Raw genomic sequence first — 56,364 nt, forward strand, 5'->3', positions numbered from 1 at the left:
GGACAGCGTCGTGATCTTGTCGGTAACCACTCGGCAGACTGTACGTCGCCGACGCGGCCGGGCCGGCCCGGCCGCCTCACGCCAGGTCCGCGAGCGGCACCCCCGGGTCGGCGAGGCGGGCGGCGTCCACGGGGCGCCCGGAGCGGATCAGTGCCTGGACGTCCCCGGTGACGTCCCACACGTTGACGTTCATGCCGGCGACGACCCGCCCGCCCGACAGCCAGAACGCGATGAACTCCCGTCCCGGGACGTCCCCGCGGTACACGACCTCGTCGTACTCCCCCGGCGCCGCGACGCCCGACATCTCCATGCCGAGGTCGTACTGGTCGCTGAAGAAGTAGGGGAGCTGGTCGTGGACGACGTCCCGGCCGAGCATCGCGCGGGCCGCGGCGGGACCTCCGTTCAGCGCGTTCGCCCAGTGCTCCACGCGGATCCGGCGGCCGAGCAGCGGGTGGTAGGCGTTGGCGACGTCCCCGGCCGCGTAGATGTCGGGATCGGACGTGCGCAGCGACTGGTCGACGAGGATCCCGTCGGACACCTCCAGCCCGGCCGCCTCGGCGAGCCCGCTGTTGGGCCGCACCCCGATGCCGACGATCACGACGTCCGCGGGCACCTCCGCGCCGCCGGAGGTCACCACCGCCGAGACCTGCCCGGCGCCCCAGAACCCGGCCACCCCCTCGTCCATCCGCAGGACCACGCCGTGCTCGCGGTGAAGGTCGGCGAACATGCCGCCGAGCTCGGGCCCCATCGCGGCGTGCAGCGGCACCGGCTCCGGCTCGATGACCGTCACCTCGTTGCCGTGCGCGCGGGCGGCGGCCGCCGTCTCCAGCCCGATCCAGCCCGCCCCGGCCACCACGACCCGGCGGCCGCCGGGCGCCAGCGCCTGCTTCAGCGCGGCCGAGTCGGCCATCGTCCGCAGGTAGTGGATGCCCTGGAGCTTGGAGCCCGGCACGTCCAGCCGGCGCGGGGACGCGCCCGTCGCCAGCAGCAGCTTGTCGTAGGCGACCGGCTCGTCGGTGGACAGCCGGACCTGGTGCGCCCCCCGGTCGACGGCCGCGACGGACGTGCCGGCCCGCAGTTCCACATCGTGCTTGTCGTACCAGTCCGCCTCGTGGACGTGGGCCTTGTCCCGGGGCTCCTTGTCCAGCAGGAACCCCTTGGACAGCGGAGGCCGCTCGTACGGCCGCTCGATCTCCTCCCCGACCAGCAGCACCCTTCCCGCGAAGCCCTCCTCACGGAGCGTCTCGGCCGCCTTGGCCCCGGCCAGGCCGGCGCCGGCGATGACGAACGTCTCCTCGGGCATGGTGACCTCCTGTAGTGGACCTGTAGCTATCCCTACAGCGGCGCCTGCCACGAGACAAGGGTCCGTCGGCTGGCGCGTCGAGGCGTGTCCCCCGCCCGCGCCGGGCCGTCCCCCGGGTCAGTACCCGCGTCCGCCCAGCATGCGGTGGCGGGCCATCGCCGACAGGTCGGTCAGGGAGGCGATCTGGTCGATCACGGCGCGCAGCCGGGCGGCGTCGTCGGAGGCGTCCGTGAACGCGTCGCGGAAGCCCGGGTCGAGGGTCTCCGGGGCGCCCGCGAGCATCATCTCCGCGAGTTCGGTGATCAGCGTCCGCTGGCGGGCCCTGACCTCCTCGTGGCTGATCCACACGTAGTGCGCCGTGATGCCCTTGAGCAGGGCGTTCTCCAGCCGCTGCCGCCGCGGCACGATCAGTTCCGCCGCGTAGCGGGTGAGCGGGCGGTCGCCGTAGGCCTCCCGCGTGGCGGTCTCGGCGGCCAGGCAGAACCGCCCGATCAGGGTGCTGGTCAGGTTCTTGAGGGCGGCGTGGCTGCGCGGGGTGCCGTCGTAGCGGTCGGGCCAGCAGGGCTCGGCGAGCAGCGCGGCGAAGCGCTCCTCCAGCTCGGCCTGGCCGGCGTCGGGGCAGTACAGCTTCGCCGCCGTGGCGGCGACGAGGCGGCGCTCGGCGGGGTCGGCGAGGCGTTTGAAGTCGACGTGCCCGGCGACCAGCGCGTCCTCCAGGTCGTGGACGGAGTAGGCGACGTCGTCGCTCCAGTCCATGACCTGGGCCTCGAAGCAGGCGCGGCCCGGCTCTGCGCCGTCGCGCACCCAGCGCGCCACGTCCGCGTCGTCGTCGTAGACGCCGAACTTGCCGTTCACGGCCTCGGCCTGCGACCACGGGTACTTCATCGCGGCGTCCAGCGCGGCGCGGGTCAGGTTGAGGCCGACGCTGCGTCCGTGCAGGGGCGGGCCGTCGGCGGCGAAGGACTTCGGCTCCAGCCTGGTCAGGACGCGCAGGCTCTGCGCGTTGCCCTCGAACCCGCCACAGTCGCGGGCGACGATGTCGAGCGCGTACTCGCCGTTGTGCCCGAACGGCGGATGCCCGATGTCGTGCGACAGGCAGGCCGTCTCCACCAGGTCGGGGTCGCAGCCGAGCGACTTGCCCAGTTCGCGGCCGACCTGCGCGCACTCCAGCGAGTGGGTGAGGCGGGTGCGCAGGCTCTGCACGGTGTCGGCCACCGCGTCGGCGCCGGGCGAGGCGACCTGCGTCTTGGCGGCCAGCCGGCGGAGGGCGGCGCTGTGCAGCACCCGGGCCCGGTCGCGTTCGAACGCCGTGCGGTCGCGCCGCTTGGGGGGCTCGGGCGCCCAGCGTTCCTTGTCACGGCCGTGGTAGCCCGTGGTCACGTTGATCGTCATGTCCCTATCCAGGGTAGAGGGCCGCGAGGGTCCTCAGCGGCCCGGCGATGGCGAGGACGGGGGCGGGGACGACGAGGAGGGCGGGGACGCCGAGGGCGTCGCGGACGGGTCGATGTGGATCCGCTTGATGGTCTCGTCCGGCACCTGGACGCTCTTGCCCAGCAGCACGTACGACAGGTACCCGCCGGTCTCGCGGACGATGTAGTGGAACTGGGTGTCGCGGGTCTGCACGCTGGGGCCGCTGCGGGTCGGCGACGCGGCGGCCTTGATGCCGCTGTCCTCGGCCATCTTCTTGGACCGCAGCCCGTGCCACGGGTCGGTGACGATCACGCCCGAGGACCAGTGGTGCCGGTCGAACTCCCTGCCGACGGCCTTCATGCTCTCCAGCGTGTCGCGCCCGACGGGCACCTCGAAGACCCGGGAGGCGGGCACGCCGCCCTTGGTGATCAGCCAGTTCCGGCCGGCCCCCGCCTCGGTGTAGTTGTCGCCGGGGGCCTTGCCCCCCACCGTCACGATGGCCGGCGCGACCCCGTGGCGGTACAGGTCCAGGGCGTGCTGGAGCCGCCATTTCAGCGTCGGGGACGGCACCCCGTTGTACTGCGCGGCGCCCAGCACGATGATCGCGTCCGAGCGGGGCCGCTCGTCCTGGCGGGCCTGGTGCCAGATCCGCGCGCCGACGGCGAGCGGCGTCAGCACCGCGATCGCCAGCAGCCCGGTAAGGATCCCGGCCGGGATCGCGAACCAGGGCGACCGGCGCCACCGGCCGCGCCCACGGCGCCGCCGCGGCCCGTCCGCCCGCTCGTCGGGACCGTCCGTCTCATCGTCTTCCGGCGTGAACTCCGGCAACTCCGCTTCCAACGTCATCGCATCGGACACGTTAGTGAGATGTTCCGGCATGCGCGCCAGGTTCGCCAGGACGGCGTGTCATCCGTCCCACATCGGTCCCGGCGGCCGGGCGCGGTGGCCCGGCCGCCGGGCGGGACGTCAGCGGCTGTCGCTGCCCCCGGAGGCGTCGGCGGCCTCGATGGCCGCGCGGCCCGCCTCCAGCCGCGCCACGGGGATGCGGAACGGCGAGCAGGACACGTAGTCGAGGCCCACCTCGTGGCAGAAGTGCACCGAGTCGGGGTCGCCGCCGTGCTCGCCGCAGATGCCGAGCTTGAGACCGGGCCGCGCCCGGCGGCCCTCCTCGGCGGCGATGCGCACGAGCCTGCCGACCCCCTCGCGGTCGAGGGTCTCGAACGGCGACACCCCGAAGATCCCGAGCTCCAGGTAGCGCGAGAAGAACGCCGCCTCCACGTCGTCGCGGGAGAAGCCCCAGGTCGTCTGGGTGAGGTCGTTGGTGCCGAAGGAGAAGAACTCGGCGGCCTCGGCGATCTGCCCGGCGGTCAGCGCCGCCCGGGGCAGCTCGATCATCGTGCCGATCAGCGCCGGGACGTCGACCCCGCTCGACTCCCTGACCGCGGCGAGGATGTCGCGCGCCTCGTCGCGCACGGCCTCCAGCTCCTGGACCGCCCCGACCAGCGGGATCATGATCTCCGGGCGCGGGTCGCCGCCGGCCCGCCTGCGCGCCGCCGCGGCCTCGGCGATCGCGCGCACCTGCATCGCGAACAGACCGGGAATCACCAAACCCAGCCGCACGCCGCGCAGGCCCAGCATAGGGTTCTGCTCGTGCAGTCGGTTGACTGCTTCGAGCAGTCTCCGGTCCTTGGCGTCCGCTTCGTCGCCCGCGAGCGCGACCCTGACCGACAGCTCGGTGATGTCGGGGAGGAACTCGTGCAGCGGCGGGTCGATGAGCCGGATGGTGACGGGCAGTCCGTCCATCGCCTCGAAGATGCCCTCGAAGTCGCTCTTCTGGAGCGGCTCCAGGGCGTCCAGCGCGGCCTGCCGCTCGTCGTCGTCCTCGGCGAGGATGAGCTGCTCCACGAGCTGCCGCCGGTCGCCAAGGAACATGTGCTCGGTGCGGCACAGCCCGATGCCGGCGGCGCCGAACCGGCGGGCCCGGGCGGAGTCCTCCGGATTGTCGGAGTTCGCGCGGACCTTCAGCGCGGCCCGCGCGTCGGCGTGCCGCATGACCCGGTCCACGGCCTTGACGAGGTCGTCGCCGTCCTCGACCGCCAGCTGCCCCTCGAAGTAGCGGACGACGGGCGAGTCCTCGACCGCCACCTCCCCGAGGTAGACCTCGCCGGACGACCCGTCGATCGAGATGACGTCGCCCTCCCGGACCGTGACGCCGCCGGGCGCGGTGAAGTGGCCGCCCTTGACGTCGACGTCGAGCTCCTCGGCGCCGCAGACGCACGTCTTGCCCATGCCGCGCGCGACGACCGCGGCGTGCGAGGTCTTGCCGCCGCGGGAGGTCAGGACGCCCTTGGCGGCGACCATGCCGGCGAGGTCGTCGGGGTTGGTCTCGCGGCGGACGAGGATCACGTCCTCGCCCCGCTCGGCCAGCTCCACGGCGCGCTCGGAGGTGAACACGGCCTTGCCGACGGCCGCGCCGGGCGAGGCGTTCATGCCCTTGGTGATCTTCTTGACCCCGTCCACCCGGTCGGTGAAGCGGGGGAACATCAGCTGGGCGAGCTGGTCGCCGGTGACGCGGCGGGCGGCCTCGTCCAGGTCGATGAGGCCCTGGTCGAGCAGCTGGCAGGCGATCCGGAACGCCGCGCCGGCGGTCCGCTTGCCGACCCGGGTCTGCAGCATCCACAGCTTCCCGCGCTCGATCGTGAACTCGATGTCGCACATGTCGCGGTAGTGGTTCTCCAGCGTCTCCATGATCTCGAGCAGCCGGTCGTAGGACGCCTTGTCGATGCGCTCCAGTTCCTTCAGCGGGACGGTGTTACGGATGCCCGCGACGACGTCCTCGCCCTGGGCGTTCTGGAGGTAGTCGCCGTAGATGCCCTGCTGCCCGGACGCGGGGTCCCGGGTGAAGGCGACACCCGTCCCCGAGTCCAGGCCCATGTTGCCGAAGACCATCGAGCAGATGTTGACGGCCGTGCCGAGGTCGACGGGAATGCGCTCCTGCCGCCGGTAGAGGATGGCGCGGGGCGCGTTCCAGGAGTTGAACACCGCCTCGACGGCCAGGTCCATCTGCTCGCGCGGATCGGTCGGGAACTCGCGGCCCGTCTTCTCCCGTACGATGACCTTGAACCGGTCGACGAGCTCCCTGAGGTCCCCGGCGGTCAGGTCGCCGTCGTCGTCGCTGCCCCTGGCCCGCTTGACGTCCTCGACGGCGTCCTCGAACAGGTCGCCGTCGATGTCCATGACGGTCTTGCCGAACATCTGGATCAGCCGGCGGTAGGAGTCCCACGCGAACCGCTCGTCGCCCGCCTGCGAGGCGAGGCCGTGGACGGACTCGTCGTTCAACCCGACGTTGAGGACGGTCTCCATCATGCCCGGCATGCTGAACTTGGCGCCGGACCGCACGCTGACCAGGAGAGGGTCGTCGCTCTGGCCGAGCTTCTTGCCCATCGCGGACTCCAGGTCGGCCAGGTGCCGGTTCACCTCGTCCGCCAGGCCGTCGGGCAGGCTCCCGTGCTCGAGGTAGTGCCGGCAGGCCTCCGCGGTGATCGTGAACCCCGGCGGCACGGGCAGGCCGAGATTGGTCATCTCGGCCAGGTTGGCGCCCTTGCCCCCCAGGAGGTCCTTGAGGTCCTTGTTTCCCTCAGTGAAGTCGTACACGAACTTCCGCACGGGGAGCTCCTTCTCGCTCCGGTTCCACCCAGTGGCAGTTCCGGGCCCGCCGCCGCGGGGCGCGCGGCGTCGCGTCACCCCAGGCGGCGGCGGGTCCGCTGCCCTGTTTGCCGGGACTGTACCCGCGAACCCGAGACTTGCTCGGCGCCCGGTGCGCCGAGGGGAGTTATCCCAGCTCAGACTGCGGATAATGGTCTATTCCAATAGGGAGACCAGGGACACACCGCTCCAACCGCACCGCCCGGGCGCCCCGTCCCGGGGGGCGGCCCGTACCCAAGACACGCCCATCGCGTGGGAGAGGGAATGATGAATCAAGGAGGTGACGTTGTGAGGCCGAAGGTCGCCGGCGGCCGGGCGGGAGATCCGTTCGCCCCCATCGCCGATTTCGGGTTCCTGTCCGACTGCGAGACGACCGCCCTGGTCGCGCCCAGCGGCAACATCGAGTGGATGTGCCTGCCCAGGATGGACTCGCCCAGCGTGTTCGGCTCCATCCTGGACCGGGACGCCGGATACTTCCGGGTCGGCCCCGCGGGCGTGGAGGTGCCCGCCGCGCAGCGCTACATCCCGGGGACCATGGTGATGGAGACCACCTGGTGGGTGCACGGCGGCTGGCTGGTCGTGACGGACGCGCTGCTCATGGGCCCGTGGCACCACGAGACGGAACGGTCCCACACGCACCGCAGGGCGCCGACCGACTACGACGCCGACCACGTCCTGCTGCGGATGGTGCGTTGCGTGAACGGGCAGGTGCAGGTCCGCCTCGACTGCATGCCGGTGTTCGACTACGGGCAGACGCCGGCGCGCTGGGAGCACACCGGCTCCGGCTACCACGAGGCCGCCGCGCGCGGCAACGGCGTCGGCCTGCGGCTCACCACCGACATGAACGTCGGGTTCGAGGGGTCGCTCGCCACGTCCCGGACGCTGCTGAAGCAGGGCGAGTCCCGTTTCGTGGCGCTGTCCTGGAGCGAGCACGCGGCGCCCTCCTCGTGGGAGGAGGCGCAGGAGCGGCTCGTCTGGACCGTCCACCACTGGCAGCACTGGCTTGACCGGGGCCGGTTCCCCGACCACCCGTGGCGCAGCCACCTGCAGCGCAGCGCGCTGACGCTGAAGGGGCTGACGTTCGCCCCGTCCGGCGCGGTCGCGGCCGCGGCGACGACGTCGCTGCCGGAGACGCCGGGCGGCGACCGGAACTGGGACTACCGCTACACCTGGATCCGCGACTCCACGATGGCCCTCTGGGCGTTCTACACGCTCGGCTACGACTGGGAGGCCAACGACTTCTTCTACTTCATCACCGACGTCGCCGAGGCCGCCGAGGGCAAGCTGCAGATCATGTACGGGCTGGACGGGCGCGAGGAGCTGCCCGAGTCCACGCTCGACCACCTCACCGGCTACGACAACGCCCGCCCGGTGCGCATCGGCAACGAGGCGTACATGCAGGCGCAGCACGACGTGTGGGGCGCGATCATCGGCTCCATCTACCTGTTCGTGCGCAAGCGGGACCGGCTCGACGACCGGCTGTGGAAGATCGTCGTCAAGCAGGTCGAGGACGCCCTCGCCAACTGGCGGACGCCCGACTGCGGCATGTGGGAGGTGCGCGGCGAACCGCAGCACTTCACCTCCTCCAAGGTGTTCTGCTGGGTCGCGGCCGACCGCGGGGCGCGGCTCGCCCGCATCCGCGGCGACCAGGAGCGGGCGCTGCGCTGGCAGGCCGCGGCCGACGAGATCCACGCCGACGTGCTCGCCAACGCGCTGGACGAGCGCGGCGTCTTCACCGCCCACTACGGCGCGACGGCCCTGGACGCCTCGGCGCTGCTGATCCCGCTGCTCGGCTTCCTGCCCGCCGACGACAAGCGCGTCCGGGAGACCGTCCTCGCCATCGCCGACGAGCTGTCGGAGGACGACCTCGTCCTGCGCTACCGCGCGTCGGAGACCGACGACGGGTTCGAATCGGACGAGGGCACCTTCACGATCTGCTCCTTCTGGCTGGTCAGCACCCTGGTGATGGTCGGCGAGCTGGAGCGGGCCCGCGCCCTGTGCGAGAAGCTGCTGTCCTACGCGAGCCCCCTGCAGCTGTACGCCGAGGAGATCGACCCGCACACCGGCCGCCACCTCGGCAACTTCCCGCAGGCCTTCACCCACCTGGCGCTGATCAACGCCGTCATGCAGGTGATCAGGGCGGAGAATCCCTCGGACCAGCCGCCCCTCGCCTGACCCCCCGGACCCGTGGCCGGGCCGGTCCCCGGCCACGGGATTCCTTCATCACGACTCGGCGACGACCACCCAGAACACCGGTTTTTACCGAATTGTCCGGCCTACCGTTTCGCCGTGACCACGCCACCATCTCCTGACGACGACCCGGCCGCCCCCGAACCGCCTCCCGCCTGGGCACTCCCCGACACGCGCGCACCCGCCGCCGAAGCCCCGGCCGCCCCACCGGACGAGACCTCGCCCGCGGACGATCCGGAGCCCTCACCCACCGCGGGCGAGCGGCCCGGCCGGGCGCGGACGAACGGCTTAGCCATCGCCGCCCTGGTCACCGGTGCCGTGGGCCTGGTCCTGTTCGCGATCGCCTTCGCCGTCGCCGCCCTGGTGCAGATCCGCCGCCGGGGAGGCGGCGGCAGGGGCCTCGCGCTCGGCGAGCTCGGTGCCTCGGCGGCCTGGCTCGCGGCGGCGGCGATCATCGCGACGCTGTTCGGCGACTCGCTGTTCTCGGCCGGAGAAGCAGAGGCCGATCCGCGTCAGCGGGACGGCTACGTGCTGTCGTCGACCCTGAAGGTGGGTGACTGCTTCACGGCGCAGACCCATGACCCGGCCGATCCGAACGTGTATCCCAGCCCCTGCGCCAGCCCCCATAACGGTGAGGTGGTCGCCAAGGCGACGCTTCCCGCCGGCCCCTTCCCCGGAGTCCAACGGCTCGCCGCCCAGGCGGCGGCGCTGTGCGAGGAACGCACCCCGGACAACGTCAAAAAGATCGTGGACGACGACTTCGACGCGCGGACCGAGCTCCCCAAGCGCAAGGACTGGGAGAGCGGGAAGCGGACTGTGACGTGCACGCTCGTCTACGTCGGCGAGGACAAGTCGCTCACCGCACCGCTCAGCCGCGCCGTGATCACTCCCCGGCACGAGGCGATGTTCGAGCAGGGCGAATGCCTGGAGAAGTGGGACGAGAGCATGACCCCTCCGGTCGTGGACTGCGATCTGCCGCATCAGTTCCAGGTGCTGGCGACGTACAAGCTCCAGGGCAAGGAGTACCCGGGCATAAAGAAACTCGAAAAGATGGCCTCGGAGGGCTGCGCGAGGCGGGCGGCGGACATCTGGAAGGGCGATCCGCCGCCCGACCGCGTCTCCGCCACGTTCGCCACGCCGACCAAGCAGCAGTGGAGACTCGGCTATCGGGACGTGTACTGCCTGATCACGGGCGGCAATAACGGGCCGCTCAAGCGGTCGTTCGTGCCGAAGAAGTGACGTCCCCCTCCGGGCCGCCGCCGGGGAGGGCGGCGGCCCGGAGGGCGTCAGACGACCGCGCCCGAGCTGCCCGGGGTCCGGCGGACCGGCCTGGACTTCTGCTTGCTCTGGGGCGGCGGGGCCTTGGCGTGGCGCTCCAGGACGACGGCCAGCGGCGTCGCCGTGAAGACGCTGGAGTACGTGCCGACGACGATGCCGATCAGGAGCGCGACGGCGAAGTCGGTCAGGGAGTCGCCGCCGAGGACGGCCAGCGCCGCCAGGATGAACAGGGCGCCCACGCCGGTGTTGATCGTCCGCGGGACCGTCTGCAGCGTGCCGCGGTTGGCGATGTCGGCGAACCTCCCCCTGGGGTTCGCCGCCCACATCTCCCGGACCCGGTCGAACACGACGACCGAGTCGTTCACCGAGTAGCCGATGATCGTGAGCAGTGCGGCGAGGAAGACGCCGTCGATCGGCTTGCCCAGCCAGGCGAAGATCCCGGTGACGATCGCGATGTCGTGGAACATGGCGAGCACCGAGCCCGCCGCGAACGTCCAGCGGAACCGGATCGTCAGGTAGGCGAGCTGGGCCAGCAGGGCCACGCCGAGGGCGATGAGGGCCTTGGTCCGCAGCTCCTCCCCCAGGCTGGGGCCGATCAGCTCGTCGCGCTGCTTGGCGGCGCCGCCGCCCTCCTTCGCGAGGGCGTCCCGGATGCGCTTCTCCTCCGCGTTGCCGAGGTCGGCCGTCCGGACCGAGATGTCGTCCTTCCCCGAGGTCTGGACGACGGCGCGCGGGAATCCGGCCTCGGCGACGGCGGCGCGGGCGGCGTCGATGTCGACGTGCCGGGAGGTGGAGTACTCGACCAGGCGGCCGCCGGTGAACTCCACGCCGTAGTTCAGGCCGCGGGCGAAGATCCCCGTGACGGCGAGGACGACGGCGAGCGCGGAGACGCCGAGCCACAGGCGGCTGCGCTTCATCAGGTCGGGGCCGCTGTCCTCCAGCCACCGCCGGATGCGGCCGGCGCCGCCGATGCCGCCCGCCCTGCCCTTGCTGAGCCGGGGCATGCGCGCGGCGGCGGCGTCGGTGAGGACCCGGCTCAGCAGCATCGCCGAGACGAGGGAGCCCAGCACGCCGATGGTCAGCGTGACGCCGAAGCCCCTGACCGGCCCGGAGGCCAGGAAGAACAGCAGGCCCGCGGCCAGCACGGTGGTGGCGGCGGAGTCGGCGATCGCCGACCACGCCTTGGTGAACCCGACGGCCAGCGCCGTCCGCGCGCTGCGCCCCGGCGCGGCGGCGCGCTCCTCTCTCGCGCGCTCGAAGGCCAGCACGTTGGCGTCGATCGCCATGCCGATGGCCAGGACGAACCCGGCGAGCCCCGGCAGCGTCAGGGTGGCGCCGACCGCGACGAGAGCGCCGTAGGAGATGAGCGCGTACCCGGCGAGCGCGACCGTGGCGAGCAGGCCCGCCAGCCGGTAGACGGCCACGATGAACAGGCCGGTGAGGACGATGCCGATGACGGCGGCGCGGGCGCTGGCGTCGATCGCCTCGTCGCCGAGCGTCGGACCGACCACCCGCTGCTCGATGATCTTCACGGGGACGGGCAGCGAGCCGCCCTGGATGAGGGCCGCGAGGTCCTTGGCCTCGGAAGGGCTGAAGTCCCCGGTGATCTGGGTGGAGCCGCCGGTGATGCCGACGCCGCAGGCGACGCTCTCGGTGACCTGCGGAGAGGAGATCACCTTGCCGTCCAGCACGATGGCGACGCGGCGCTCGTCCCCCGCCGCGCAGGCGGCCTTGGCGGTCAGCCGCTCCCAGGTGGCGCCCCCGCCGCCCTTGAACCGGACGTCGACGGCCCAGCCGCCGAGGTTCTGCGGGTCGTAGGAGGCGCTCGCCGACCCGATCCCGGCACCGGTGAGCGCCGCGGGGCCGATCAGGATCTGCTGACCGCTCTCATCGGGGATCAGCTGCTGCCCCGCCGCGGGCGTGCCGGTGGCGGGCAGCACCGGGTGCGCCGTGAGCTGCGCGGTCTTGCCGATGGCGGCGGCGGCGCGGGTCGGGTCCTGGACGTCCGGCAGTTCGACGATCAGGCGCCGGTCGCCGGAGCGGGTGATGGACGACTCGGCGACCCCGAGCGCGTCGACGCGCCGTTGCAGCACCTCGCGGGCGCGGTCGGTGGACTCCCGGTCGGCCTTCACGGCCGGGGAGTCCTGCGTCTCCAGGACGATCTGGGTGCCGCCGCGGAGGTCGAGGCCGAGGCGGGCGGGTTTGGACCAGGCGAAGTAGAACGATGTGGCGAGCACGGCGAACGCCAGTACCGCCCGCACCACGTTGGCGCGAGTCAAGGGGAACCTCCACGCAGGGGTTTCGGTGCCGCACGTCGACGTGCGGCACCGGGGACAGAGAGCTCAGATCCCTGTGGAGGCGGGCGGAGCGCGCCCGCGCGGGGCGCCCCGCGGCGCGATGTCGGGCGTGACGTGCGCGGAGCCGGCCCGGACGAGGCGCCCGGACGGCGGCCGGGTCTCGTCGCCGGAGGCGGGGGGCGTCGCGTGCTCGGGCTGGACGTACGGCGCCGCCGCCGCCGCGCGGAGAGCGGTGGCGGCGATGGCGGTCTGTACGCGCCCGGCCGTGCGCGACTTGGGGGTGACGCGGGTGCGGGCGGGCCCCTGGAGGGCGGCCCCGATCCGGACTCCGGACACCGTGCCGGTGGCGGGCGCCCTGCCCTGCATGCCGCCGGCCGGCAGGCCCGCGCCGACCGGTCCGGCGACGAAGCCGAGGAGGCCGAGCACGACGACGAGCAGCCGCGCGACGGGCCGCCGGAAGGCGGGATGGTGCGCTTCGCCCACTCCACCCTCCTCGCCCGGACCGCCGGCGGGGTGCTCGCCCCGATGTTCACGCCAACCTAGCCCACTTTCCTTCCGGCGGCGCTCGCCCTGACTCCGGGGCGAGAGCCGTGAAAGCGGGTCCGTCAAGGACGGGTTGCGTGACAAAGACGTTGCCCGTGCTCGGCCACACGGCCTTACCAGCAGACACTGGCTGGTGTCCCGATCCGGCCAGCCCGCAGTCCGCCGCCCGCCATTGCCCGCGCGATTTATGCGAATTACTTTCGCGTATGCCCACCCCGAACCGGACAGAGGAGTCTCCGGTGGCACGAATCAGACAGACCGCGATCGTCGGGACCGCCGCCTTGGCCGTCCTCGCCGCGGGGGTCGCCCCCGCCTACGCAGCGGGCACGACCATCCGCAAGGGCTCGGCCACGGCCGCCGCCTACTCCGGCAGAGTGCAGGCCTCGCTGCTCGGCACCGCGACGGTCAGCAGCTCGATCGGCAGCGGCTCCTGCAGCCAGTCGACGATGAACGGCTCCATCAACTCCGACGGCAGCGCGCTGAACGTCGCCTCCGCCACCTTCACCGGCACCGGCGGCGGTCCCTGCAGCGGCAGCACCAGCTCGACGATCACCGCGCAGAACCTGCCCTGGACGGGCGGCAACGTCACCTTCGACCCCGGGCACAGCGGCGGCCGGGACGCCACCGTCACGATCGCGAACTTCAAGGTGAAGGCCGTGGTCGACATCTTCGGCGGCATCACCTGCGTGTACGGCGGCAACCTCACCGCCAACGGCTACAACGGCGACAACGGCTCGCGGCCGGTCACCACCAGCAGCGACGCGCAGGTCGGCGTGAAGAACGCCACGGTCAACAAGCAGTCGGGCAGCAACTTCCTCTGCCCGTCCACGGCCACCGTGACCGCCACGTACGCGCTGCGCGGCGAGTCGGTCGCCGGATCCGGCACCTACAACCAGGCCCTCTACGTCACCAGCTGACCGGAGGCCGGAACGGAGCTCCCGAGGAGAGCCAGTCCCCCGCCGCGCTCCCAGGGAAAGGACGGGCCGCCCCCATGCGGGGGCGGCCCGTCTCGTCGTCACCGGGGCGTCGCCCGGAGCCGGGTCAGCAGCCGACGAGCTGCGCGGCGAGGAACGACTCGACCTGGCTGAGCGCGATGCGCTCCTGGCTCATCGAGTCGCGCTCCCGGACGGTCACCGCGTCGTCCTCCAGGGTGTCGAAGTCGACGGTGACGCAGAACGGGGTGCCGATCTCGTCCTGGCGCCGGTAGCGGCGGCCGATGGCACCCGCGTCGTCGAAGTCGACGTTCCAGTTGCGGCGCAGCTGCGCGGCGAGGTCGCGGGCCTTCGGGGACAGGTCGGCGTTGCGCGACAGCGGCAGCACCGCGACCTTCACCGGGGCGAGCCGCCGGTCGAGCCGCATGACGGCGCGCTTCTCCATCTTGCCCTTGGCGTTGGGCGCCTCGTCCTCGGCGTAGGCGTCCATCATGAAGGTGAGCGTGCAGCGGTCGACGCCCGCCGCGGGCTCGATCACGAACGGGGTGAACCGGTCGCCGGACTCCTGGTCGAAGAACGACAGGTCGGCGCCGGACGCCTTGGAGTGCGTGGTCAGGTCGTAGTCGGTGCGGTTGGCGATGCCCTCCAGCTCGCCCCACTCGCTGCCGACGAAGTCGAACCGGTACTCCACGTCGACGGTGCGCTTGGAGTAGTGGGACAGCTTCTCCTGCGGGTGCTCGAACAGCCGCAGGTTCTCCTTGCGGATGCCGAGGTCGACGTACCACTGCATGCGCTCGTCGATCCAGTACTGGTGCCATTCCTCGTCACTGCCGGGCTTGACGAAGAACTCCATCTCCATCTGCTCGAACTCGCGGGTCCGGAAGATGAAGTTGCCGGGCGTGATCTCGTTGCGGAACGACTTGCCGATCTGGCCGATGCCGAACGGCACCTTGCGGCGCGCGGACTGCTGGACGTTCAGGTAGTTGATGAAGATGCCCTGCGCGGTCTCGGGACGCAGGTAGGCCAGGCCCGACTCGTCCTCGACGGGGCCGAGGTAGGTCTTGAGCAGCCCGTTGAACATCTTCGGCTCGGTGAACGAGCCCTTCACGCCGCAGTTGGGGCAGGAGATGTCGGCGAGGCCGTTCGCGGGCGGCCGGCCGTGCTTCTCCTCGTAGGCCTCCTCCAGGTGGTCGGCCCGGAAGCGCTTGTGGCAGGACTGGCACTCGGTGAGCGGGTCGACGAACGCCTGGACGTGGCCGCTGGCCTCCCAGACCTCGCGCGCCAGGATGACGCACGAGTCGAGGCCCACGACGTCGTCGCGGCCCTGCACCATCGACTTCCACCACTGGCGCTTGACGTTGTTCTTCAGCTCGACGCCGAGGGGGCCGTAGTCCCAGGAGGCGCGGAGCCCGCCGTAGATCTCGCTCGACGGGTAGACCAGGCCCCGCCGCTTGGCGAGGTTGACGATCGTGTCCAGCACATCGGAACGGCGTGCCATGAAAGATTCTCCATCCGGCTGGCGGTCGGCGGGAACAGTGAGTGCGCCCCGGTCCCGCGGCGACGGCGGGCGGCGGCGAGTGTGATCCCCGGTGATGTGCTCCGGCGCGGGCGCCGCCGCCGCCGGAGAGTGCCCCCAGCTTAGGGCACGGGCACCCCTGAGCAGGAACTAGTAAACGCGCCCGTCGGCGACGTCGCTGTCGATGTTCAGGGTGACCCCGCCGTGCGTCTCCCGGTGGCCGCCGCGGTACTGCTTGACGCGGCGGTGCGGCGCCCACCAGGCGTCCGGCAGGAACGGGTCTCCGTACACGTCGGCCCGGCGGTCCCAGTTGGCGAACCAGACGCAGGACGGCCTGCTGATCGAGGACCGGCCCACGTCGCGGATGCCGGACTTGGAGCTGCTGTAGAGGCACGGCTGGTAGCCCTCGGTCTTCAGCCGGTCGACCCAGTTGTCGACGAAGCGGAGGACGGCGGCCCGGCAGGCGCTCTTCTTGTGGTCGTAGGCCTCCATGTCGTAGTAGAGCGGCTTGCCGGCCGGAATGCCGAGCGCCCGGGCCCTGCGGGCGGCGTCCGCGGCCGCCTGGGCGCCCTGCCAGGAGGCGCTCCGGGCGGTGAAGCGCTGCGGGCGGCTGCCGCACGGGGCCTGGAGGCCCACGTAGGTGGCGGTGAGGCGGTAGCCCATGGCGCGCACCTGCCGCACCCACGAGGCGGTGAGGTTCGGCTGGGCGCATCCGCGCGCCGCTCCGCCGATGTAGATGTTGGTGACCTTGAACGAGGGCCGCCAGGCCCTCATGGTCGCCAGGGACGGGGCGGTGCAGGTGTCGAACCCCTTGCCGCGCACCCACGAGCGCTCCAGGGCGGTCCCCTGGCCGGAGGACGGGCTCTCGGCGGGCACCGGACCTCCGGTCGGCACCGGGCTTCCGGTCGGCACCGGGCCTCCGCTGGGCACGGGGCCTCCGCTGGGCGCCGTCCCCTCGGCCGGCGCCGTGGGCACGGCGGTCGCCGTCCGGCGGACGTCCGGCTTGGACGGCGCGGCGGTCCACCGGCCCGACAGCCGGGTGCCCCGCAGGATCCGCTGGAGCGCCTCCGGGCTCCCGCCGTACACGCCGGTGATCGTGACGCCGGCCTCGGGCAGGGTGAGCCGCGTCTCGTGGTCGACGGTCCGCCGCACGGTCAGCGAGGCGAGCTTGTCGGCGTGCACGACGGTCCGCGCGGTCCGCCCGTCCCCCGCGGGCTGGAGGTGGACGGCCTCGGTGCGGCCGACGGCGCGCGCCGGGCAGTCGGGCTGCGGTCCGGGGCGGCCCAGGTAGACCGCGTGCCGGTCGTAGCGGACGCACCGGGACGGATCCCGGTCGAGCCGGTGCACCTCCCAGCCGGCCGGGACGGGGACGCGCAGCCCCCGGTACTCGACCACGCGGCCATGCGGGCCCTCCCCGCTCTCGGCCGCCCCCCTCAGGGCCAGCGAGGCCGCCCGAGGGGGCGCGGGACGCGCGGGGGCCGTCCCGGTGACGGTGAGGACGACGGCGACGGCCGCCGCCCCGGACGGCACACTGAACAGGACGGCATGGCGCATCACATTCTCCCCCCGCGGGCCCGGCATGATCATGTGCGGGATGACCTCGGCGGAGGCGGCGAAACCGGGAGGGGTCGCTTCTTGACCGCCGATTGCCCGCATTCTGACCAGGCCCGCGCGGGACGGACCGGGCGGCCGCTCAGGCGGAGGAGACCACCTCGTAGGCGCCCGGTTCGTCCACGGCGAGGGCGGCGAGCGGCATGAACCGGAGCCGCACCTCGTAGGCGCCGAGCGCGCGGCGGTAGTGTCCGGCGCCCTCCCACTCGGTGACGAGGGCCCACAGCCCGGGGTCGTCGACGGTCCGGGCGAGGCGGCCGGAAAGGAAGCCGGTGCTCGCGGCCAGGGCCTCCAGCACCGCGGTCATGCTCTCGGCGAAGCCGCCGGACTCCTCGTCCGGCACCCGGTACCGGGTTATCGCGATCATCCGTCCATCCTGGCAGTACGTTGGGCCTGTGGAGACGAGAGGTGAGCGGCCGACCGGGCTGCGGGCGGCCGTCGAGCGGCGCAGCGCGGCGCCGGTGGTGTTCCTGCACCGGCTGCCGCGGTGGGTCCTGCTCGCCGCCGTGTTCGTGCTGCTGGTGATCGGCATGGCCGGAACCGGCTGGGTGGCCGCGGCCGGACTGCTGGTGCTCGCCGCCGCGCTCGGCTGGTTCGCCTATCTGAACTGGCCCGCGCTGGACGGCTCGGGAAGGATCCTGCGCCTCGCCGCGCTGGCCGTCCTGGTGGGGTTCGCCCTGGGACGCGGCATCGGTCGGTTTTGACAACCGTTTTCATCTTCGTCCATAATCGCACCGTGCCCCCTCTCCGCGCAGCCCTGCGAACCGCGCCGGCCGCGGCGCTCGCCCTGGCCGGGTTCGCGGCGGGCCTGACGGCCTGCGCCGACGCCGGCGCCGACGTCCCGCCCGGCAGGACCGCGGTGGTCGCGTCCTTCTACCCGATGGCCTGGCTCGCCGGGAAGGTCGGCGGCGGCGACGTGTCCGTCCGGACGCTCACCAGGCCCGGGACCGAGCCGCACGACCTGGAGCTGACGGCGCGGCAGGTCGCGAACGTCCAGGACGCCGACTACGCCGTCTACGTCAAGGGCGTCCAGCCCGCCGTCGACGACGCGGTCCGCAAGCACGCGAAGGGCAGGTCGCTCGACGCCGCGAGCCTCGTGCCGAGGCTCTCCCCGCCCGGCGAGACCGACGACGAGGAGGCCCACGACGGCGTACGGCACCGCGAGGCGTCCTACGACCCGCACATCTGGCTCGACCCGAGCCGGATGGCGACCGTGGCCACCGCGCTGGGCGAGCGGCTGGCCGCCGCCGACCCCGCGCACGCGACCGGCTACCGGGAGCGCGCCCGGGCCACCGCGCAGGCGCTGACCGGCCTGGACCGGGAGTTCCAGGACGGTCTGCGGTCCTGCGCGCGCCGGGAGATCGTCACCGCGCACGCCGCGTTCGGCTACCTCGCGGACCGCTACCGGCTCCGGCAGATCCCGGTCGCGGGCGTGGACCCGTCCGGCGAGCCGTCCCCGAAGCGGCTGGCGGGGCTGGCGCGGCTCGTGTCCTCCACCGGCGCGACGACGGTCTTCACCGAGACCCTGGCCAGTCCGCGGGTGGCCGCGAGCCTGGCGCGGGAGGCGGGCGTGCGGACGGCCGTCCTCGACCCGGCCGAGGGCGCGCCGGAGGGGGCGTCCGGCGACTATATGACGATCATGCGAGAGAACCTGCGGACCCTGCGGCCCGCGCTGGAGTGCACATGAACGAGACCACCGCCGCGCCGTTCGCGATGACCGGCGGCCTCGTCCGGCGGGACGGCCGCGTGGTGCTCGCCGACGTCGACCTGCGGGTGGAGGCCGGCGACGTGCTCGCCGTCCTCGGTCCGAACGGGGCGGGCAAGTCCACGCTCGTCAAGGCGCTGCTCGGGCTCGTCCCGCTGGCCGCCGGCCGGACGGAGATCTTCGGCGAGCCGCCCGCGCGGTTCCGCGACTGGAGGCGCGTCGGGTACGTGCCGCAGCGGCTGCCGATGGGCGGCGGCGTGCCGGCGACGGTCCGCGAGATCGTGGCGTCCGGCCGGGTGGCCCGGCGGTCGCGCTGGCGGCCCGCGCCGCTCGCCGACCGGGCGGCCGACCGGGCCGCCGTCGACCGCGCCCTGGAGACGGTCGGGCTCGCCGGGCGGGCCCGCGACTCGGCGCACCTGCTGTCGGGCGGCCAGCAGCAGCGGGTGCTGATCGCCCGCGCCCTCGCCGGCGAACCCGACGCCTTCGTGATGGACGAGCCGACCGCCGGCGTGGACGCGGGCAGCCAGGCGGCGCTCGCGTCGGCGCTGGACGAACTGGCACGCGCCGGGCGCACGGTCGTCCTCGTCGCGCACGAACTCGGGCCGATGGAGCCGCTCGTCACCCGCACGGTCGAGCTCGGGCACGGCCGCGTCGTCCGCGAGACCGCCCGGCAGACCCTCGAAAGGCCCGCGTGAGCGAGATGCTGCAGTACGACTTCATGCGCGTCGCCCTGGCCATGGCGGTGCTCATCGGGCTGACCGCCCCCGCCGTCGGGACGTTCGTGGTCCAGCGCCGGCTGTCCCTGCTCGGCGACGGCATCGGCCACATCGCGCTCACCGGCATCGGGCTGGGGCTGCTCACCAGCACCTCCCCCGTCCTCGGGGCGCTGGTGGTGTCGGTGCTCGGCGCCGTCGCGATCGAGGTCCTGCGGGCGCGCAGCCGCAGCGGCGCGGACGCCGTGCTCGCCCTGCTGTTCTACGGCGGGCTGGCGGGCGGCGTCATCCTGACGAGCGTCGACGGCGGCGGCTCGGCGGGCCTGCAGTCGTACCTGTTCGGCTCGATCAGCAGCGTGACGGTGACCGACCTCTACGTCGTCGCGGGGCTCGCCGCGGTCGTGCTGGCGATCGTCGCGGTGTTCGGGCGCGAGCTGTTCCTGCTCTGCCAGGACGAGGAGGTCGCGCGGGCGGCCGGGCTGCCCGTCCGGTTCCTCAGCGTGCTCATCGCCGCGACCGCCGCGGTCACGGTGGTGATCTCGATGCGCGCGATCGGGCTGCTGCTCGTCAGCGCGCTGATGGTCGTCCCGGTGGCGGCGGCGCAGCAGCTCACGCGGGGATTCTGGAGCACCATGCTGTCGGCGATGGGGATCGGTGTACTGTCGGCCGTGGCGGGGCTGGCGGGTTCCTTCCAGTACGATCTTCCCCCGGGCCCCTCGATCGTGTTGCTGGCGCTCGCGGTGTTCGTGGCCGCGGTCGCCGGGGGCTCGGTGGTGCGCCGCAGGCGCTCCCGTGCCGCGGCCGACGCCGTCACCGCGGGGGACGCCGGGCCCGGCGCCCCGCCACGCGTGGATGCCGAGGCGGAGGTGTTGAGGGGATGACGACGGCCCGCCGGGACGCGGTACGGCAGGTGCTGGCCGGCTGCGAGGGTTTCCGCAGCGCCCAGGACATCTACGCCGATCTGCGCGCCGACGGTTCCAAGATCGGCCTCACCACCGTCTACCGGGCGCTGCAGGCGCTCAGCGACGCGGGCGAGGTCGACGTGCTGCGCACCGACGAGGGCGAGGCCGTCTACCGCGCCTGCCGCACCGAGCAGCACCACCACCACCTGGTCTGCCGCGACTGCGGCCGGACGGTCGAGGTCGAGGGCCCGGCCGTGGAGCGCTGGGCCGACACGATCGCCGCCGAGCACGGCTTCGTCGACATCACCCACACCGTCGAGGTCTTCGGGACGTGCGCGAACTGCGCCGCGAAGCCGTCCTGAAGTCCCCGCAACCCCCGGGCCCGCAGGTCCGCCGCTGCTTGAAATCGGACAAGGCCGGTAATTCACACGCTCTGTAGGCGTTTCTTGGCAAATTGTTATATCTACTTCCCAGTAGCCCTATGTCATAAATGTCCCGTCGCCACGGCGGGCCCGACGGAGGGTCCTCGGGGGAGCGTGGCGCCCGCACGAGAGGGCGTTCATGACAAGACGGGCGTTCACCAGCCGAAGGATCTCGCTCCTGGCCTCGGCGACGTTGCTCGCGTCGGCCGCCACCGCGCTCCCCGCCTCCGCGCGGCAGCCGGCGTCACCACCGAGTCCGCGCGCCGCCGCCGAGCACGCGCTCCGGGCGCTCACCGGCCGCGCCGCCGAGGTGCGCGGCGGCGACGGGCAGGCGTTCCAGGTGGTCGGGGTCGGCATCGACCGCGACGGCACCTCCCACACCCGCATGACCCGCACCTACGACGGCCTGCCCGTCCTGGGCGGCGACATCATCGTCCACGAGACGGCGGCCGGGACGTGGCGCGGCACCAGCCTCACCCTCACCAAGGCGCCGTCGGACTCCAGCCCGGAGGTCTCCGCCAAGACCGCCCAGAAGCGCGCCGTCACCAAGAACCGCAAGGCCGACGGCTCCCCCGCGCTCGTCGTGGAGTCCCGCACCGCCGACCACGCGCCGCGCCTCGCCTGGCGCGTCCAGACGGTCGGGAAGAAGGCCGACGGGACGCCCAGCCGCATCCTCACCTCCGTCGACGCCGCCACCGGCAAGGTGCTGCTGAACGAAGAGACGATCAAGACCGAGGCGGGCGACGGCAAGTCCCTCTACACCGGGACCGTCCCGCTCCAGACGACGCCGTCCGGCGGCGCCTACCAGCTGAAGGACCCGACGCGCGGCAACACCTACACCGGTGACGCCCAGAACGACACCGACCTCTGCTTCCTCAGCTGGTGCTTCCACCGCGCCCCCGCCACCCTGTTCACCGACGCCGACAACCACTGGGGCAGCGGCACGACGTCCGACCGCGCCACCGTCGCCGTCGACGCCCAGTTCGGCACCAACGAGACCTGGGACTTCTACAAGAACGTCTTCGGCCGCACCGGCATCGCGGGCGACGGCAAGGGGTCCTACAACCGCGTCCACTACGGCAGCGGCTACGCCAACGCCTTCTGGGACGACTCGTGCTTCTGCATGACCTACGGCGACGGCGACGGCAGCCAGCTCGGCCCGCTCACGTCCCTGGACGTGGCCGCGCACGAGATGAGCCACGGCGTCACCAGCTCCACCGCGAACCTCACCTACAGCGGGGAGTCCGGCGGGCTGAACGAGGCGACGTCCGACATCATGGCCGCCGCCGTGGAGTTCTACGCGAACAACTCCAACGACCTCGGCGACTACCTCGTGGGCGAGGAGGTCGTCCTGCCCGGCTTCGGCAAGCCCGCGTTGCGCTTCATGGACAAGCCCAGCAAGGACGGCAGCTCCGCCGACTCCTGGTCGACCAGCACCAAGAACCTCGACGTGCACTACTCCTCGGGCGTCGCCAACCACTTCTACTACCTGCTGTCCGAGGGCAGCGGCGCGAAGACGATCAACGGCGTCTCCTACAACAGCCCCACGTCCAACGGCTCCACGATCACCGGCATCGGCCGGGACGCCGCCACGAAGATCTGGTACCGGGCGCTCACCACGTACATGACGTCCTCGACCAACTACGCGGGAGCGCGCACCGCGACCCTGAACGCGGCCAGGGACCTCTACGGCGCGGGCAGCACCCAGTACAACACCGTCGCCGCGGCCTGGTCCGCGGTGAACGTCAACTAGTCCCGATCCCGGCGGAACGCCCCGCACCGCTCCTCCGGCGCGGGGCGTTCCCGCGGTTCGGGTGATCCACCCGCCGCGCCATGGTGAAGAATCGGGGGCATGGCTACGACACGCACCGCGAACGCGCATTGGGAAGGCTCTCTCCTGGACGGCCAGGGGACCGTCTCGCTGGACTCCTCGAAGCTCGGCACCTACGACGTGACCTGGGCGTCGCGGTCGGAGGAGCCCGGCGGCCGGACGAGCCCCGAGGAGCTCATCGCCGCCGCGCACTCCACCTGCTACTCGATGGCGCTCTCGCACGGCCTCGCCGGCGCCGGCACCCCGCCGGAGAAGGTCGACACCAAGGCCGAGGTCACCTTCCAGCCGGGCGAGGGCATCACCGGCATCCACCTGACCGTCCGGGCCAGCGTCCCCGGCCTGTCCGCGTCCGACTTCGAGAAGGCCGCCCAGACCGCCAAGGAAGGCTGCCCCGTCAGCAAGGCTCTGGCAGGAACCAAGATCACCCTGGACGCCGCCCTGGTCTGACCCCCGGGCCCGGAAGTCCGCCAGACCGCAGGAGCGACCCAGCGGACGCACCAAGCCCAGCGGGGAAGGAACGGGCCCACCAAGCCCAGCCGCTTCCCCAGCCACGCGACAACCTGAACAGTCGCGATCGCGTCCGAAGGCAGATTCGAGCGGAGCGAGAATCTGATCGCGCAGCGAGCCGCAAGGCGAGCCGGAGCGATGCAGCGATCGCACGCAGTGGGTGCGGTTCAGAGGCCCCCGGGCCTCTGAACCGCACCTACTGCATTAGGCACAGCTCCGCCGTAGCGGCGGTCTCGGGAGGCGTAGAGCTCGCAGGCGTGCCAGAGGTGGCGGCGGTCGAAGTCCGGCCAGAGGGTGTCGAGGAACACCATCTCGGCGTAGGCGGACTGCCAGAGCAGGAAGTTGGACGTGCGCTGCTCCCCGGAGGAGCGCAGGAACAGGTCGACATCGGGGATGCCGGGTTCGTCCAGGTAGCGGGCGAAGACCTTCTCGTTGATCTTGCCGGGATCGAGGCGCCCGTCGCGGACGTCCCGGGCGATCGCCGCGGCCGCGTCGGCGATCTCGGCGCGGCCCCCGTAGTTCACGCAGAACTGCAGGGTGAGGACGTCGTTGTCGCGCGTCATCTCCTCGGCCGTCTCCAGCTCCTTGATGACGCTGCGCCACAGCCGGGGCCGGCGGCCCGCCCAGCGCACCCGCACGCCCATCGAGTGGAGCTGGTCGCGGCGGCGGCGGATCACGTCCCGGTTGAAGCCCATGAGGAAGCGCACCTCGTCGGGCGAGCGCTTCCAGTTCTCGGTGGAGAACGCGTACGCCGACAGGTAGGGGACGCCGAGCTCGATCGCGCCCATGATCACGTCGAAGAGCGAGTCCTCGCCGCGCTTGTGCCCCTCGGTGCGCGGCAGGCCGCGCTCCTTGGCCCAGCGGCCGTTGCCGTCCATGACGATGGCGATGTGCCGCGGCACCAGGTCGGCGGGGATCGGGGGCGGGGTGGCGCCGTCCCGGTGCGGTTCCGGCGGCGATACGGCCCTGCTCAAACTCTCTCCCTATCGGTGTCGTCGTCGCGCGTCTCGCGCTCCACATGGCGCAGGGAACGGATCCCGTGCTCCAGATGCCACTGCAGGTAGGCGGCGACCAGGCCACTGGTCTCCATCCGGTGGCGCTGCTCGCTGCCGTCGGCGTACTCCCAGTCGCCGCGCAGCAGCGCCAGCATCAGCGCGAACGTCGGCGGCGCCGGGGTCGCGGCGCCCGGCTGGCGGCAGCCGGCGCACACCGCGCCGCCCGCCGCGATGGCGAACCCGCGCAGCCCGCCGCGGTTGCCGCACCGGCAGCACTCGTCGAGCGCGGGCGCCCAGCCCGCGACCGACAGCGAGCGCAGCAGGTAGGCGTCCAGGACGAGCCGGGGGTCGTGGGCGCGCTCGGCGAGCGTGCGCAGCCCGCCGACCAGCAGCAGGAACTGCCGCAGCGCGGGCTCGCCCTCCTCGCTGGTGAGCTTCTCCGCGGTCTCCAGCATCGCCGTCCCCGCCGTGTAGCGGGGGTAGTCGGTGACCAGCGCCTCCCCGTACGGGCGCAGGGTCTCGGCCTGCGTGATCAGGTCGAGGGAGCGCCGCTCGTACAGCTGCAGGTCCACGTGCGTGAACGGCTCCAGCCGCGCGCCGAACCGGGATCTGGTCTTGCGGACCCCCTTCGCCGCGGCGCGGATCCGGCCGGTCCGCCGGGTCAGCACCGTGACGATGCGATCGGCCTCGCCCAGCTTCTGGGTGCGCAGGACGATGCCTTCGTCGCGGTACAGGGTCACCCGTTCATTCTGACGCACGCCGCCCGATGCCTCGGTGCGCCGGGGGCATCTCCCCAGGATCTTCACAAGTCGCACAGCGACCCCGCTGCGCGGCGAGCCGAACACGCAACGTGACCGGATTCGGCCGTAGCGGTCCCCCGAAAGTCATGGCCGGAAGCACGGGCACCTGGCAGCGTTGTGGCATGAGATGCCACATCGTGCCACCGCACATGCTGGAACGGATCGCCCGCGATGCCGATGACCCGGCCATACGCGGCCGGGCCCGCCGTACGCTGGCGCTCACCTCCGCCCAGTTCACCGAGCGGCGGACGGCCGCGGCCGGGGCCCCCTCCCCGTCCGAGGACTTCGTCCCCGACCGGACGATCAACGACGCCGAGCACCGCGAGGACCTGCCCGGCCGCAAGGTGCGGGCCGAGGGAGCCCCGGCCACCGGCGACCCGACCGCCGACCGGGCCTACGACTGGCTGGGAGCGACCTTCGACTTCTTCGAGGCCGTGTACCGGCGCGACTCGATCGACGGCGCGGGCCTTCCGATGGTCTCGACCGTCCACTACGGCGACGGGTACGACAACGCCTTCTGGAACGGCGAGCAGATGGTGTACGGCGACGGCGACGGCGTCCTGTTCACCGACTTCACCGCGCCCCTCGACGTCACCGGGCACGAGCTCGTCCACGGCGTCACCCAGTACACGGCGAACCTGGAGTACTACGGCCAGTCCGGCGCGCTCAACGAGTCGGTGTCCGACGTGTTCGGCTCGCTCGTCAAGCAGTGGCATCTCGGCCACAGCGCCGACCGGGCCGACTGGCTCATCGGGCAGGGGCTGCTCGCGCCGGGCGTCAGCGGCGTCGCGCTCCGCTCCATGAAGGCGCCCGGCACCGCCTATGACGACCCGCAGCTCGGCAAGGACCCGCAGCCCGGCCACATGGACCACTACGTCGAGACCTACCGCGACAACGGGGGCGTCCACATCAACTCGGGGATCCCCAACCACGCCTTCTACCTCGCCGCCACCGCCATCGGCGGCAACGCCTGGGAGAAGGCCGGACGCATCTGGTACGACACGCTCACGGGCGGCTCCCTCGCCGCCGACGTCGACTTCGCCGGCTTCGCCGCCGCGACGGTCCGGGCCGCCACCGCGCTGTACGGGGCCGGGACCGCCGAGACCGAGGCAGTGAATCGGGCCTGGACGGGGGTAGGCGTCTCCTTGGAGGCGAACGAAACGCAGTGAGAGTGACAGTCGTCCGCAGCGGCGGGTTTGCGGGGATCGAGCGGCGCGCCGAGTCCGACAGCGCCAGCGATCCCATGCTGTCCAGGCTCGTCGGCCGCGTCGATCTGAAGAGCGTGCCGCCACCGGGCCGAATTCCTGACCAGTTCCTGTACGAAATCGACATCGACGGCGACCGGACCACCGTCGGTGAGGCCCAGCTCCACGGGCCCCTTCGCGAACTGGTCCACCACGTCCTCGGTCGCATCTGACCGTTTCGTCTCGGGTTCAGGAGGCCGGAAGCACCTGAACCCGAGACAGCCGGCCGCTCAGCTCCCCTGCGCCCGCGCCACCCGGTTGACGGCCGACAGCATCGCCTTGAGGGACGCGGTGACGATGTTGCCGTCGATGCCGACGCCCCACACCGTCGTGCCCTCGCCGTCGGCGAACCGCACGTCGCACTCGACGTAGGCGGCGGCGCGCGCGTCGCCGCCCGCGCTCATCGCGTGCTCGGCGTAGTCCAGCACCCGGACGTTGATCCCGACCGCGGTGAGCGCGTCCTCGAACGCCGAGACGGGGCCGTTGCCGACGCCCTCGATCTCGCGGATCTCGCCGTCCACGCGGACGTCGCAGCTGAGCGCGTCCTTCTCGTCCACCCGGGACGTCGTGCGGTGCGCCAGCAGCCCGGCGCGCGGGCCGTTGGCGAGGAACTCCGCCTCGAAGATCTCCCACATGCGCTCGGCCGTGACCTCGCCGCCCTCGCTGTCGGTGTGCTCCTGCACGACCCGGGAGAACTCGATCTGGAGCCGGCGCGGCAGCTCCAGCGCGTGCTCGGTCTTCATGATGTAGGCGACGCCGCCCTTGCCGGACTGGCTGTTCACCCGGATCACGGCCTCGTACGTCCGGCCGACGTCGTGCGGGTCGATCGGCAGGTACGGGACCTCCCACCCGTACTGCTCCACCGGCACGCCCGCGGCCTCGGCGTCGCGGCGCAGGTGCTCGAAGCCCTTGTTGATGGCGTCCTGGTGGGAGCCGGAGAACGCGGTGTAGACCAGGTCGCCGCCGTAGGGGTGCCGCTCGTGCACGGGCAGCTGGTTGCAGTACTCGACCGTGCGGCGGATCTCGTCGATGCCGGAGAAGTCGATCTGCGGGTCGACGCCCTGGGTGAACAGGTTCAGGCCGAGGGTGACCAGGCACACGTTGCCGGTGCGCTCGCCGTTGCCGAACAGGCAGCCCTCGATGCGGTCGGCGCCCGCCATGTAGCCGAGCTCGGCGGCGGCGACGGCCGTCCCGCGGTCGTTGTGGGGGTGCAGCGACAGGATGACGGAGTCGCGGTAGGCCAGGTTCCGGCTCATCCACTCGATCTGGTCGGCGTAGACGTTCGGGGTGGCCATCTCCACCGTCGCCGGCAGGTTCACGATGACCTTCCGGTCAGGCGTCGGCCGCCACACGTCGTTGACGGCGTTGCAGACCTCCACGGCGTACTCCAGCTCCGTGCCGGTGAACGACTCGGGCGAGTACTGGAAGTAGATCTCGGTGTCGCCCATGTCCTCGGCGAGCTTGGCGCACAGCTTCGCGCCCTCCACCGCGATCGCGGTGATGCCGTCCCTGTCCTGCCCGAACACCACGCGACGCTGGAGCGTGCTGGTCGAGTTGTAGAGGTGGACGATGGCCCGCCTGGCGCCGCGTACCGCCTCAAAGGTCCGCTCGATCAGTTCGGGGCGGGCCTGCGTCAGCACTTGGACGACGACGTCATCGGGGATCCGGTCCTCCTCGATGATCTGCCGGACGAAGTCGAAGTCGGTCTGGCTGGCCGCCGGGAACCCGACCTCGATCTCCTTGTAGCCCATCCGCACCAGCAGCTCGAACATCTTGAGCTTGCGGTGGGAGTCCATCGGGTCGATCAGCGCCTGGTTGCCGTCGCGCAGGTCGACCGCGCACCACCGGGGAGCCTCGGTGATCACCTGGTCCGGCCAGGTCCGGTCGGGCAGCCTGACGGGCGCGAACGGCTTGTAGCGCTGGAAGGGCATGCCGGAAGTCTGCTGTTGCGGATACATCCGTTGAGTTCTCTCTGCTCGAACCTCACGGCCGACGTCCACGGCGAAGCCCCGCAGCGAGGGAGCCGGCCTGGTTACGGGGCCCCGCTGCGGCCGCTAAGGAGGAGCAGCTCACGCAACACGTCCGCCAAGTTAACAGATGCCATCCGCGTTACGGAAACCGACGTCCGGATGCTGAGACGTCCTGCCCGGCCCGCGGTCCCGCCACGGTCCGGGGACGAGCACGGAGAGGCAGGTCACGCAGCCGTCGAGCGCCTCGAACTCGCTGATGTCGACGCTCGTGACGCGCAGCCCGTCGGCCGCCAGCCGGGCGGCCGTGCGCGGGGCGGACGCCGCCATGAGGACGTGGTCGGGCCCGAGCACCACCACGTGGGCGCCCTCCGGCTCAGGCGCGACCCGCAGGCACGGCAGCACCGCGGTGTCCACCATCTCCGGGACGCCGATGAGGCCGCCGTCCGGCAGCGCGGTCATCGCCGACTTCAGGTGCAGGCAGCCGCGGACGTCCACCGGGACGACCCTCCGGCCGCCCAGCAGGCGCGCCAGCTGGCAGATGCCCTCCTCGTTCGTCCGGTCGCCGCGTCCCACGTAGACGGTGCCGCCGACGGCCAGGACGTCCCCGCCGTCCAGCGTCGCCGGCTCCTCGATCCGCGCGACGCGCAGGCCGAGCCCGCGCGCGGCCCGTTCCGCGCCGGCGGCCTCGCCGCGGCGGCTCGGCGCCCCGGACCGGCAGACGACGGCCACGTCGCCGCACACGACCAGGGCGTCCTCGACGAACACGGCGTCGGGCAGGTCGTCGGCGGGTGCGACGGCGCGGACGCTCCATCCCGCCGCGCGCAGCGCCGCGACGTACGCCGCGTGCTGGCGCTCGGCGAGCTCCACGTCCACCGGGCGGCGGGCGGCATGGGTGACCAGGCCCTCGGCGAGACGCGGGCCCGGCGGCCGGACCAGCGCCCTGCCCGCGGATGCGGTACCGGCGGCGGCGTCCATGTCAGCGCGCCGCCCCCTCCGTCGTCACGATGACACCGAGCGCGTAGGCGCGGGACATGCCGAGCAGGTCGGCGATGCCGTGCAGGGCGAGCCGCTCCCCCTCGCCGAGCGGCCCGTCCGCCAGCCCGATCCGGACGGCCTGCGCGAGGAACCACTCCTTGGCCTCGACGGCGAGGTGCGCCCCGGCCCGGACGACCTCCTGCTCGAGGAACGTGCGGCGCAGCGCCAGATCGGTGTCCACGGCGTCCGCGCCGTAGTCGGGCTCGCCGTACCCGGTGACCGTCGCGACCGCGCGGGCGCGGGCCGCGGCGTCGGCCGGGTCGCCCGAGCGCAGCACCAGGGCCGCGGCGGCCCGCATCCCGGCGGCCAGGGCCTCGGCCATCTGCTGCGCGGTCGGCGCCCGCAGGGCCGACACGGGGAGGCGGGCGCGGCAGGTGCGGCACTCCACGGCCTGCCCGAGGCGCCACAGCGGCACCATCGGGACGAAGAAGACCGAGAACCAGCGGCGTCCGGCGCGCCTGCGGTAGGCGCGGTCGCCGCCGCACCGCGGGCAGTGGAACGTCCCCTCGCTGACCGTACGGAACACCGCCGTCAGGCCAAAAACGAGCAACACCGGCGCTCTCCTCCCATAACGGACTTCGCCCCAACCTACCGACCCGCGGGCGCCCCGGGTGGACCTCCCGGACAATGCCCGCCGTGCGTTTACGCTGGGTTCATGACCGGTGACCTGGGATCCGACGCGGGACGCGCGCGGTCGCGCCCGTCCTTCCTGCCGCCCGTCGACGGCTACCCGCCGCAGCACGACGGCCAGGCCGAGACCGTCCCCTCCCCGCCCGCCGCGTCCTCCCGGACCGGCGGCGCCGCCTGGGTCCTCGCCCTGATCGCCGCCGCGTCGCTCCTGCTGGTGTCGGCGTTCCTTCCGTGGGCGCGCGCCGAGGTCGTCGTCGACCTGTTCGGCCGCTCGCTGAGCCGCGACCTCGGCAGCGTCGCGGGCATCGACGCCGACGACATCGTCCTCGCCGTCCCGGTCCTCGCCGTGATCGCCATCGCGCTGGCCGCCTGGGACCTGATCGGGCGCGACGCCCGGATCGGCGCGCTCGCCGCGGTCCCCGGCATGCTCGCCCTGCTGGTGTGCGGGATCTTCGTGCTGCGGCTCGGCCACGTCCGCGACGACCTGCCCCGGACCGGCCTGGACCTCGGCTACCAGATCACCGTCCGGTTCGGCTGGTACCTCGCGGTCGTCGCGGCCCTGCTCGTGGTCGGCTTCAGCCTCGCCCGCCCGGTCAGCGACAAGGTCGCCAAGTCGCAGCGGCGCCCGGACGGGGACTACCCGCGGCACCCCTACACGGACCCGCAGTACACCGACCCGCAGTACACCGGCCAGCAGTACCCGGAGCAGGCCCCGACCGGCGAGTACGCCGCCTGGCCGTCGGAGGACCAGGCGTGGGGCCGCCAGGACCCCCCGCACGAGGACGCCCCGCCCCCGGAGGACGCCCCGAAGAAGGAGCCCGGTGGAAAGCCCCGGACCTCCGAGCAGGACCCGGAGGACGCCGGTCAGTCGTAGAAGCCGAGCCTGCGGAGCTGCTTGGGGTCGCGCTGCCAGTCCTTGAGGACGCTGACGCGCAGGTCGAGGAACACCTTCGTGCCGAGCAGCGCCTCGATCTGCCGGCGCGCCGCCGCGCCGACCTCCCGCAGCCGCGAGCCCTTGTGCCCGATGATGATCCCCTTCTGGCTGGACCGCTCGACGAACAGGTGCGCGTAGACGTCGACGAGGTCCTCGCGTCCCTCGCGGGGCGCCATCTCGTCCACGACGACGGCGATCGAGTGGGGCAGCTCGTCCCGGACGCCCTCCAGCGCCGCCTCGCGGATCAGCTCGCCGACGAGGACCTGCTCGGGCTCGTCGGTGAGATCGCCCTCGGGGTAGAGCGGCATCCCCTCCGGCAGATGGGAGATCAGCAGGTCGCCGACGAGGTCGACCTGGAAGCCGCTCTCGGCGGAACACGGCACGATGTCGGCGAACTCCCCGAGCCGCCCGACCGCGAGGAGCTGCTCGGCCACCTGCTCGGGCGCGGCGAGGTCGGTCTTGGTGACGATCGCGACCACGGGCGTCTTCTTCACCCCCGCCAGCTCCCTGGCGATGTACTTGTCGCCGGGCCCGACCGGCTGGTCGGCGGGCACGCAGAACCCGATCACGTCCACCTCGGTCAGCGTGGACCGCACGAGGCTGTCGAGCCGCTCCCCGAGAAGCGTCCGGGGCTTGTGCAGACCGGGGGTGTCGACCACCACGAGCTGCGCGTCGGGACGGTGCACGATCCCCCGGATGGCCCGCCGCGTCGTCTGCGGACGGCTGCTGGTGATCGCCACCTTCGTCCCCACCAGCGCGTTCATCAACGTCGACTTGCCCACATTGGGCCGCCCGATGAAGCAAGCGAAACCGCTGTTCATGGCCTTTCTCTCCTCCTTCGGGCCTTGCGGCCCTCCATCGTCGAGAAAAGCGAGCGATCGCCGGCATCGCTCCGTCTCGCTGTGCTCATTGCAGCGCCCTCCTCCTTCGGGCCTTGCGGCCCTCCATCGTCGAGCACCGCTGGCGATCGCTGGCATCGCTCCGACTCGCCTTGGCGGCTCGCTGCGCGATCAGATTCTCGCACCGCTCGAACCTGCCTTCGGACGCGATCGCAGCCATAAAGGTCGTTGGGGGTGGCGACAGTGGCCGGGGTCGGTGCATCCATCAGAACGGGTGCGCTTATGGCCTTTTCTCCTTGTTCGGGCCTTGCGACCCTCCATCGCCGGCATCGGCGACCTTGCCTTCCGCGGCCGTAGATGCGCCCGCCAGTTTAGTCGGGTTGGAGGGGGCGCGGTCATGCCGCGGTGCCCAGGGCGGTGAGGGAGGCGGTGGCCTTCTCTGCCCAGAAGGGGGCTTCGAGGCGGTTCGCGACCTCGACCGCCGTGCGGTAGTGGGCGGCGGCGGTCTCGGCGGGGCGGTCCAGGAAACGGGCGAGGTCGCCGAGGACCTGCGCGACCGGGCCGACCGTCGCGACGGCGGTGGCGCCGCCGGAGAAGTGGCCCTCGTAGGGCAGCAGCGCCGTGTAGGCCTCCTCGGCCAGGGGCCGGTCGTCCAGGGCGACGGCGCGCAGGCCGCGGACCGCCATGGTCAGGTCGAAGAAGTAGTCGAGCCGCACGGGCCCGGCGCCCGCCACCACCCGGCGGGCCTCGGCGGTGCGGCCCGCGGAGGCCAGGGTGAGCGCGTAGATGTCGGCGGTCGCGGCGACGTGCCTCCACTGCTCGTGCAGCCAGGCGGCCTCCTCCATCGCCTCCTCGGCCCGCCCCTGGACGAGCCGCAGGCAGAACGGGCCGAGGAGCGCCATGCCGCGCTCGCTGAACCAGATCCGGGTCCGGCCGATGGAGCCGCCGACCTCGGCGAACGCGCGTTCCGCCTCGTCCGGGCGGGCGGCGAAGGCGCGCACCAGGGCCGTGTACCAGTCCGCGATGCGGGCCAGCAGCGGCAGCCCGTACTGCTCGGCGAGCCGGCGCCCCTCCGCGCGGTGCCGGTGCGCGGCGGGCAGGTCGAGCGCGGCGACGCTCGTCTGCTGGAGTTGCAGGTGCGCGAGGACGCGGTAGGTGCCGAGGTCGTGCTCGACGGCGAGGTCGAGCAGTTCGGACGCGAACCGGCGCCGCTCGGTGAGCCCCTCCGCGCTCCGGTAGGCGTTGATGTAGGCGCCGTTGAGGGCGAGGGCGATCAGCTCGGGCGAGCCCAGCGCGCGGGCCAGGCGCAGCGCCGCGGCGGCGGCCGCGGCGCCCCGGTCGTGCTGCTCGCCCTCCGACTCGATCGCCAGCGTGGTCAGCAGCCTGACCCGCGACTCCGGCTCGGTCTCGGGGAGGCTCGCCAGCGCCTCGTCGGTGGCCTCCACGACGGTGAGGTCGAGGGTCCCGTACTCGCGGCTCGTCCACAGCGTGGGGACGTCGAAGGCGACGATGATCCGGGCGAGCAGGCGGACGTCGCCGAACGCGCGGGCGTCGGCGATGGCGGCGATGCGGCGCGCCCGGGCGTCGACGATCTGCCCGGCGAGGGCGCTCGCCCGGATCGCGGCGGCCTCCGCCTCCAGCCGGTCGCGGGTCGCCTCGGGGCCCTGCGCGCGGAGCGTCTCGACGGCGCGCCCCCACAGGTCGGCCGCGGCGCCGTGCGCGAACCGCGCCTCGGCGGCCGCGGCGGCGCGCCGCGCGTACCGGACGGCCTTGTCCGGGTCGGCGCCGGATTCGAGGTAGTGGTGCGCGAGCGCGGCGGCCTCTCCCGGGAGGTGGCGCTCCAGCGCGGCGGCGACGCGGCCGTGCACGCGGGTGAGGCGGGCCCTGGACACGCCCGCGTAGAGGGTGTCGCGGACGAGGGCGTGCGCGAACCGGATCCGGCCGGGCGCGGGCTCGGTGACCAGGCCCGCGGCCAGCCCGGCCTCCACGGCCTCGATCACCGTCTCCTCGTCCCCCGCCAGGTCGGTCAGGACGCGCAGGTCGGCGTCCCGGCCGATGACGGCGGCGTCGCGCAGCACGGTCTGGACCGGTCCCGGCAGCCGCGCGACACGGCGGCGCAGCACGTCGCCGACGCCGGCGGGGACCCGGCGGGTGGCGGCGGGCAGCCCCTCGGCGTCCAGGAGCCGGGCCGTCTCCCGGGTGAAGAACGGGTTGCCGCCCGTGCGCTCGGCGATCGCGGACAGCTCCGCGTCGTCCAGGCCGGTGGCGCAGGTGTCGCGGACGAGGGCCGCGACCTCCGCCGGCGACAGCCCGGCCAGCTCGATCCGCGCGGGCTCGTGCCGGGCGAGCGCGGCCAGCGCAGCGGCGAGGCCGTCCGGCACCTCGGTCTGGCGGAACGTGGCCAGCAGCAGGACGCGGCGGTCCCGCAGCCCCCCGGCGAGCCGGATCAGCAGGGCGAGGGTCTCCTCGTCGGCCCAGTGCAGGTCGTCCAGGACGAGCAGGAGCGGCGCCGTGTCCGCGAGCTCGGCGAGGTAGTCGCCGACGGCCAGGTGGAGCCGGAACCGCCCCGTGACGACGTCGGCGTCGCCGCGCCCGATGACGGAGTCGTCCAGGAGGGCCCCGAGCCGTCCGGCGAGGCCCTCGGCGGGCGGGGCGGCGGACGCCAGGTCGCGCAGCAGTTCGGCCCAGGGCCAGGCGGCGGGCGCACCGGCGGTCTCCGGCGCCGTCCCCCACGCGCACGTCCAGCCCCGGCCGGCCAGGTCGCGCGCGAGCCTCTCGGCGAGCGCGGTCTTGCCCATCCCAGCGTCGCCGCAGACGATGACGACGCCGCCGCGGCCCGCGGCGGCGTTCCCGGCGGCCTCCTCCAGCCGCGCCAGTTCCTGGACGCGGCCGACGAAGGCCGGGCCCTCGCCGGGACGGGGCGCGGGCGCGAGCCGCAGGGCGGGACGCGCCGGCGCCGGCCGCTCCGGCTCGCCCAGCGCGGGCTCCTGCGCCAGGATGTCGCTCTCCAGGCGGCGCAGCGCCGGGCCGGGATCGACGCCGAGCTGCTCGGTGAGGGCCGCGCGGGCGCGGCGCAGCGCGGCGAGGGCGTCGCCCTGGCGCCCGGCGCGGTAGAGGGCGAGGGACAGCAGCCGCCACGCCTCCTCGCGCAGCGGGTTGGCGGCGGCGTGGGTCTCCAGGTCGGGGACGGCCTCGGCGGCCGATCCGAGCCTCAGCATGGCCGCGGCGCGGTGCTCGACCGCCAGCCGGCGCCGCTCGTCCAGGCGGGCGGTCTCGGCCGCGGCCCACGGAAGGCCGCCGAACTCGGCGTAGGCGGGCCCGCGCCACTCGGCGAGCGCCGCCTCCGCGCGGCGGCGCGCCTCCCGCGGGTCGGCCGCCGCCAGCTCGGCGGCCTCGTCGATCAGCGCGTCGAACCGCCACGCGTCGACGGCGCCGTCCGGCAGCCGGAGCGCGTACCCCGGCGGCTCGGTGACCAGGATCCGCGCGGGCGTGCGGGGCGGGCGGTCCGGTTCGAGCGCGCGGCGCAGGTGGGACACGAAGGACTGGAGGCCGGCGGCGGCGCGCGGCGGGGGCGTGCCCGCCCACAGCTCGTCGACGAGCCGGTCGGCGGGCACCATGCGGCCCCGCGCGGCGACGAGGCGGGCGAGCACGGAGCGCTGCCGGTGACCGCCGAGGTCGGCGGCGGTTCCGGCCACCTCGGCCCCGAAGGCCCCGAGAACGCGTACGACTGGCGACATGTCCCGATCAGCCTAACCGGGACATGCCGCCCTTCTGTGGTGACTCCCCCGGCTACGCGCGGCTGGGCTCGGGGCGCCGCTCGGCGGGCCGCGCGGGCGCCGCGCCGCCGTGCAGGTCGATCGCCGGCAGCACGCGGGCGAGCGGCTTCGGCAGCCACCAGTTCGCCCGTCCGAGCAGCGACATCGTGGCCGGCACCAGCACGAGGCGCACGACCGTCGCGTCCAGCGCCACCGCGACCGCGAGCCCGACCCCCATCTGCTTGATCACCAGGCCGGGGTCGGCGGCGAAGCCGAGGAACACCGCCACCATGATCAGTGCCGCGCTGCTGATCACCCGGCCGGTCGCGGCGAGCCCGGTGGACACCGAGCCGCGCGCGTCGCCGTGCAGCAGCCATTCCTCCCGGACCCGCGAGAGCAGGAAGACCTCGTAGTCCATGGAGACGCCGAACAGGACGGCGAACATCAGCAGCAGGATGAACGACGACACCGGGACGCTGTGCGGCAGGCCGAGCAGTTCCGCGCCCCACCCCCACTGGAACACGGCCGTGAGCACCCCGTACGCGGCGCCGATCGACAGCAGGTTCATCGCCGCGGCCTTCAGCGGCGCCAGCAGCGACCGGAACACGATCATCAGCATCACGAACGACGTCGCGACCACCACGCCGATCACCGGCCACAGCCGGTCCGACAGCACCCGGGACAGGTCCACGTAGATGGCGGTCAGCCCGGTGACCTCGGTGTCGGGCGGCAGCACGTCGGCCCGGATCCGGTCGACGAGACCGGTCACCCGCGCGTCCTGCGGCCCGTAGTCCGGCGTCACCATGATCACCGCGGCGTCGCCGCGCGGGGAGGCCTGCGGCGGCGCCACGGACGCGACGCCCTCGGTGGCCTCCAGCCGGTCCCGCAGCCCCGGCAGGGACGCCTCGTCGGTCCGGGTGAGGTCGACGGCGACGACGAGCGGCCCGTTGGCGCCCGCGCCGAAGCCCTCGGCGACCAGGTCGTAGGCCTGGCGGACGGTGTTGGACGTGGGCTCGCTGCTGGCGTCGCTCGGCCACGTCCGCATGCCGAGCGCCGGGGCGGCGAGCGTGAGCATCAGCACGCCGGCGGCGAGCAGCCACGGCCAGGGGTGCCGGCCGACGTGCACGGCCCACCGCCGCACCCGCGGCGACTCCACGGCGATCGCCGCGCCGGCGGCGCGGTCGCGGCGGCGCAGCACCCGGCGGCCGGCGAGGCCCAGTACGGCCGGCAGCAGCGTGACCGCGCTCAGCACGGTCGCCGCGACGACGATCCCGGTGGTGAACCCCATCGTCATGAACACCGGGATCCGCGACAGCACCAGCCCGCACAGCGCCAGGAGCACCGTGAACCCCGCGAAGATCACCGACAGGCCCGCGGTCGCGATGGCGCGTCCCACCGCCTCCGGGACGTCGAGGCCCTCCGCGAGCCCCTCCCGGTGGCGGGTCAGGACGAACAGCGCGTAGTCGATGCCGACCCCGAGACCGACCATGGTGGCGAGCGTCGGCGCGGTGGTCGCGACGTCGGTGAACGCGGCGACCAGCGTGATTCCGGACACGCCGACGCCGAGACCGGCCAGCGCGACGGCGAGCGGCAGCCCGGCCGCCACCACGGACCCGAACGCCAGCAGCAGGATGACCAGGGCCGCCACGATCCCGATCGCCTCGGCGACGCCGCCGGGCGCGGTCACGTTCTCGGGGACCTGGCCGCCGAACTCCACCTGGTAGCCGGCGGCGTCCAGGCTCCGCGTCGCCGACCGCAGCAGGTCGAGGGTCTCCTTGGGCCCGAGGTCGGTGACCGGCACCGAGTACCGGACCGTCATCAGCGCGGTCGCGCCTCCCTTGCCGATCTGCGCCGGGTCGACGCCGCTGACGTGCGGCAGCCCGCGCAGCTCCGTCGCCGCCGCCGCCAGCTTCGCCTGGTCGACCCGGCCCGTCTCCGCGTGCACCACGACCCGCGCGTCGGCCCCCGCCAGCGCGGGGAACCGCTCCTTCAGCAGGTCGGTGGCCTGCTGCGAGCCCGTCCCGGTCAGCGTGTAGTTGTCGTGCAGGGCGCCCCCGGCGACACCGGACAGTCCGGCCATCGCGGCGACGAGCACCAGCCAGACGACGATGAACCGCCAGGGCCGCAGAGCGGCGGCCCTTCCCAGGCGGTAGAGCAGACGGGACATCACTTCTCCCCCAGAACGGCGTTGTTCGACGCTCCCCAGGCTCGCGTGCGCCCCTTGCCGTCCACTTGGCGCCGACTTGCGGTCCGCCGATCCGGCCGGGCGGACCGCCGAGCCGCCCGTCCCGCCCGCCCGCGTTGCCCGTACGCTGGGGGGCGTGAGCGAGCTGAACGCCGAGGACGCGAAGATCATCACCCTGGCCCGGTCGGCGCGGGCCCGCACGGGCGCCGCCGAGGGCGCCGCCGTGCGCGACGAGACGGGCCGCACCTACTCCGCCACGAGCGTGGACCTGCCGTCCCTGAAGCTCTCGGCGCTCAAGGTCGCCGTCGCGATGGCCGTATCCAGCGGCGCCGAGGACCTGGAGGCCGCCGCCGTCGTCACCGCCGCCGAGGCCGCCGACCCCGCCGACGTCGCCGCCGTCAGGGACCTCGGCCCCAAGGCCCCGGTCCTGCTCGCCGCCCCCGACGGCAGCGTCCGCGACATCGTCCGCGGCTGAACCGGCCCGCGGCCGGGACCGTCAGCGGGAGTGGTCCGAGGCCTCCCGGCTCCTGGCGTCCGCCGGCGGGGCGCCGAGCCGCCGCACCAGGACGGTCCCGACCCGGTTGCGGCGCCCGGCGATCGTCTCGGCCTTGAGGGACAGCACGGGGCCGGGCTCGCCGGTGGAGGCCTCGTTCGTGGCGACCTCGGCGGTGGACCCCTCGATCGGGACGCGGCCGAGCGCGTGCGCGAGCAGGCCGCCGACCGTCTCGACGTCCTCGGCGTCGATCTCCACGTCGAACAGCTCGGCGAGGTCCTCCACGGGCAGGCGGGCGGTGACGCGGGCCGCGTCGTCGGAGAGCCAGGTCACCGGCGGGGTCTCCACGTCGTACTCGTCGGTGATCTCACCGACGATCTCCTCCAGGATGTCCTCGATGGTGACCAGGCCCGCGGTGCCGCCGTACTCGTCGATGACGATCGCCACGTGGATCTGCCGGGCCTGCATCTCGCGCAGCAGCTCGTCGATCGGCTTGCTGTCGGGGACGTAGGTGGCGGGCCGCATGACCGAGTCGACCGTCTCGACCGACTCGCCCTCCCGGTGCTCCTGGCTGCGCCGGACAATGTCCTTGAGGTAGGCGATGCCGACGACGTCGTCCTCGTTCTCGCCGACTACGGGGATGCGGGAGAAGCCGCTGCGCAGCGCCAGCGACAACGCCTGCCGCAGGGTCTTCGTGCGCTCGACGAACACGATGTCGGTGCGCGGCACCATCACCTCGCGGACGAGGGTGTCGCCCAGCTCGAACACCGAGTGGATCATCTCCCGCTCGACCGGCTCGATCAGGCTGCGCTGCTCGGCGAGGTCGACCAGGTCGCGCAGCTCCGCCTCGGAGGCGAACGGGCCCTCCCGGAACCCCTTGCCGGGCGTGAGGGCGTTGCCGAGCAGGATCAGCAGCCGGGGCAGCGGCCCGAACACCCGGGTCACCGGGTGGATCACGGCGGCGCCCGCCAGCGCGATCCGGTCGGCGTGCTGGATGCCGAGGGTGCGCGGCCCCACCCCGATCACCACGTAGCTGACGACGATCATCACGGCGGCGGCGGTGACGTAGGCGCGCCACGTCTCGTCCAGCCAGGAGATGCACAGATTCGCGACGATCACGGTGGCGACCAGCTCGCAGCCGATCCGCAGCAGCAGGACCATGTTGACGTAGCGGGCCGGGTCGGCGACGACCTCCGCCAGCCGCCTGGCGCCGCGCCGCCCCTCCCGGAGCGCCTCCTCGACCGTGACGCGCGAGACCCGGGCGAGCGCCGTCTCGGTGCCGGCCAGCAGGCCCGCCAAGAACACCAGGCCCACCGCCAGGGCGGACAGCCACGCCTGCGCGGTGCTCATCAACCGCCGCGTTTCTCCCGCCAGGAGGTGAGGAGCTCGGCCTGAAGGCCGAACATCTCCCGGTGCTCCTCCGGCTCGGCGTGGTCGTAGCCCAGAAGGTGCAGGATGCCGTGCGTGCACAGCAGCTCCAGCTCCTCCGCGGTGCTGTGCCCGGCCTCCCTCGCCTGCTTCTCGGCGACGGCGGGGCACAGCACGACGTCGCCGAGCAGCCCCGGGTCGGCCTCGCCGTCCTCGTCGGCGCCGCCGGACATGTGCCCGGGTCGCAGCTCGTCCATGGGGAACGACAGGACGTCGGTCGGGCCCGGCTCGTCCATCCACTTCACGTGCAGCTCGGTCATCGCGTCCTCGTCGACCAGCAGCACCGACAGCTCGGCCAGCGGGTGGACGCGCATCCCGTCCAGGACGTGCCGGCACAGGTCGGCGATGGCCTTCTCGTCGACCTCGGCGTCCGACTCGTTCAGCACCTCGATGCTCACTGCCGCCCCCGCTTGCGGGGGCCGCCGCGCGCCGCGCCCTGCTTGATCTGCGGGACCTGCTTCTCGTCAAACCGGTTGTAGGCGTCGACGATCTCGGTGACGAGCTTGTGGCGCACGACGTCGCGGCTGTCCAGCCGGGAGAAGTGGATGTCCTGGACGCCGTCCAGGATCTCCTGGACGACGCGCAGCCCGCTCAGCTGCCCGTTCGGCAGGTCGACCTGGGTGACGTCGCCGGTCACCACGACCTTCGACCCGAACCCGAGCCGGGTGAGGAACATCTTCATCTGCTCGGGCGAGGTGTTCTGCGCCTCGTCCAGGATGATGAACGAGTCGTTGAGGGTGCGGCCGCGCATGTACGCCAGGGGGGCGACCTCGATGGTGCCCGCGGCCATCAGGCGCGGGATCGAGTCGGGGTCGACCATGTCGTGGAGCGCGTCGTACAGGGGGCGCAGGTACGGGTCGATCTTCTCGTAGAGCGTTCCCGGCAGGAAGCCGAGCCGCTCGCCCGCCTCGACGGCGGGCCGCGTCAGGATGATCCGGTTGACCTGCTTGTCCTGCAGGGCGCGGACGGCCTTGGCCATGGCGAGGTACGTCTTGCCGGTGCCGGCCGGGCCGATGCCGAAGACGATCGTGTGCTTGTCGATCGCGTCGACGTACCGCCGCTGGTTCAGCGTCTTCGGGCGGATGGTCCGGCCCCGGCTGGACAGCACGTCCAGGGTGAGGACCTCCGCGGGACGCGCGCCGCTCTCGCCGCGCAGCATCGCCAGGCTGCGCTCGACGGCGTCCGGGGTGAGCTGGGTGCCGCCCTTCAGCAGTTCGAGCATCTCGGTGAACAGCCGCGAGACGAGGTCGGTCTCGTCCTCCGGGCCGGTCACGGTGATCTCGTTGCCGCGGACGTGGATGTCGATGCCGGCGCCGAACGCGTGCTCGATCGCGTGGAGCAACTCATCCCGGGAGCCCAGCAGGCTCACCATCGAGTGGTCGTCCGGCACCACGATCTTGATCTGCGAGCGCGAGCCTGTCCGGTCGTCGCGCCCCGTGCGGGTTGCCCTCGCGTGAGTTGATTCGACCATCAGCCGGGCCTTGCGGCCTATCGGACCTGCCTTCTGTCTGCTCCGGGTGTCCTGGTGTACCGGTTCCATCGTACTGGCGACCCCCGACACACCGCCGCAGCATTTTTCCGCGCGCGGCGGGCGGCTCAGCCGGGCGGCCAGTTCAGGCCACGTCCGCCCAGCACGTGGGCGTGCACGTGGAACACCGTCTGGCCCGCCTGGGAGCCGGTGTTGAACACGATCCGGTAGCCGGTCTCGGCGACGCCCTCGTCGGCGGCGACCTCGTGGGCCTCGCGCACCATCTCGGCGAGCAGCTCGGCGTCCGAGGCGGCCAGCTCACCGACCGTCGGGTGGTGGTCCCGCGGGATGACCAGCACGTGCGTCGGCGCCTGGGGGTTGATGTCGCGGAACGCCACCGTCCCCGCCGACTCGCGGACGATCGTGGCGGGCACGTCCCCAGAAACGATCTTGCAGAACAGGCAGTCGGTCATCTGTCTCCCCTCGCGGCGGTCCGCGACCGCCCGGAAATCCTATCGGGACCGGCGCGGGCACGGATCGCGGCCGTCCCGGCCGGACAGGATTCCCGTCGATCGAATCGCCGTAGCGGTCGGCATTTCGACCGGCCACTGGCTAAGGTTGTCAGCTCAGGCGTAACCCCCCGGTTCGCAAGGCGTTGCGGCACATCTCGCCCCCGGCGGGAACGCCCGGATCACGTCGGTTCGGACGCGCCCGTCCGAATGGACGGCGGGGGGCCGGCAAAGGCGGCGGATAGGTGACCGAGGCAAACCAGGACATGCCCTTTCGTAAACCGAGCGACGAGGGTGCGCGTCCCACTGACGTGACCGAGACCCTCGTGGCCAGGGGCACGGCGGGCGCGGTGGCCGTCGCCTGGGACGCCGATCAGGCGGTGACCGCCCTCTACAGCGCCAACTACCGTTCGCTGGTGCGCCTGGCGGCCATGCTCGTCCGGGACGCAGGGACGGCCGAGGAGGTCGTGCAGGACGCGTTCGTCGCGATGCACGGCGGCTGGCGCCGGCTGCGCGACCCGGACAAGGCCCTGTCGTACCTGCGCCAGTCGGTGGTCAACCGGTCGCGATCGGTGCTCCGGCACCGCGCCGTCGTCGAGAAGTACGCCCCCAAGGGCCTGCCCGACGCGCCGAGCGCGGAAGCCGGCGCCATCGGAGAGCTGGAGCGCTCGGCGGTGATCGACGCGCTCTCCCGGCTCCCCGCCCGCCAGCGGGAGGCGCTCGTCCTTCGCTACTACGCCGATCTGTCCGAAGCGGAGATCGCCAACGCGATGGGCATCTCCCGCGGCGCCGTGAAGAGTCATACGGCGCGCGGCATGACCGCGCTACGCAACGTCCTGGAGCAGTTCTCATGACCACCGACCCCCACGACGAGCACGGCGAGATCCTCCGCCGCGCCCTGCACGCGGAGGCGGACTCGGTCAATCCCGCGGGCGACGGCCTGGAGCGCATCCAGGCCCGTATCGCCGACGGCCGGCGCCGCCGGACCGGCCTCGGACGGTTCGGCCCGGCGCGCTTCGGGTTCGACCGGTTCACCGTGAACTGGGCGCGCCCCCTCCTCGCCGTGGCCGCGGCCGTGCTGATCGCCGCGCTGGGCGTGACGGCGCCGCAGACGATCGACATGATCCAGCAGTCGGTCGGCAGCAACAGCCCGTCCGGCGACGGGGGCGACGACACCGCCGGGGACCGCACCGGCCCGGGGATCGACCCCGAGTTCCCCGTCCCGTCCTCGCCGGGCGCCAGCACGTCGGGAGAGCCGAGCACCCCGCAGACGCCGAGCACCAGTTCCTCGCCGGGGCTGTCGTCGTGCCGCATCCCCTCGCCGGGCGCCTCGGCCGGCTCGACCGCCACGCCGACGCAGGCGACCACGCCGTGCCCGAGCGAGACCCCGACGCAGGCGCCCCCCACGACGCCGGCCCCGCCCACGTCCACGACGCCCCCGCCGCCGAGCAAGCCCACCGAGCAGCCGACGCCGTCCGAGACGAGCGAGCCCGCGGTGACGACCGAGCAGAACCCCGCCACCACCCCGTGACGGCGCCCGCCGGCGCTACCAGCGGCCGGTGGCGGCCAGCAGCACGCTGGCCGCCGCGACTCCCGCGGTCGAGGTGCGCAGGACGGTCGGGCCGAGCCGAGCCGGACGCCCGCCCGCCGCGGCGAAGCGCTCCAGCTCGTCCTCGCTGATCCCGCCCTCGGGGCCGACCACGAGGACGATGTCGCCCCGCTCGGGCGGCTCCACGGCGCTCAGCGGCGCCGCGGCCTCCTCGTGCAGGACCAGGGCGAGGGACGCGCCGGCGATCCGCTCGGCGACGTCCTCGGTGGACTCCAGCTCCGCCACCTCGGGCAGGCGGCCGCGCCGCGCCTGCTTGCCGGCCTCGCGGGCGGTCGCGCGCCAGCGTCCGAGGGCCTTGTCGCGCCGCTCCGGGCGCCAGCGGGTGACGCACCGGGACGCCGACCACGGGACGATCTCGTCGACGCCGACCTCGGTCATGGTCTCGACCGCGAGCTCGCCCCGGTCGCCCTTCGGGAGGGCCTGGACGACCACGAGGCGGGGCGCGGGCGGGGGCTCCCGGTGCCGGGCCAGCACGTCCAGCGTGAGGGACGCCCGGTCGGCCGCGGTGACGACGCATTCGGCCAGCAGGCCCTCGCCGTCGGTCAGGTCGACCCGCTCCCCCGGCCGCAGCCGCCGCACGGCCGCCGCGTGCCGGCCCTCGGGCCCGTCGAGCAGGACGCGGTCGCGTTCCAGCTCGGCGGTTCCGGCGAGAAAGACCGGCGGGCTCATCCGAGCCGTCCGGGAGAACCGGGGCTCCGGCGGGCGTCGCTCATCGCTGCCACCCTGCTCCTCAATCGCCGCGGCGGCCTTCCTCGTAGGCCGCCGCCACCGCGCTTCAGTGCTGGTTGAAGACGTCCTTGAGACGGGAGAACACGCCGCGCTGCCCGGGGGCGAACCTGCCGGGCGGGCGCTCCTCGCCGCGCAGCACCGCGAGCCGCCGCAGCAGCTCCTCCTGCTCCTCGTCGAGCCTGTTCGGCGTCTCCACGTTGACGTGGATCATCAGATCGCCGCGGCCGCTCTCGTTGAGGTGCCGGACGCCACGGTTGTAGAGCGTGATGACCTGGCCCGACTGCGTTCCGGGCTTGATGTCGACGCTCTCGGCGGCGTCCAGCGTCTCGATCGTGACGCTGGTCCCGAGCGCCGCCGCCGTCATCGGGATCTCGACCGTGCAGTGCAGGTCGTCGCCCTCCCGCTCGTAGATCGGGTGCGGCTTCTCCACGATCTCCAGGAACAGGTCGCCGGGCGGGCCGCCGCCCGGGCCGATCTCGCCCTCGCCGGCGAGCTGGATGTGGATGCCGTTCTCCACGCCGGCCGGGATCTTGACCTTGACGGTGCGCCGGGTGCGGACCCGGCCGTCGCCGGAGCACTCGGTGCACGGGTTGCGGATCACCGAGCCGAAGCCGCCGCACGCCGGGCACGGCCGGGCCGTCATGACCTGGCCGAGGAACGAGCGCTGGACCTGCTGCACCTCGCCGCGGCCGTGGCACGTCTCGCACGTCTCCGGGTGGGTGCCGGGCGCGCAGCCCGACCCCTCGCAGGTCGTGCAGGCGACCGCCGTGTCGATGGACAGCTCGCGGGTGGTGCCGAACGCGGTCTCGGCGAGGTCGAGCTCGACCCGCAGCGTCGCGTTGCGGCCGCGCCGCGCGCGCGACCGCGGGCCCCGCGAGGTCGCGGTGCCGAAGAAGGCGTCCATGATGTCGCTGAACGGGAACCCGGCGCCGCCGAACCCGCCGGCCCCGGCCCCGCCCGCGGACGCGAACGGGTCCGCGCCGAGGTCGTACATCTCGCGCTTCTTGGGGTCGGAGAGCACCTCGTAGGCCTGGGTGATCTCCTTGAACCGCTCCTGGGTCTCCGGATCCGGGTTGACGTCCGGGTGGAGTTCCCGCGCGAGCCGGCGGTAGGCCTTCTTGACCTCGTCGGCGCTGGCGTCCCGCCGGACGCCCAGGGTCGCGTAGTAGTCGTTCGCCACTTACGACCCCGCCAGGATCTGTCCCACGTAGCGTGCCACTGCCCGTACCGCTCCCATCGTGCTGGGGTAATCCATGCGTGTCGGCCCGAGCACTCCCAGCCGGGCCAGAGTGAGGTCGCCCACCCCGTAGTCGGCGGCGACGACCGAGGTCGACTTGAGCCCCAGGTCGGGGTTCTCGGTGCCGATCCGCACCGTAACTGTAGAGGAGTCGCCGGTCTCGCCGAGCAGCCGCATGAGGACCACCTGCTCCTCCAGCGCCACCAGCACCTCCCGCAGGCTCTGCGAGAAGTCCACGGCGGCGAGGTTGGCCGCCCCGGCGAAAACGATCTTCTCCTCGTGCTTCTCGACGAGCGTCTCCAGCAGGACCGACAGGACCGCCGCCGCCACCGGCCGCTCGTCCGGGCCCACCTTGTCGGGCAGGTCCGCCACGGCCGCCGGGACCTCGCCGAAGCCGAGCCCGTCCAGGCACGTGTTGAGCAACGCCCGCAGGTGGCCGATCGATTCCTCGGAGATCTGCCCGGTCTCGATGACCCGCTGCTCGACCCGGCCGGTGTTGGTGATCAGGACGAGCAGCAGCCGCCCCTCCGCCACCGGGACCAGCTCCACGTGCCGGACCGCCGAGCGGGTCAGCGACGGGTACTGCACCACCGCGACCTGCCGGGTCAGCTGCGCGAGCAGCCGCACCGTCCGGCCGACGACGTCGTCGAGGTCGTAGGCCCCCGACAGGAACGTCTCGATCGCGCGGCGCTCGGCGACCGACAGCGGCTTGATCGTGGACAGCCGGTCGACGAACAGCCGGTAGCCCTTGTCGGTGGGGACGCGCCCGGCGCTGGTGTGGGGCTGGGCGATGTAGCCCTGCTCCTCCAGCACCGCCATGTCGTTGCGGATGGTCGCGGGCGACACCCCGAGGTTGTGCCGGTCGGCCAGCGCCTTGGATCCCACCGGCTCGTTGGTGGAGACGTAGTCCTCGACGATGGCGCGCAGGACCGCTAGTTTCCGGTCGTCCAGCACGATGTCACCTCCTTCGTCCGGCCGGTCCGTGCCACTGGCACTCCTTGCTTTCGAGTGCCAAGTCTACGGCCCGGACGGCTCGACTGGAGCGCCCCCGCACTCTCCGCATGGCTGCGTGATCCTATCCGGCCCGGAAACCGCCGCCACGCCGAAGAACGCGGGGCGGCGCCGCACGGGCGTCCCGCCCGGTTAATGTGCGGATCTGTGCGGAGTAAGAACTACGGAAACGACGTGCTGGGCGGCGACTGGCGGCGGCCCCGCAAAGGCCAGATCCCGGAGGTCCCCGCCGAGCCCGGCCTGGTCGCCGAGGATCCCGACAGCGGATTCTGCGGCGCCGTGGTCGGCTGCGACAAGTTCGGCGTCACCCTGGAGGACCGGTTCGGCAAGCGCCGGGTCTTCCCGCTGACCAGGTCCGGGTTCCTCATCGACGGGAAACCGGTCACCCTCGTCCGGCCCTCCGCCGCGCCCGCGGGCCCGGCGCGGTCGGCCTCCGGGTCGATCGCCGTCCGGGGCCTGCGGGCGCAGGTCGCCAAGGAGAGCCGCATCTACGTGGAGGGCCTCCACGACGCCGAGCTGGTCGAGAAGATCTGGGGCCACGACCTGCGCGTCGAGGGCGTCGTCGTCGAGTACCTCGAAGGCGTGGACGACCTGCCCGCCATCGTCGAGGAGTTCGCCCCCGAGGAGGGACGGCGCCTCGGCGTCCTGGTCGACCACCTCGTGGACGGGTCCAAGGAGTCGCGGATCGCCGCCCGGGTCACCTCGCCGCACGTCCTCGTGACCGGCCACCCCTTCATCGACATCTGGGAGGCCGTCAAGCCCGCGTCCGTCGGCATCCGCGCCTGGCCCCGCATCCCCCGCGGCGTCCCCTGGAAGGAGGGCGTGATCGCCGAACTCGGCTGGGGCGACGACACGGGCGCCGCCTGGAAACGCATCCTCGGCTCCGTGAACGCCTACACCGACCTGGAGCCCGCCCTCCTCGGCCGCGTGGAGGAACTCATCGACTTCGTGACCGCCTAGCCCAGGGCCCCTGGAGGAGGTCAGGTGAGGGCCCGGACCACGGCGTCGGCCAGAAGGCGGCCCTTGAGGGTGAGGACGGCTCGGCCCTGCTCGTAGGGGGCGGGCTCGACCAGGCCGTCGGCTATCGCTCTGCGGGCGGCGCCGTCGTCCAGGAGGTGGGCGGGGCAGCCCTGGGCGAGGCGCAGTTCGAGCATGACGCGTTCGATGTGCCGGTCCTCGTCGGTGAGGATCTCCCTGGCGTGGGCGGGCGTGGTGCCCTCGGCGAGGCGGGCGGCGTAGGCGGCGGGGTGCTTGACGTTCCACCAGCGGGTGCCGCCGACGTGGCTGTGGGCGCCCGGGCCGACGCCCCACCAGTCGGCGCCCGTCCAGTAGAGCATGTTGTGCCGGCATGCGGCGCGCGGGTCGGCGGCCCAGTTGGAGATCTCGTACCAGTGCAGGCCGTTGCCGCTGAGCAGCTCGTCGGCGATCAGGTAGCGGTCGGCCATGGCGTCGTCGTCGGGGGCGGTCAGTTCGCCGCGCCGCACCTGCGCCGCCAGGCGGGTGCCCTCCTCGACGATGAGCGCGTAGGCGGACACGTGGTCGGGCTCCGCCGCCAGGGCCGCCTCCAGGGAGCCCCTCCAGTCGTCGTCGGTCTCCCCTGGCGTCCCGTAGATGAGGTCGAGGTTGATGTGCTCGAAACCCGCCTTGCGCGTCCACTCGACGACCTGCGGGACGCGTCCGGGCGTGTGCGCGCGTTCCAGGACGGCCAGGACGTGCTCGCGCGCGCTCTGCATGCCGTAGGAGACGCGCGTGAAGCCGGCTTCGCGGAGTCCGGCGACGTACGCCTCGTCCACCGACTCCGGATTGGCCTCGGTGGTGACCTCCGCGCCCGGGGCGAGCCCGAACTCGGCGTCGATGGCGGAAAGGACGCGGCCCAGGTCGTCCGGCGGGAGAAGGGTCGGCGTGCCGCCGCCCACGAAGACGGTCTCCACGGGAAGGTCCACGTCGCCGAGCACTCGCCGGGCCATGCGGACCTCGCGGATCGCGGTGTCGGCGTAGGAGTCGCGGCTCGCCCCTGGGCCGAGCTCCGTCGCCGTGTAGGTGTTGAAGTCGCAGTACCCGCACCGGGTCACGCAGAAGGGCACGTGCACGTAGAAGGCGAACGGGCGCTTTCCGAGGCCGTCCAGGGCAGCGCCGGGCAGCGCACCGTCGGCCGGCACGGGATCTCCGTCAGGGAGCGTCGAGGGCACCTGTCCAGTCTGCCCCGCTCCGCCGCCTGCTTCGACCGGGCGGTCAGGCGTCCCCGAGCTTGTCGCGGAGCCAGTCGGGGACGTGCTCGGCCGCGCGGGGGAAGCGGTCGAGGTCCTGGACGTACGCGGACGGGGCCAGCGGCGGGGTGAAGTCGGGCTCGCCGTCGTAGTCGAACTCGGCGCTGAAGTGGCCGGAGCGCTCGACCTGGAGGCGCGCGGTGAACCAGGCGCCCTTGTCGGCCCGGTACATGACGCGGCGCAGCTCGTCCATCTTCCCGACGGCCTGGCCCGGGGGCAGGGCCGTGCGGCGCCCGCCGCCCGGGCCCTCGACCTCGAAGGAGGCGCTGTCGATGCCGACCGTCGCGCGGAACTCGAAGTCGAGCCGCTGCCAGCCCGCGGGGGCGGCCGAACGCAGCGCGCGCACGGCGCCGTTCACCGTCTCCCGCTCCTTCTCGGAACGCAGAACCTGGTCGGGGTGGGTCACGCTGCCTCCGCGAGGTCGGCCGGGTTCGGTTGATCAAGGCGCCGTACCCGTCCGACCGTACCGCCATCGGCGCCCATGCCAAGCAGCCGCCGCCGTGTCGCGGCCGACCGGCGCGACTTGCGTCGCCGACCGCCTGAGGAGCCGCAACGAATACGGATAAGGTCGTCGGGATGCGAAATGAGGGTGCGACCGGCCGGGGACGCGTTCCCGCCCGGGTGCTGCTGCGCGGCGAGCCGGACGGCTGGCACTGGGTGCTGGTGGACGACGCGGGCGCCGAGCGGCGCTCGGACTTCGCCGGCGCGGGGACGCGCTGGTCCCCGCGCGGCCGCTCCGACCCGGAACCGGCGTGGTGGCGCCGCCGGCTCGCCGAGACGGCCGACGGCCTGCGGGAGGCGGTCGCCGAGCGGCTGACCGACGCGACGTTCCGCGAGTTCGGCGCCGAGGCCGCGGTGACCTGGTTCGCGGTGGCCGAGCCCGTCGAGTGGGAGGGCATCGTCACCCTCCGGGAGGCCGATCCGGCGCGGTTCCCCGGCCGCGTGCCGCCGTTCGTGGTCACGCTGGAGCCGGGGCGCGGGGCGCTGCTGCCGGACGCGAGCCTGCTGTTCTCCACCCGCGCCGCGGACGCCTGGACGACCCTCGCCGCGATCGCCGAGCGGTGCGGCACCCTCCCGCCGAAGTCGTCGTTCCTGTGCGGGTGGGCCGGGCACCGCAGCGTCCGGGTGGGGCGCGGGACGCTGGCGCTGTCCACCGGGCGGGGCGACGACGGCGTCGAGCGGCTCGCGCAGATCTGCGGGACGCGGACGTCCGGCTGGAGCGGCAACCCCGAGATGCGGTTCCGGCTCGACGGCGTCGACCTGCTCGACGAGCCCGCCGGCGACGTCGTCGCGCTGCTGCGGGAGCTCGGCCACGAGATCGCCCGGCGCGGCCGCTCGGTCCACCTGGCGGCCTGCGGGCTCACCCTCCACGCGCCCGACGGGGCGGACGAGGCGGAGCGGTTCACCGGCGTGTCCCTGGGGGTGCCCGCGGGGCTGTCGCCGCTGTGGGCCGGTTCCTGACCCGCGCGACTCGCCGGCGCACACGGAGCCGTCACCCACGGGGGACCTCGCCGTCACCCGAACGCAACCGCGGCCGCCTAGGTTCCCCGATCATGAGAAGCCGCGCGCGCCATGCAGTGCTCGCCGTGACCGGCGCAGCCCTCGCCGGCGCTCCCCTCGCCCTCACCGCCCCCGCCCACGCCGCCGGACCGCCCGGCACGATCAACGTCCACCGCGGCGGCCCCGCCCGGTCGCTGCCGTTCACCGCCCGCCGGGACGGGGAGGCGGTGATCTCCTTCACCGCGTCCGCCCCCGGCGTCTCCTGGGCTCACCGGGGCGCCGAGTCGGCCGTCGTGTCGATCGCCGTCGACGGGCGCCATGTGACCGACCTCGTCGTCCCCTCGTCCGACCCGGTCCCCCGCAGCCTCGGGCTCGGGCACGTCGGGAAGGGGCGCCACAAGGTGACACTGCGGTTCGCCAAGGGCAGCGCGCCCGCCGCACGGCGCGTCACCCTCCGGCGGCCCGCGGTCGGCATGCCGGAGGCGGAGGCGCTCGCCCTGCGCCACGCGCCCGTCGTCGTCGGGCGGACCGGCTGGCCGTTCGGCGACCCCTACCAGAACGCGACCACCGACACCCCCCTTCTCGCGTGGCACGAGACCCGTCCCGCCGCCGTCCCCGGCCACAAGATCATCGAGTACTCGGTGGTGTGGAGCAACGAGGACGGCGGCACCGACACGCCCGCGCTGATGGCCCGCTGGGGCCGGACGACCGACATCGAGTGGATCTACCGGGTCGAGGTCGACGCGTCCGGCCGGCGCGTGGACGGCACCGCCGTCTACCAGGCGCCGATGCACCTGACCCTGAAGTTCACGGGCCGCTACGAAGGCGACCATCCCGTCCTGCAGACCTGCACCCAGAACAACAACATGTGCGACGTGATCTCGCCGGACCCGCCGCTGCGCTTCCTGCTCGACGCCGGCGGCACGCGCCCGGACGGCCGGGCCCGCGAGGCCGTCATGGACCGCGAGCCGTGGACCTACCGGATCGCCGCGCAGGAGATGGTCCGCGAGAAGAAGATCGAGAACCCGTCCGATCCGGCGACGCGCGAGGTCGGCGACCAGCGGACGTACCTGTTCGTGGAGTTCGCCAAGACGACGGGCGCCGCGACCGGGTCGGGGTCGGTCCCGGGCGTCGCGCTCGGGGTGCGCCTGAAGGCCGACCCGTCCCGGCTCTACCGCTCCGACCACGACGAGCCGACCTGGTCGATCGACCGTGACGGCGCCGTCGCCACCACCGTCGAGCTGCCGGAGGGGACCGCGGTCTCCGGCCTCGCGAGCATCGAGGCCCTCCGCCGTCCCACCGGAACCGGGGACAACGGCGCGCCGGCCACCGTGACGTCCATCAACCGCGGGTTCTTCCTGGACGGCTCGTTCCTGCCGCAGCCCTCGTCGGTCGCGTGGAAGGGCTCGGTCACGCTCACGCAGGCGGCCCCGTCCGCCGTCCTCTGGCGTCCCTGACACCGCACCGGGCGTCCCCGGACGTCCCCCGGGCGGGCCCGTGGCACGAATCGGCCACGGCCCGCCCGTTCGCGGGAACCTGGGCGAACTTCACGCACGTCCAAGGAGTCATACACTTCGCCAATAGCTCTCATAGCGAACCGGAGAGGACGTCCGCCATGGCCTACGGGCACCCCCCGTCGCCCGGCCAGGGACAGCAGCCCCAGTGGCAGCAGCAGCAGGCCCCCTGGCAGCAGCCCGGAAACGCCTGGCAGCAGCCGCAGCAACCCCAGGGCGGCATGGGCTGGCAGCAGCAGCCGCCTCAGGGCGGGAACGATTTCCAGGGCGGGAGCAACACCGCCCAGATGCCCGGCGACTTCGGACCCGTCACCGACGACGAGAGGACGTGGTCGCTGATGGCGTACGTGGGCCAGTTCCTCGTCGGCGTGATCGCCCCGGCCGTCGTCTACCTCGGCAAGGCCCGCTCGCCGTTCGTGCGCAGGCACGCCGCGCAGGGCCTCAACATGGGCATCGCGGCCATCGCCGTGTGGTTCGTCTTCGGCCTGCTGTCGCTGGTCGCCGACTTCCTCATCTGGGTGCCGCTGCTCTTCACGGCCGTGGAGATGGTCTTCCTGGTGTACGCGGGCAGGGCCGCCAACCGCGGCGAGTTCCGGCGCGTCCCGGCCCCGGTGGCCTGGCCCCTGCTGAAGTAGCGGCTACTTCTTGCCCTTGTCGGCGTCGCCGCCCCCGGTCGAGAGGGCGGCGACGAAGGCCTCCTGCGGGACGTCCACCCGCCCGATGGTCTTCATCCGCTTCTTGCCCTCCTTCTGCTTCTCCAGCAGCTTGCGCTTGCGGGAGATGTCGCCGCCGTAGCACTTGGCGAGGACGTCCTTGCGGATGGCGCGGATGTTCTCGCGGGCGATGATACGTGCCCCGACCGCGGCCTGGATCGGCACCTCGTACTGCTGCCGCGGGATCAGCTCCTTGAGCTTGGCCGTCATCATCAGGCCGTACTCGCGGGACTTGTCCTTGTGCACGATCTGGCTGAAGGCGTCCACCGACTCGCCCTGCAGCAGGATGTCGACCTTCACCAGGTCGGACTCCTGCTCGCCGCTGGGCTCGTAGTCGAGCGAGGCGTACCCGCGCGTCTTCGACTTCAGCTGGTCGAAGAAGTCGAAGATGATCTCGGCGAGCGGGAGCGTGTAGCGGATCTCGACGCGGTCCTCCGACAGGTAGTCCATGCCGAGCAGCACGCCGCGGCGTCCCTGGCACAGCTCCATGATCGCGCCGATGTGGTCGGACGGGGACAGCACCGTCGCCTTCACCACCGGCTCGTACACCGTGCCGATCTTGCCCTCGGGGAACTCGCTGGGGTTGGTGACGACGTGCTCCGTCCCGTCCTCCATCACGACCCGGTACACCACGTTCGGCGCGGTCGAGATCAGCGACAGGTCGAACTCGCGCTCCAGCCGCTCCCGGACGATCTCCATGTGCAGCAGCCCGAGGAAGCCGCAGCGGAACCCGAACCCGAGCGCCGCGGACGTCTCGGGCTCGTAGACCAGCGCGGCGTCGTTCAGCCGCAGCTTGTCGAGCGCGTCGCGCAGCTCGGGGTACTGGTCGCCGTCCACCGGGTACAGGCCGGAGAACACCATCGGCTTCGGGTCGCGGTAGCCGCCGAGCGCCTGGGCGGCCTGCCGGGACGCGCCGGTCACGGTGTCGCCGACGCGCGCCTGCCGGACGTCCTTCACCCCGGTGATCAGGTAGCCGACCTCGCCGACGCCGAGGCCCTGCACGGGCTTGGGCTCCGGGGAGATCACGCCGACCTCCAGGGTCTCGTGCGCGGCCCCGGTCGACATCATCAGGCTCTTCTCGCGCCGCGACAGGTGCCCGTCCATGATCCGGACATAGGTGACGACGCCCCGGTAGGTGTCGTAGACCGAGTCGAAGATCAGCGCCCGGGCGGGGCCGTCGGAGTCCCCGACGGGCGCCGGCACCTCCTCGACGATCTTGTCGAGCAGCTCGCGGACGCCCTCGCCCGTCTTGCCGGACACGCGCAGCACGTCCGCGGGGTCGCAGCCGATGATCCCGGCCAGCTCCTCGGCGTACTTCTCCGGCTGCGCCGCCGGGAGGTCGATCTTGTTGAGGACGGGGATCAGGTGCAGGTCGGCCTCGAGCGCCAGGTACAGGTTGGCGAGCGTCTGCGCCTCGATGCCCTGCGCCGCGTCCACCAGCAGGACCGCGCCCTCGCACGCCGCGAGCGACCGCGACACCTCGTAGGAGAAGTCGACGTGGCCCGGGGTGTCGATCAGGTTGAGGACGTGGTCGACGCCGCCGGCCGTCCAGGGCAGCCGGACCGCCTGGCTCTTGATCGTGATGCCGCGCTCGCGCTCGATGTCCATGCGGTCGAGGTACTGGGCGCGCATCTGGCGCTCCTCGACCACTCCGGTCAGCTGCAGCATCCGGTCCGCGAGGGTCGACTTGCCATGGTCGATGTGCGCGATGATGCAGAAGTTGCGGATGATCGCGGGATCGGTCTTGTCAGGCTGGGGCGCTGGCACCGGGGTCCGTTCGCAATGCTCACAGGTGGACAGGGATCTGTGCCTCCCATAGTCCCATGTCCCGCCCGATGCTCCGTGCACGGTCCGGTTTGGGACCGGCCCCGGTGATTGGTAAGCTGTGCGACTGCGTGTGGCGTAGCGTCGTGCCCCGGGGGCACCGTCCCGCCCCCGTTCAGACATTTTCGTCAGCGCCTGCCGATACGCGCAGGCCCAGGATCGCGACCAAGCTGAGGCTCTACGACGTGGCTAACATCAAGTCCCAGATCAAGCGCAACAAGCAGAACGAGAAGGCTCGCCTGCGCAACAAGGCCGTCAAGTCCGAGCTGAAGACGGCGATCCGCAAGTTCCGCGAGGCCGCCGAGGCCGGCAACGTGGACGACGCCGTCGCCGCGCAGCGGTTCGCCGCGCGCAAGCTGGACAAGGCCGTCAGCAAGGGCGTCATCCACAAGAACCAGGCTGCCAACCGCAAGTCGGCGATCGCCCGGCAGGCCGCCGCCCTGCAGGCCAAGTAAGAGCCGCACGCCCGGGGCCGGCCGCGCGCCGGCCCCGACGCATGTCCATGGACGAGCGCCGCGCGGTCAAGATCTCCAAGTATCTCGCCAAGCACCTGCGGCACCGCCCCGAGCGGATCGGCCTCACGCTCGATCCCGAGGGATGGGCGGACGTCGCCGACCTGCTCTCGGCCGCCGCCGCCCACGGGTTCGCGCTCACCCGCGCGGAACTCGACCACGTGGTGGCGGTCAACGACAAGCAGCGCTACGAGCTCGCCGGCGACCGGATCCGGGCCGTCCAGGGCCACTCGGTCCCCGTCTCGCTGAACCTGCCGGTGACGCCCCCGCCGGAACTGCTGTACCACGGCACCGTGCGTCGTTCCGTCGACCCCATCCTGCGGGAGGGCCTGCTGCCCATGGGGCGGCACGCCGTCCACCTGTCGCCCGACCTCGAAACGGCCCGGCGCGTCGGCGCCCGGCGCGGCGCCCCCGTCGTGCTGACCGTCCAGGCCGGCCGCATGGCGGCCGACGGTCACGAGTTCCGCGTCAGCGCGAACGGGGTGTGGCTGGTCGACGCGGTCCCGCCGGAATATCTGAGCGAATGACCTCGGCGGCGGCCCAGTCGGGGACGTGCCGCACCCAGTCGGGCCCTTCCTTCGGCCCGAACAGGTACCGGTACGGGACGATCTCGCGGATGGCGCGGTGCACGTCCAGCCGGTCGTCGATCATGTGGGTGATCCCGAGTTCCGCGCAGTGCCGCGCCTTGTCCTGCCGCTTCCGGCAGAACCGCACGTTGCTCCGCGGCAGGCCCGTCCGCCCGTAGAAGTCGTGGTGGTCGAGCCAGGCCAGCGTCCTCTCCCGGATCCGGTCGCCGCACTTGGAGATGATCCACGCCCGTCCCCCGAACGCCTCGACCAGGCCGGGCAGCACCTCGTAGACGCCGTCGGTGGCAGGGGACGCGAGGGCCTCCTCGAAACTCCCGTCGAGAAAGACGGTGTCGTCCTCACCGGGGGCCCGAAGGCCGCCATGGATGACCCGGCCGAAATCGACGCCGAGCCGCGGTTCGCTGTTCATGCCCCAACCTTCGGCCCGCGCACCCTAGAACAGAACTATCGATCATCTCCGCGGCTATAGTCCCTGCCTATGGACTTGAGCCGCCTCTCCACGGACGCGCTCGCCTCGTTCGCGGTCTTCGCCGACCACCTCAACTTCACCCGCGCCGCCGAAGAGCTCCACATCTCCCAGCCCGCCCTGCACGTCAAGGTGCGAAGGCTCGGCGACACGCTGGGCCGTCCCCTCTACACCCGGCACGGGCGCCGCCTGGCCCTCACCCCCACCGGGGAGCAGGTCGCCCGCTTCGCCCGCGACCTCGACGCCCGCATGACGGCGTTCCTCGCGGACGTCCACGGCACGTCCCCCACCCGTGTCCCGGCGCTGGCCGCCGGGGAGGGCGCCTACCTCTACCTCCTCGGCGGCGCCGTCCGCCCCGGCATCCGTCTGATCAACGGCGACCGCGCCCGCACCCTCGCCGCCGTCCGCACCGGCCGCGCCGACCTCGGCGTCGCCGTGCTCGACGTGCTGCCCGCCGACGTCGCCTCCGTCCCGCTGGCGTCCTACCCCCAGACCCTCGTCATGCCGGACGGCCACCCCCTCGCCGCGAGGCCGCACCTCACCCTCGCCGACCTCGCCGGCGCGTCCCTCGTCGTCCCGCCTCCCGAGGGCCCGCACCGCATCACCCTCGAACGCGCCCTGCGCGCCGCCGAGGTGCCCTGGTCCCTGGCCGTCGAGGCCGCGGGCTGGCCCCTGATGCTGCACTTCGCGTCCCTCGGCGTCGGCCTCGCCGTCGTCAACGGCTGCGTCCCCCCTCCCCCGGGCCTGACGGCGCGCGAGATCATCGACCTGCCCGCCGTCCCCTACTACGCTCTCCACCTGCCGGACAGGGCCGACGACCCCCTCGTCACCGGACTCCTGGCCGCCGTCCGCACATCGCTGAGGAGCGCTCCGTGCACTTCGAGACCTCCGTCGACATCGACGCCCCGCCCGAGACCGTCTGGAACCTCCTGAAGGACGTCGAACGCTGGCCCGACATGACCGCCTCGATGGACCGCGTGGAACTCCTCGACGAACCCTTCACTCTCGGCAGCCGCGCCCGCGTCCACCAGCCGAGACTCCCCGCGACGGTCTGGACCGTCACCGCCTTCGACGAGAACAGGACCTTCACCTGGGAGTCCCGCTCCGCGGGCATCACCACGACCGGCGGCCACGAGGTCGCCCCCGCCCCCGGCGGCAGGTCGACCGTCCGCCTCACCCTCGACCAGAAGGGCCCGCTGGCCCCCCTCTTCGCCCTCCTGGCCGGCCGCCTCTTCCGCCGCTACG

Annotated in this window: 53 protein-coding genes (2 of these 53 cut by a window edge); 24 read left to right on the forward strand and 29 right to left on the reverse strand. The window is 73.0% G+C overall.

Annotated features, from left to right (window positions below):
- The 5 genes from AB0C87_RS22985 to ppdK form a co-directional block, all read right to left on the reverse strand.
- On the reverse strand, window positions 1–30 hold the 5' end (the start) of the coding sequence (locus tag AB0C87_RS22985) for an MFS transporter (RefSeq protein ID WP_360359033.1). The gene continues 1,140 nt to the left of window position 1, outside the view; only the first 30 of its 1,170 coding nucleotides appear in the window; the start codon lies at window positions 28–30; its stop codon lies off the left edge, out of view.
- Between the two features lie 46 nt (window positions 31–76).
- The gene (locus AB0C87_RS22990; protein ID WP_360359035.1) at window positions 77–1,303 is read right to left on the reverse strand and encodes an FAD-dependent oxidoreductase; all 1,227 of its coding nucleotides are present in this window, start codon (window positions 1,301–1,303) and stop codon (window positions 77–79) included.
- A gap of 117 nt (window positions 1,304–1,420) precedes the next feature.
- Complete coding sequence (locus AB0C87_RS22995) at window positions 1,421–2,695, reverse strand: deoxyguanosinetriphosphate triphosphohydrolase (RefSeq protein ID WP_360579399.1); 1,275 nt, start codon at window positions 2,693–2,695, stop codon at window positions 1,421–1,423.
- A gap of 33 nt (window positions 2,696–2,728) precedes the next feature.
- Window positions 2,729–3,559: a YdcF family protein gene (locus AB0C87_RS23000; RefSeq protein WP_360579401.1), complete on the reverse strand. Its 831-nt coding sequence runs from the start codon at window positions 3,557–3,559 to the stop codon at window positions 2,729–2,731.
- 120 nt (window positions 3,560–3,679) lie between these two features.
- On the reverse strand, window positions 3,680–6,379 hold the full coding sequence (gene ppdK / locus AB0C87_RS23005; RefSeq protein WP_360579403.1) for a pyruvate, phosphate dikinase: 2,700 nt from the start codon (window positions 6,377–6,379) through the stop codon (window positions 3,680–3,682).
- Between the two features lie 327 nt (window positions 6,380–6,706).
- Here ppdK and AB0C87_RS23010 point away from each other — a divergent pair, with 327 nt between their 5' ends.
- Window positions 6,707–8,593 carry a glycoside hydrolase family 15 protein gene (locus AB0C87_RS23010; protein ID WP_345174468.1) on the forward strand — a complete coding sequence of 629 codons (1,887 nt, stop codon included), beginning with the start codon at window positions 6,707–6,709 and terminating at the stop codon, window positions 8,591–8,593.
- Between the two features lie 114 nt (window positions 8,594–8,707).
- On the forward strand, window positions 8,708–9,847 hold the full coding sequence (locus AB0C87_RS23015) for a septum formation family protein (RefSeq protein ID WP_360579405.1): 1,140 nt from the start codon (window positions 8,708–8,710) through the stop codon (window positions 9,845–9,847).
- Window positions 9,848–9,894: 47 nt separating this feature from the next.
- Here AB0C87_RS23015 and secD read toward each other — a convergent pair whose 3' ends face one another.
- A complete protein-coding gene (gene secD / locus AB0C87_RS23020; RefSeq protein ID WP_360579407.1) occupies window positions 9,895–12,165 on the reverse strand; it encodes a protein translocase subunit SecD in 2,271 nt (756 codons plus the stop codon).
- A 63-nt stretch (window positions 12,166–12,228) separates the two neighbouring features.
- Entirely contained in the window at window positions 12,229–12,666 is a 438-nt protein-coding gene (locus tag AB0C87_RS23025) for a hypothetical protein (RefSeq protein WP_360579409.1), read from the reverse strand.
- Window positions 12,667–12,965: 299 nt separating this feature from the next.
- Here AB0C87_RS23025 and AB0C87_RS23030 point away from each other — a divergent pair, with 299 nt between their 5' ends.
- Complete coding sequence (locus tag AB0C87_RS23030; protein WP_360579411.1) at window positions 12,966–13,643, forward strand: hypothetical protein; 678 nt, start codon at window positions 12,966–12,968, stop codon at window positions 13,641–13,643.
- A 124-nt stretch (window positions 13,644–13,767) separates the two neighbouring features.
- Here the strand turns inward: AB0C87_RS23030 and AB0C87_RS23035 are convergent, their stop codons facing one another.
- From AB0C87_RS23035 to AB0C87_RS23045, 3 genes are all read right to left on the reverse strand, one after another.
- The gene (locus AB0C87_RS23035; RefSeq protein WP_345174458.1) at window positions 13,768–15,156 is read right to left on the reverse strand and encodes a glycine--tRNA ligase; all 1,389 of its coding nucleotides are present in this window, start codon (window positions 15,154–15,156) and stop codon (window positions 13,768–13,770) included.
- A 168-nt stretch (window positions 15,157–15,324) separates the two neighbouring features.
- The gene (locus AB0C87_RS23040) at window positions 15,325–16,728 is read right to left on the reverse strand and encodes a DUF1906 domain-containing protein (RefSeq protein WP_360579413.1); all 1,404 of its coding nucleotides are present in this window, start codon (window positions 16,726–16,728) and stop codon (window positions 15,325–15,327) included.
- 139 nt (window positions 16,729–16,867) lie between these two features.
- Window positions 16,868–17,152: an antibiotic biosynthesis monooxygenase gene (locus tag AB0C87_RS23045; protein ID WP_345174454.1), complete on the reverse strand. Its 285-nt coding sequence runs from the start codon at window positions 17,150–17,152 to the stop codon at window positions 16,868–16,870.
- Between the two features lie 28 nt (window positions 17,153–17,180).
- Here AB0C87_RS23045 and AB0C87_RS23050 point away from each other — a divergent pair, with 28 nt between their 5' ends.
- From AB0C87_RS23050 to AB0C87_RS23080, 7 genes are all read left to right on the forward strand, one after another.
- Window positions 17,181–17,489 carry a DUF6703 family protein gene (locus AB0C87_RS23050; RefSeq protein ID WP_345174452.1) on the forward strand — a complete coding sequence of 103 codons (309 nt, stop codon included), beginning with the start codon at window positions 17,181–17,183 and terminating at the stop codon, window positions 17,487–17,489.
- A gap of 32 nt (window positions 17,490–17,521) precedes the next feature.
- On the forward strand, window positions 17,522–18,472 hold the full coding sequence (locus tag AB0C87_RS23055; protein WP_353832597.1) for a zinc ABC transporter substrate-binding protein: 951 nt from the start codon (window positions 17,522–17,524) through the stop codon (window positions 18,470–18,472).
- A gap of 26 nt (window positions 18,473–18,498) precedes the next feature.
- Window positions 18,499–19,185 carry a metal ABC transporter ATP-binding protein gene (locus AB0C87_RS23060; protein ID WP_360579444.1) on the forward strand — a complete coding sequence of 229 codons (687 nt, stop codon included), beginning with the start codon at window positions 18,499–18,501 and terminating at the stop codon, window positions 19,183–19,185.
- The gene (locus AB0C87_RS23065; protein ID WP_360357293.1) at window positions 19,182–20,084 is read left to right on the forward strand and encodes a metal ABC transporter permease; all 903 of its coding nucleotides are present in this window, start codon (window positions 19,182–19,184) and stop codon (window positions 20,082–20,084) included. Before AB0C87_RS23060 ends, AB0C87_RS23065 begins: the two co-directional genes overlap by 4 nt.
- Window positions 20,081–20,467, forward strand: a complete 387-nt coding sequence (locus tag AB0C87_RS23070; protein ID WP_089312674.1) for a transcriptional repressor — start codon at window positions 20,081–20,083, stop codon at window positions 20,465–20,467. The genes AB0C87_RS23065 and AB0C87_RS23070 overlap by 4 nt, the downstream gene beginning before the upstream one ends.
- Before the next feature lie 199 nt (window positions 20,468–20,666).
- Window positions 20,667–22,280, forward strand: a complete 1,614-nt coding sequence (locus tag AB0C87_RS23075; protein ID WP_353832595.1) for a M4 family metallopeptidase — start codon at window positions 20,667–20,669, stop codon at window positions 22,278–22,280.
- Window positions 22,281–22,379: 99 nt separating this feature from the next.
- Complete coding sequence (locus tag AB0C87_RS23080) at window positions 22,380–22,805, forward strand: OsmC family protein (protein WP_345174445.1); 426 nt, start codon at window positions 22,380–22,382, stop codon at window positions 22,803–22,805.
- Window positions 22,806–23,032: 227 nt separating this feature from the next.
- On the opposite strand, the gene AB0C87_RS23085 is transcribed toward AB0C87_RS23080, so the two are convergent.
- On the reverse strand, window positions 23,033–23,839 hold the full coding sequence (locus tag AB0C87_RS23085) for an isoprenyl transferase (protein WP_345174444.1): 807 nt from the start codon (window positions 23,837–23,839) through the stop codon (window positions 23,033–23,035).
- Window positions 23,836–24,600, reverse strand: a complete 765-nt coding sequence (recO, locus tag AB0C87_RS23090) for a DNA repair protein RecO (RefSeq protein ID WP_345174442.1) — start codon at window positions 24,598–24,600, stop codon at window positions 23,836–23,838. Before recO ends, AB0C87_RS23085 begins: the two co-directional genes overlap by 4 nt.
- A gap of 209 nt (window positions 24,601–24,809) precedes the next feature.
- Here recO and AB0C87_RS23095 point away from each other — a divergent pair, with 209 nt between their 5' ends.
- Window positions 24,810–25,829 carry a M4 family metallopeptidase gene (locus AB0C87_RS23095; RefSeq protein WP_345174440.1) on the forward strand — a complete coding sequence of 340 codons (1,020 nt, stop codon included), beginning with the start codon at window positions 24,810–24,812 and terminating at the stop codon, window positions 25,827–25,829.
- Between the two features lie 2 nt (window positions 25,830–25,831).
- Window positions 25,832–26,077, forward strand: a complete 246-nt coding sequence (locus AB0C87_RS23100; protein WP_179833582.1) for a protealysin inhibitor emfourin — start codon at window positions 25,832–25,834, stop codon at window positions 26,075–26,077.
- A 57-nt stretch (window positions 26,078–26,134) separates the two neighbouring features.
- Here the strand turns inward: AB0C87_RS23100 and leuA are convergent, their stop codons facing one another.
- The 3 genes from leuA to AB0C87_RS23115 all read right to left on the reverse strand — a co-directional run bounded on the left by leuA (window position 26,135) and on the right by AB0C87_RS23115 (window position 29,462).
- Complete coding sequence (leuA, locus tag AB0C87_RS23105; protein WP_360579417.1) at window positions 26,135–27,862, reverse strand: 2-isopropylmalate synthase; 1,728 nt, start codon at window positions 27,860–27,862, stop codon at window positions 26,135–26,137.
- 132 nt (window positions 27,863–27,994) lie between these two features.
- The gene (ddaH, locus tag AB0C87_RS23110; RefSeq protein ID WP_360579419.1) at window positions 27,995–28,849 is read right to left on the reverse strand and encodes a dimethylargininase; all 855 of its coding nucleotides are present in this window, start codon (window positions 28,847–28,849) and stop codon (window positions 27,995–27,997) included.
- Window position 28,850: 1 nt separating this feature from the next.
- Window positions 28,851–29,462: a hypothetical protein gene (locus AB0C87_RS23115; protein ID WP_360579421.1), complete on the reverse strand. Its 612-nt coding sequence runs from the start codon at window positions 29,460–29,462 to the stop codon at window positions 28,851–28,853.
- Window positions 29,463–29,564: 102 nt separating this feature from the next.
- Between AB0C87_RS23115 and AB0C87_RS23120 the strand changes: the two genes are divergently transcribed.
- Entirely contained in the window at window positions 29,565–30,413 is an 849-nt protein-coding gene (locus AB0C87_RS23120) for a hypothetical protein (RefSeq protein WP_345174430.1), read from the forward strand.
- Here the strand turns inward: AB0C87_RS23120 and era are convergent.
- The 3 genes from era to AB0C87_RS23135 all read right to left on the reverse strand — a co-directional run bounded on the left by era (window position 30,404) and on the right by AB0C87_RS23135 (window position 37,234).
- Window positions 30,404–31,294 carry a GTPase Era gene (gene era, locus AB0C87_RS23125; protein WP_345174428.1) on the reverse strand — a complete coding sequence of 297 codons (891 nt, stop codon included), beginning with the start codon at window positions 31,292–31,294 and terminating at the stop codon, window positions 30,404–30,406. The two genes, AB0C87_RS23120 and era, sit on opposite strands and share 10 nt — an antisense overlap.
- Window positions 31,295–31,707: 413 nt before the next feature.
- Window positions 31,708–35,049 carry a BTAD domain-containing putative transcriptional regulator gene (locus tag AB0C87_RS23130; RefSeq protein ID WP_360579424.1) on the reverse strand — a complete coding sequence of 1,114 codons (3,342 nt, stop codon included), beginning with the start codon at window positions 35,047–35,049 and terminating at the stop codon, window positions 31,708–31,710.
- Window positions 35,050–35,101: 52 nt separating this feature from the next.
- A complete protein-coding gene (locus tag AB0C87_RS23135) occupies window positions 35,102–37,234 on the reverse strand; it encodes an MMPL family transporter (RefSeq protein WP_353832591.1) in 2,133 nt (710 codons plus the stop codon).
- A gap of 154 nt (window positions 37,235–37,388) precedes the next feature.
- Between AB0C87_RS23135 and AB0C87_RS23140 the strand changes: the two genes are divergently transcribed.
- Window positions 37,389–37,727: a cytidine deaminase gene (locus AB0C87_RS23140; protein WP_345174421.1), complete on the forward strand. Its 339-nt coding sequence runs from the start codon at window positions 37,389–37,391 to the stop codon at window positions 37,725–37,727.
- A gap of 21 nt (window positions 37,728–37,748) precedes the next feature.
- Here the strand turns inward: AB0C87_RS23140 and AB0C87_RS23145 are convergent, their stop codons facing one another.
- The 4 genes from AB0C87_RS23145 to AB0C87_RS23160 form a co-directional block, all read right to left on the reverse strand.
- A complete protein-coding gene (locus tag AB0C87_RS23145; protein WP_360579427.1) occupies window positions 37,749–39,095 on the reverse strand; it encodes a hemolysin family protein in 1,347 nt (448 codons plus the stop codon).
- Complete coding sequence (gene ybeY / locus AB0C87_RS23150; protein ID WP_345174417.1) at window positions 39,095–39,571, reverse strand: rRNA maturation RNase YbeY; 477 nt, start codon at window positions 39,569–39,571, stop codon at window positions 39,095–39,097. Before ybeY ends, AB0C87_RS23145 begins: the two co-directional genes overlap by 1 nt.
- Window positions 39,568–40,644 carry a PhoH family protein gene (locus AB0C87_RS23155; protein ID WP_345174415.1) on the reverse strand — a complete coding sequence of 359 codons (1,077 nt, stop codon included), beginning with the start codon at window positions 40,642–40,644 and terminating at the stop codon, window positions 39,568–39,570. The genes ybeY and AB0C87_RS23155 overlap by 4 nt, the downstream gene beginning before the upstream one ends.
- Window positions 40,645–40,769: 125 nt before the next feature.
- On the reverse strand, window positions 40,770–41,114 hold the full coding sequence (locus AB0C87_RS23160; RefSeq protein ID WP_345174413.1) for a histidine triad nucleotide-binding protein: 345 nt from the start codon (window positions 41,112–41,114) through the stop codon (window positions 40,770–40,772).
- A gap of 347 nt (window positions 41,115–41,461) precedes the next feature.
- On the opposite strand from AB0C87_RS23160, the gene AB0C87_RS23165 reads away from it, so the two are divergent.
- Window positions 41,462–42,004, forward strand: a complete 543-nt coding sequence (locus tag AB0C87_RS23165; protein WP_021597207.1) for a SigE family RNA polymerase sigma factor — start codon at window positions 41,462–41,464, stop codon at window positions 42,002–42,004.
- Complete coding sequence (locus AB0C87_RS23170; protein ID WP_360579428.1) at window positions 42,001–42,681, forward strand: hypothetical protein; 681 nt, start codon at window positions 42,001–42,003, stop codon at window positions 42,679–42,681. Before AB0C87_RS23165 ends, AB0C87_RS23170 begins: the two co-directional genes overlap by 4 nt.
- Window positions 42,682–42,696: 15 nt before the next feature.
- Here the strand turns inward: AB0C87_RS23170 and AB0C87_RS23175 are convergent, their stop codons facing one another.
- The 3 genes from AB0C87_RS23175 to hrcA form a co-directional block, all read right to left on the reverse strand.
- Complete coding sequence (locus AB0C87_RS23175) at window positions 42,697–43,428, reverse strand: 16S rRNA (uracil(1498)-N(3))-methyltransferase (RefSeq protein ID WP_360579430.1); 732 nt, start codon at window positions 43,426–43,428, stop codon at window positions 42,697–42,699.
- Window positions 43,429–43,534: 106 nt separating this feature from the next.
- Window positions 43,535–44,668 carry a molecular chaperone DnaJ gene (gene dnaJ, locus AB0C87_RS23180; protein ID WP_353832588.1) on the reverse strand — a complete coding sequence of 378 codons (1,134 nt, stop codon included), beginning with the start codon at window positions 44,666–44,668 and terminating at the stop codon, window positions 43,535–43,537.
- On the reverse strand, window positions 44,669–45,679 hold the full coding sequence (hrcA, locus tag AB0C87_RS23185) for a heat-inducible transcriptional repressor HrcA (RefSeq protein ID WP_345174401.1): 1,011 nt from the start codon (window positions 45,677–45,679) through the stop codon (window positions 44,669–44,671).
- Window positions 45,680–45,883: 204 nt separating this feature from the next.
- Between hrcA and AB0C87_RS23190 the strand changes: the two genes are divergently transcribed.
- Window positions 45,884–46,696: a DUF3097 domain-containing protein gene (locus AB0C87_RS23190; protein WP_360579432.1), complete on the forward strand. Its 813-nt coding sequence runs from the start codon at window positions 45,884–45,886 to the stop codon at window positions 46,694–46,696.
- Between the two features lie 20 nt (window positions 46,697–46,716).
- Here AB0C87_RS23190 and hemW read toward each other — a convergent pair whose 3' ends face one another.
- Window positions 46,717–47,925 carry a radical SAM family heme chaperone HemW gene (hemW, locus tag AB0C87_RS23195; RefSeq protein ID WP_353832586.1) on the reverse strand — a complete coding sequence of 403 codons (1,209 nt, stop codon included), beginning with the start codon at window positions 47,923–47,925 and terminating at the stop codon, window positions 46,717–46,719.
- A gap of 43 nt (window positions 47,926–47,968) precedes the next feature.
- Window positions 47,969–48,409: a hypothetical protein gene (locus AB0C87_RS23200; RefSeq protein ID WP_353832585.1), complete on the reverse strand. Its 441-nt coding sequence runs from the start codon at window positions 48,407–48,409 to the stop codon at window positions 47,969–47,971.
- 170 nt (window positions 48,410–48,579) lie between these two features.
- Here AB0C87_RS23200 and AB0C87_RS23205 point away from each other — a divergent pair, with 170 nt between their 5' ends.
- The 3 genes from AB0C87_RS23205 (at window position 48,580) to AB0C87_RS23215 (ending at window position 51,652) form a co-directional block, all read left to right on the forward strand.
- Window positions 48,580–49,464 (forward strand): hypothetical protein, encoded by an 885-nt coding sequence (locus AB0C87_RS23205; protein ID WP_345174392.1) that lies wholly within the window; start codon window positions 48,580–48,582, stop codon window positions 49,462–49,464.
- A gap of 92 nt (window positions 49,465–49,556) precedes the next feature.
- Window positions 49,557–50,960, forward strand: coding sequence for a hypothetical protein (locus AB0C87_RS23210; protein ID WP_360579434.1), 1,404 nt, complete (start codon window positions 49,557–49,559; stop codon window positions 50,958–50,960).
- 158 nt (window positions 50,961–51,118) lie between these two features.
- Window positions 51,119–51,652, forward strand: coding sequence for a DUF4870 domain-containing protein (locus tag AB0C87_RS23215; RefSeq protein ID WP_353832583.1), 534 nt, complete (start codon window positions 51,119–51,121; stop codon window positions 51,650–51,652).
- 3 nt (window positions 51,653–51,655) lie between these two features.
- Here AB0C87_RS23215 and lepA read toward each other — a convergent pair whose 3' ends face one another.
- Window positions 51,656–53,497, reverse strand: coding sequence for a translation elongation factor 4 (lepA, locus tag AB0C87_RS23220; protein ID WP_345174386.1), 1,842 nt, complete (start codon window positions 53,495–53,497; stop codon window positions 51,656–51,658).
- 242 nt (window positions 53,498–53,739) lie between these two features.
- Between lepA and rpsT the strand changes: the two genes are divergently transcribed.
- Together rpsT and AB0C87_RS23230 are read left to right on the forward strand one after the other, a co-directional pair.
- The gene (rpsT, locus tag AB0C87_RS23225) at window positions 53,740–54,009 is read left to right on the forward strand and encodes a 30S ribosomal protein S20 (RefSeq protein ID WP_141577350.1); all 270 of its coding nucleotides are present in this window, start codon (window positions 53,740–53,742) and stop codon (window positions 54,007–54,009) included.
- 47 nt (window positions 54,010–54,056) lie between these two features.
- Complete coding sequence (locus AB0C87_RS23230; RefSeq protein WP_345174383.1) at window positions 54,057–54,593, forward strand: RNA 2'-phosphotransferase; 537 nt, start codon at window positions 54,057–54,059, stop codon at window positions 54,591–54,593.
- Here the strand turns inward: AB0C87_RS23230 and AB0C87_RS23235 are convergent.
- On the reverse strand, window positions 54,535–55,062 hold the full coding sequence (locus tag AB0C87_RS23235; RefSeq protein WP_345174381.1) for a hypothetical protein: 528 nt from the start codon (window positions 55,060–55,062) through the stop codon (window positions 54,535–54,537). The genes AB0C87_RS23230 and AB0C87_RS23235 overlap by 59 nt on opposite strands.
- Before the next feature lie 69 nt (window positions 55,063–55,131).
- On the opposite strand from AB0C87_RS23235, the gene AB0C87_RS23240 reads away from it, so the two are divergent.
- Together AB0C87_RS23240 and AB0C87_RS23245 are read left to right on the forward strand one after the other, a co-directional pair.
- Entirely contained in the window at window positions 55,132–56,052 is a 921-nt protein-coding gene (locus AB0C87_RS23240; RefSeq protein WP_345174379.1) for a LysR family transcriptional regulator, read from the forward strand.
- A protein-coding gene (locus AB0C87_RS23245; protein ID WP_360579436.1) for an SRPBCC family protein crosses the window boundary here: on the forward strand, window positions 55,992–56,364 show its 5' portion. Its footprint extends 56 nt past the window's final position; the window shows 373 of its 429 coding nt (coding positions 1–373); it begins with the start codon at window positions 55,992–55,994; the stop codon falls past the right edge of the window. Before AB0C87_RS23240 ends, AB0C87_RS23245 begins: the two co-directional genes overlap by 61 nt.

The sequence above is a fragment of the Actinomadura sp. NPDC048021 genome (assembly GCF_040653135.1).
GTDB lineage: Bacteria > Actinomycetota > Actinomycetes > Streptosporangiales > Streptosporangiaceae > Spirillospora > Spirillospora verrucosospora.

What these genes read in the sequence shown, in the direction of transcription:
- AB0C87_RS23035 (WP_345174458.1), bottom strand. Translation starts at nt 15,156, where the DNA reads ATGGCACGCCGTTCCGATGTGCTGGACACGATCGTCAACCTCGCCAAG.
- ddaH (WP_360579419.1), bottom strand. Translation starts at nt 28,849, where the DNA reads ATGGACGCCGCCGCCGGTACCGCATCCGCGGGCAGGGCGCTGGTCCGG.
- AB0C87_RS23235 (WP_345174381.1), bottom strand. Translation starts at nt 55,062, where the DNA reads ATGAACAGCGAACCGCGGCTCGGCGTCGATTTCGGCCGGGTCATCCAT.
- AB0C87_RS23060 (WP_360579444.1), top strand. Translation starts at nt 18,499, where the DNA reads ATGACCGGCGGCCTCGTCCGGCGGGACGGCCGCGTGGTGCTCGCCGAC.
- AB0C87_RS23175 (WP_360579430.1), bottom strand. Translation starts at nt 43,428, where the DNA reads ATGAGCCCGCCGGTCTTTCTCGCCGGAACCGCCGAGCTGGAACGCGAC.
- AB0C87_RS23075 (WP_353832595.1), top strand. Translation starts at nt 20,667, where the DNA reads ATGACAAGACGGGCGTTCACCAGCCGAAGGATCTCGCTCCTGGCCTCG.
- AB0C87_RS23170 (WP_360579428.1), top strand. Translation starts at nt 42,001, where the DNA reads ATGACCACCGACCCCCACGACGAGCACGGCGAGATCCTCCGCCGCGCC.
- AB0C87_RS23000 (WP_360579401.1), bottom strand. Translation starts at nt 3,559, where the DNA reads ATGACGTTGGAAGCGGAGTTGCCGGAGTTCACGCCGGAAGACGATGAG.
- AB0C87_RS23205 (WP_345174392.1), top strand. Translation starts at nt 48,580, where the DNA reads ATGCGAAATGAGGGTGCGACCGGCCGGGGACGCGTTCCCGCCCGGGTG.
- AB0C87_RS23045 (WP_345174454.1), bottom strand. Translation starts at nt 17,152, where the DNA reads ATGATCGCGATAACCCGGTACCGGGTGCCGGACGAGGAGTCCGGCGGC.
- AB0C87_RS23230 (WP_345174383.1), top strand. Translation starts at nt 54,057, where the DNA reads ATGGACGAGCGCCGCGCGGTCAAGATCTCCAAGTATCTCGCCAAGCAC.
- AB0C87_RS23155 (WP_345174415.1), bottom strand. Translation starts at nt 40,644, where the DNA reads ATGGTCGAATCAACTCACGCGAGGGCAACCCGCACGGGGCGCGACGAC.
- era (WP_345174428.1), bottom strand. Translation starts at nt 31,294, where the DNA reads ATGAACAGCGGTTTCGCTTGCTTCATCGGGCGGCCCAATGTGGGCAAG.
- AB0C87_RS22995 (WP_360579399.1), bottom strand. Translation starts at nt 2,695, where the DNA reads ATGACGATCAACGTGACCACGGGCTACCACGGCCGTGACAAGGAACGC.
- AB0C87_RS23040 (WP_360579413.1), bottom strand. Translation starts at nt 16,728, where the DNA reads ATGCGCCATGCCGTCCTGTTCAGTGTGCCGTCCGGGGCGGCGGCCGTC.
- leuA (WP_360579417.1), bottom strand. Translation starts at nt 27,862, where the DNA reads ATGTATCCGCAACAGCAGACTTCCGGCATGCCCTTCCAGCGCTACAAG.
- AB0C87_RS22990 (WP_360359035.1), bottom strand. Translation starts at nt 1,303, where the DNA reads ATGCCCGAGGAGACGTTCGTCATCGCCGGCGCCGGCCTGGCCGGGGCC.
- AB0C87_RS23145 (WP_360579427.1), bottom strand. Translation starts at nt 39,095, where the DNA reads ATGAGCACCGCGCAGGCGTGGCTGTCCGCCCTGGCGGTGGGCCTGGTG.
- AB0C87_RS23130 (WP_360579424.1), bottom strand. Translation starts at nt 35,049, where the DNA reads ATGTCGCCAGTCGTACGCGTTCTCGGGGCCTTCGGGGCCGAGGTGGCC.
- AB0C87_RS23120 (WP_345174430.1), top strand. Translation starts at nt 29,565, where the DNA reads ATGACCGGTGACCTGGGATCCGACGCGGGACGCGCGCGGTCGCGCCCG.
- AB0C87_RS23240 (WP_345174379.1), top strand. Translation starts at nt 55,132, where the DNA reads ATGGACTTGAGCCGCCTCTCCACGGACGCGCTCGCCTCGTTCGCGGTC.
- AB0C87_RS23160 (WP_345174413.1), bottom strand. Translation starts at nt 41,114, where the DNA reads ATGACCGACTGCCTGTTCTGCAAGATCGTTTCTGGGGACGTGCCCGCC.
- AB0C87_RS23080 (WP_345174445.1), top strand. Translation starts at nt 22,380, where the DNA reads ATGGCTACGACACGCACCGCGAACGCGCATTGGGAAGGCTCTCTCCTG.
- AB0C87_RS23070 (WP_089312674.1), top strand. Translation starts at nt 20,081, where the DNA reads ATGACGACGGCCCGCCGGGACGCGGTACGGCAGGTGCTGGCCGGCTGC.
- AB0C87_RS23215 (WP_353832583.1), top strand. Translation starts at nt 51,119, where the DNA reads ATGGCCTACGGGCACCCCCCGTCGCCCGGCCAGGGACAGCAGCCCCAG.
- AB0C87_RS23210 (WP_360579434.1), top strand. Translation starts at nt 49,557, where the DNA reads ATGAGAAGCCGCGCGCGCCATGCAGTGCTCGCCGTGACCGGCGCAGCC.
- AB0C87_RS23135 (WP_353832591.1), bottom strand. Translation starts at nt 37,234, where the DNA reads ATGTCCCGTCTGCTCTACCGCCTGGGAAGGGCCGCCGCTCTGCGGCCC.
- AB0C87_RS23095 (WP_345174440.1), top strand. Translation starts at nt 24,810, where the DNA reads ATGCTGGAACGGATCGCCCGCGATGCCGATGACCCGGCCATACGCGGC.